The sequence below is a fragment of the Spiroplasma sp. SV19 genome, assembly GCF_030060925.1.
GTDB lineage: Bacteria > Bacillota_I > Bacilli_A > Mycoplasmatales > Mycoplasmataceae > Spiroplasma.
Genome location: NZ_CP045455.1, coordinates 230,686 through 288,356, shown reverse-complemented (window position 1 = coordinate 288,356; position 57,671 = coordinate 230,686). Strand labels below are relative to the sequence as shown.

The 57,671-nt window shown below is 27.1% G+C and carries 56 protein-coding genes, 2 pseudogenes and 1 riboswitch (2 of these 59 only partly in view); of the genes and pseudogenes, 20 read left to right on the top strand and 38 right to left on the bottom strand.

Going from position 1 to position 57,671, the window contains the following annotated elements; all coding sequences use genetic code 4:
• Positions 1-698, bottom strand: the 5' portion of a protein-coding gene (locus E7Y35_RS01335; protein ID WP_283272557.1) for an SGNH/GDSL hydrolase family protein. The gene continues 184 nt to the left of window position 1, outside the view; only the first 698 of its 882 coding nucleotides appear in the window; its start codon is at positions 696-698; its stop codon lies beyond the left edge, outside the window.
• A 744-nt stretch (positions 699-1,442) separates the two neighbouring features.
• Positions 1,443-1,943 carry a hypothetical protein gene (locus tag E7Y35_RS01330; RefSeq protein ID WP_283272555.1) on the bottom strand — a complete coding sequence of 167 codons (501 nt, stop codon included), beginning with the start codon at positions 1,941-1,943 and terminating at the stop codon, positions 1,443-1,445.
• A gap of 154 nt (positions 1,944-2,097) precedes the next feature.
• On the opposite strand from E7Y35_RS01330, the gene E7Y35_RS01325 reads away from it, so the two are divergent.
• A complete protein-coding gene (locus E7Y35_RS01325) occupies positions 2,098-3,165 on the top strand; it encodes an integrase core domain-containing protein (RefSeq protein WP_283272554.1) in 1,068 nt (355 codons plus the stop codon).
• A 78-nt stretch (positions 3,166-3,243) separates the two neighbouring features.
• Here the strand turns inward: E7Y35_RS01325 and E7Y35_RS01320 are convergent, their stop codons facing one another.
• The gene (locus E7Y35_RS01320) at positions 3,244-4,812 is read right to left on the bottom strand and encodes a hypothetical protein (protein WP_283272553.1); all 1,569 of its coding nucleotides are present in this window, start codon (positions 4,810-4,812) and stop codon (positions 3,244-3,246) included.
• Between the two features lie 271 nt (positions 4,813-5,083).
• Between E7Y35_RS01320 and E7Y35_RS01315 the strand changes: the two genes are divergently transcribed.
• Positions 5,084-6,676, top strand: a complete 1,593-nt coding sequence (locus tag E7Y35_RS01315) for a hypothetical protein (RefSeq protein WP_283272552.1) — start codon at positions 5,084-5,086, stop codon at positions 6,674-6,676.
• Positions 6,677-6,692: 16 nt separating this feature from the next.
• On the top strand, positions 6,693-7,142 hold the full coding sequence (locus E7Y35_RS01310; protein ID WP_283272551.1) for a spiralin: 450 nt from the start codon (positions 6,693-6,695) through the stop codon (positions 7,140-7,142).
• A 92-nt stretch (positions 7,143-7,234) separates the two neighbouring features.
• Here the strand turns inward: E7Y35_RS01310 and E7Y35_RS01305 are convergent, their stop codons facing one another.
• The 9 genes from E7Y35_RS01305 to E7Y35_RS01265 all read right to left on the bottom strand — a co-directional run bounded on the left by E7Y35_RS01305 (position 7,235) and on the right by E7Y35_RS01265 (position 18,817).
• The gene (locus E7Y35_RS01305; protein WP_283272550.1) at positions 7,235-8,887 is read right to left on the bottom strand and encodes a hypothetical protein; all 1,653 of its coding nucleotides are present in this window, start codon (positions 8,885-8,887) and stop codon (positions 7,235-7,237) included.
• A 174-nt stretch (positions 8,888-9,061) separates the two neighbouring features.
• On the bottom strand, positions 9,062-11,752 hold the full coding sequence (locus E7Y35_RS01300; protein WP_283272549.1) for a glycoside hydrolase family 38 N-terminal domain-containing protein: 2,691 nt from the start codon (positions 11,750-11,752) through the stop codon (positions 9,062-9,064).
• A gap of 4 nt (positions 11,753-11,756) precedes the next feature.
• On the bottom strand, positions 11,757-13,706 hold the full coding sequence (locus tag E7Y35_RS01295) for a PTS sugar transporter subunit IIA (RefSeq protein ID WP_283272548.1): 1,950 nt from the start codon (positions 13,704-13,706) through the stop codon (positions 11,757-11,759).
• A complete protein-coding gene (locus E7Y35_RS01290; protein ID WP_283272547.1) occupies positions 13,687-14,220 on the bottom strand; it encodes a hypothetical protein in 534 nt (177 codons plus the stop codon). Before E7Y35_RS01290 ends, E7Y35_RS01295 begins: the two co-directional genes overlap by 20 nt.
• Before the next feature lie 19 nt (positions 14,221-14,239).
• On the bottom strand, positions 14,240-15,823 hold the full coding sequence (locus E7Y35_RS01285; protein WP_283272546.1) for a PTS sugar transporter subunit IIC: 1,584 nt from the start codon (positions 15,821-15,823) through the stop codon (positions 14,240-14,242).
• Positions 15,824-16,040: 217 nt separating this feature from the next.
• Positions 16,041-16,637: a hypothetical protein gene (locus E7Y35_RS01280; RefSeq protein ID WP_283272545.1), complete on the bottom strand. Its 597-nt coding sequence runs from the start codon at positions 16,635-16,637 to the stop codon at positions 16,041-16,043.
• A gap of 25 nt (positions 16,638-16,662) precedes the next feature.
• The gene (locus E7Y35_RS01275; RefSeq protein WP_283272544.1) at positions 16,663-16,860 is read right to left on the bottom strand and encodes a hypothetical protein; all 198 of its coding nucleotides are present in this window, start codon (positions 16,858-16,860) and stop codon (positions 16,663-16,665) included.
• Entirely contained in the window at positions 16,850-17,182 is a 333-nt protein-coding gene (locus tag E7Y35_RS01270; RefSeq protein WP_283272543.1) for a PTS sugar transporter subunit IIB, read from the bottom strand. The genes E7Y35_RS01275 and E7Y35_RS01270 overlap by 11 nt, the downstream gene beginning before the upstream one ends.
• Positions 17,183-17,416: 234 nt before the next feature.
• Positions 17,417-18,817 (bottom strand): BMP family ABC transporter substrate-binding protein, encoded by a 1,401-nt coding sequence (locus E7Y35_RS01265; protein WP_283272542.1) that lies wholly within the window; start codon positions 18,815-18,817, stop codon positions 17,417-17,419.
• Positions 18,818-18,906: 89 nt separating this feature from the next.
• Positions 18,907-19,006, bottom strand: a riboswitch (purine riboswitch).
• A gap of 680 nt (positions 19,007-19,686) precedes the next feature.
• Here E7Y35_RS01265 and ispG point away from each other — a divergent pair.
• The gene (gene ispG, locus E7Y35_RS01260; protein WP_283272540.1) at positions 19,687-20,781 is read left to right on the top strand and encodes a flavodoxin-dependent (E)-4-hydroxy-3-methylbut-2-enyl-diphosphate synthase; all 1,095 of its coding nucleotides are present in this window, start codon (positions 19,687-19,689) and stop codon (positions 20,779-20,781) included.
• Between the two features lie 237 nt (positions 20,782-21,018).
• Here ispG and E7Y35_RS01255 read toward each other — a convergent pair whose 3' ends face one another.
• Positions 21,019-21,492: a protein-tyrosine phosphatase family protein gene (locus E7Y35_RS01255; protein ID WP_283272539.1), complete on the bottom strand. Its 474-nt coding sequence runs from the start codon at positions 21,490-21,492 to the stop codon at positions 21,019-21,021.
• Positions 21,493-21,494: 2 nt separating this feature from the next.
• Entirely contained in the window at positions 21,495-22,421 is a 927-nt protein-coding gene (locus tag E7Y35_RS01250) for a deoxyribonuclease IV (RefSeq protein WP_283272538.1), read from the bottom strand.
• Positions 22,422-22,493: 72 nt separating this feature from the next.
• On the opposite strand from E7Y35_RS01250, the gene E7Y35_RS01245 reads away from it, so the two are divergent.
• Entirely contained in the window at positions 22,494-23,489 is a 996-nt protein-coding gene (locus tag E7Y35_RS01245) for a hypothetical protein (protein WP_283272537.1), read from the top strand.
• Here the strand turns inward: E7Y35_RS01245 and E7Y35_RS01240 are convergent.
• From E7Y35_RS01240 to oppB, 15 genes are all read right to left on the bottom strand, one after another.
• A complete protein-coding gene (locus E7Y35_RS01240) occupies positions 23,486-24,757 on the bottom strand; it encodes a YitT family protein (protein WP_283272536.1) in 1,272 nt (423 codons plus the stop codon). The genes E7Y35_RS01245 and E7Y35_RS01240 overlap by 4 nt on opposite strands.
• Positions 24,758-24,862: 105 nt before the next feature.
• Positions 24,863-26,401, bottom strand: a complete 1,539-nt coding sequence (gene fib / locus E7Y35_RS01235) for a cytoskeletal motor fibril protein Fib (protein ID WP_283272535.1) — start codon at positions 26,399-26,401, stop codon at positions 24,863-24,865.
• A gap of 265 nt (positions 26,402-26,666) precedes the next feature.
• On the bottom strand, positions 26,667-26,891 hold the full coding sequence (locus tag E7Y35_RS01230) for a hypothetical protein (protein ID WP_283272534.1): 225 nt from the start codon (positions 26,889-26,891) through the stop codon (positions 26,667-26,669).
• Between the two features lie 6 nt (positions 26,892-26,897).
• Complete coding sequence (locus tag E7Y35_RS01225) at positions 26,898-27,164, bottom strand: bacteriocin leader domain-containing protein (protein WP_283272533.1); 267 nt, start codon at positions 27,162-27,164, stop codon at positions 26,898-26,900.
• 100 nt (positions 27,165-27,264) lie between these two features.
• On the bottom strand, positions 27,265-27,735 hold the full coding sequence (gene greA / locus E7Y35_RS01220) for a transcription elongation factor GreA (protein WP_283272532.1): 471 nt from the start codon (positions 27,733-27,735) through the stop codon (positions 27,265-27,267).
• 88 nt (positions 27,736-27,823) lie between these two features.
• Positions 27,824-28,474 carry a uridine kinase gene (gene udk / locus E7Y35_RS01215; protein WP_283272531.1) on the bottom strand — a complete coding sequence of 217 codons (651 nt, stop codon included), beginning with the start codon at positions 28,472-28,474 and terminating at the stop codon, positions 27,824-27,826.
• Positions 28,475-28,548: 74 nt separating this feature from the next.
• Positions 28,549-30,333 carry an APC family permease gene (locus E7Y35_RS01210; protein ID WP_283272530.1) on the bottom strand — a complete coding sequence of 595 codons (1,785 nt, stop codon included), beginning with the start codon at positions 30,331-30,333 and terminating at the stop codon, positions 28,549-28,551.
• Between the two features lie 283 nt (positions 30,334-30,616).
• Positions 30,617-30,922, bottom strand: coding sequence for an MMB_0454 family protein (locus tag E7Y35_RS01205; protein WP_283272529.1), 306 nt, complete (start codon positions 30,920-30,922; stop codon positions 30,617-30,619).
• A 31-nt stretch (positions 30,923-30,953) separates the two neighbouring features.
• A complete protein-coding gene (efp, locus tag E7Y35_RS01200; RefSeq protein WP_283272528.1) occupies positions 30,954-31,511 on the bottom strand; it encodes an elongation factor P in 558 nt (185 codons plus the stop codon).
• Between the two features lie 170 nt (positions 31,512-31,681).
• Positions 31,682-32,332 carry a hypothetical protein gene (locus tag E7Y35_RS01195; protein WP_283272527.1) on the bottom strand — a complete coding sequence of 217 codons (651 nt, stop codon included), beginning with the start codon at positions 32,330-32,332 and terminating at the stop codon, positions 31,682-31,684.
• A 1-nt stretch (position 32,333) separates the two neighbouring features.
• Positions 32,334-34,508 carry an ABC transporter substrate-binding protein gene (locus tag E7Y35_RS01190; RefSeq protein WP_283272526.1) on the bottom strand — a complete coding sequence of 725 codons (2,175 nt, stop codon included), beginning with the start codon at positions 34,506-34,508 and terminating at the stop codon, positions 32,334-32,336.
• 3 nt (positions 34,509-34,511) lie between these two features.
• A complete protein-coding gene (gene oppF, locus E7Y35_RS01185) occupies positions 34,512-36,731 on the bottom strand; it encodes an oligopeptide ABC transporter ATP-binding protein OppF (RefSeq protein ID WP_283272525.1) in 2,220 nt (739 codons plus the stop codon).
• 1 nt (position 36,732) lies between these two features.
• Positions 36,733-38,436, bottom strand: a complete 1,704-nt coding sequence (oppD, locus tag E7Y35_RS01180; RefSeq protein WP_283272524.1) for an oligopeptide ABC transporter ATP-binding protein OppD — start codon at positions 38,434-38,436, stop codon at positions 36,733-36,735.
• A 26-nt stretch (positions 38,437-38,462) separates the two neighbouring features.
• The gene (gene oppC / locus E7Y35_RS01175) at positions 38,463-39,452 is read right to left on the bottom strand and encodes an oligopeptide ABC transporter permease OppC (protein WP_283272523.1); all 990 of its coding nucleotides are present in this window, start codon (positions 39,450-39,452) and stop codon (positions 38,463-38,465) included.
• Between the two features lie 16 nt (positions 39,453-39,468).
• Positions 39,469-40,713, bottom strand: a complete 1,245-nt coding sequence (gene oppB, locus E7Y35_RS01170; RefSeq protein WP_283272522.1) for an oligopeptide ABC transporter permease OppB — start codon at positions 40,711-40,713, stop codon at positions 39,469-39,471.
• A gap of 204 nt (positions 40,714-40,917) precedes the next feature.
• Between oppB and E7Y35_RS01165 the strand changes: the two genes are divergently transcribed.
• Complete coding sequence (locus E7Y35_RS01165; RefSeq protein ID WP_283272521.1) at positions 40,918-41,388, top strand: hypothetical protein; 471 nt, start codon at positions 40,918-40,920, stop codon at positions 41,386-41,388.
• 109 nt (positions 41,389-41,497) lie between these two features.
• On the opposite strand, the gene E7Y35_RS01160 is transcribed toward E7Y35_RS01165, so the two are convergent.
• The 7 genes from E7Y35_RS01160 to E7Y35_RS01130 all read right to left on the bottom strand — a co-directional run bounded on the left by E7Y35_RS01160 (position 41,498) and on the right by E7Y35_RS01130 (position 47,212).
• Positions 41,498-43,039, bottom strand: coding sequence for a sulfite exporter TauE/SafE family protein (locus E7Y35_RS01160; protein ID WP_283272520.1), 1,542 nt, complete (start codon positions 43,037-43,039; stop codon positions 41,498-41,500).
• Between the two features lie 108 nt (positions 43,040-43,147).
• Positions 43,148-43,522 carry a Rid family detoxifying hydrolase gene (locus E7Y35_RS01155; RefSeq protein WP_283272519.1) on the bottom strand — a complete coding sequence of 125 codons (375 nt, stop codon included), beginning with the start codon at positions 43,520-43,522 and terminating at the stop codon, positions 43,148-43,150.
• A complete protein-coding gene (gene ilvA, locus E7Y35_RS01150; RefSeq protein WP_283272518.1) occupies positions 43,522-44,715 on the bottom strand; it encodes a threonine ammonia-lyase in 1,194 nt (397 codons plus the stop codon). The genes E7Y35_RS01155 and ilvA overlap by 1 nt, the downstream gene beginning before the upstream one ends.
• A gap of 39 nt (positions 44,716-44,754) precedes the next feature.
• Positions 44,755-45,258: a GNAT family N-acetyltransferase gene (locus tag E7Y35_RS01145; RefSeq protein WP_283272517.1), complete on the bottom strand. Its 504-nt coding sequence runs from the start codon at positions 45,256-45,258 to the stop codon at positions 44,755-44,757.
• Positions 45,259-45,419: 161 nt separating this feature from the next.
• Positions 45,420-45,569, bottom strand: coding sequence for a 50S ribosomal protein L33 (rpmG, locus tag E7Y35_RS01140; protein ID WP_070406773.1), 150 nt, complete (start codon positions 45,567-45,569; stop codon positions 45,420-45,422).
• 115 nt (positions 45,570-45,684) lie between these two features.
• Positions 45,685-46,464: a hypothetical protein gene (locus E7Y35_RS01135; RefSeq protein ID WP_283272516.1), complete on the bottom strand. Its 780-nt coding sequence runs from the start codon at positions 46,462-46,464 to the stop codon at positions 45,685-45,687.
• Entirely contained in the window at positions 46,412-47,212 is an 801-nt protein-coding gene (locus E7Y35_RS01130) for an ATP-binding cassette domain-containing protein (protein ID WP_283272515.1), read from the bottom strand. Before E7Y35_RS01130 ends, E7Y35_RS01135 begins: the two co-directional genes overlap by 53 nt.
• A 232-nt stretch (positions 47,213-47,444) precedes the next feature.
• On the opposite strand from E7Y35_RS01130, the gene E7Y35_RS01125 reads away from it, so the two are divergent.
• The 13 genes and pseudogenes from E7Y35_RS01125 (at position 47,445) to E7Y35_RS01065 (ending at position 55,111) form a co-directional block, all read left to right on the top strand.
• Entirely contained in the window at positions 47,445-47,585 is a 141-nt protein-coding gene (locus tag E7Y35_RS01125) for a hypothetical protein (protein WP_283272983.1), read from the top strand.
• A gap of 79 nt (positions 47,586-47,664) precedes the next feature.
• Positions 47,665-47,814, top strand: coding sequence for a hypothetical protein (locus E7Y35_RS01120; RefSeq protein ID WP_283272514.1), 150 nt, complete (start codon positions 47,665-47,667; stop codon positions 47,812-47,814).
• Positions 47,814-48,062 (top strand): hypothetical protein, encoded by a 249-nt coding sequence (locus E7Y35_RS01115; RefSeq protein ID WP_283272513.1) that lies wholly within the window; start codon positions 47,814-47,816, stop codon positions 48,060-48,062. Before E7Y35_RS01120 ends, E7Y35_RS01115 begins: the two co-directional genes overlap by 1 nt.
• A gap of 217 nt (positions 48,063-48,279) precedes the next feature.
• The gene (locus E7Y35_RS01110) at positions 48,280-48,687 is read left to right on the top strand and encodes a hypothetical protein (protein WP_283272512.1); all 408 of its coding nucleotides are present in this window, start codon (positions 48,280-48,282) and stop codon (positions 48,685-48,687) included.
• 2 nt (positions 48,688-48,689) lie between these two features.
• The gene (locus E7Y35_RS01105; protein ID WP_283272511.1) at positions 48,690-48,854 is read left to right on the top strand and encodes a hypothetical protein; all 165 of its coding nucleotides are present in this window, start codon (positions 48,690-48,692) and stop codon (positions 48,852-48,854) included.
• 3 nt (positions 48,855-48,857) lie between these two features.
• Complete coding sequence (locus tag E7Y35_RS01100; protein ID WP_283272510.1) at positions 48,858-49,652, top strand: DNA adenine methylase; 795 nt, start codon at positions 48,858-48,860, stop codon at positions 49,650-49,652.
• Between the two features lie 278 nt (positions 49,653-49,930).
• Positions 49,931-50,104 (top strand): hypothetical protein, encoded by a 174-nt coding sequence (locus E7Y35_RS01095; protein WP_283272509.1) that lies wholly within the window; start codon positions 49,931-49,933, stop codon positions 50,102-50,104.
• A gap of 9 nt (positions 50,105-50,113) precedes the next feature.
• The gene (locus E7Y35_RS01090; protein WP_283272508.1) at positions 50,114-50,548 is read left to right on the top strand and encodes a DUF3627 domain-containing protein; all 435 of its coding nucleotides are present in this window, start codon (positions 50,114-50,116) and stop codon (positions 50,546-50,548) included.
• 151 nt (positions 50,549-50,699) lie between these two features.
• Positions 50,700-50,902, top strand: a pseudogene (locus E7Y35_RS01085) (DUF2649 family protein).
• A gap of 357 nt (positions 50,903-51,259) precedes the next feature.
• On the top strand, positions 51,260-52,273 hold the full coding sequence (locus tag E7Y35_RS01080; protein WP_283272506.1) for a hypothetical protein: 1,014 nt from the start codon (positions 51,260-51,262) through the stop codon (positions 52,271-52,273).
• Positions 52,266-52,663, top strand: a pseudogene (locus tag E7Y35_RS01075) (hypothetical protein). The gene E7Y35_RS01080 and the pseudogene E7Y35_RS01075 overlap by 8 nt, the downstream one beginning before the upstream one ends.
• The gene (locus tag E7Y35_RS01070; protein WP_283272505.1) at positions 52,663-52,899 is read left to right on the top strand and encodes a hypothetical protein; all 237 of its coding nucleotides are present in this window, start codon (positions 52,663-52,665) and stop codon (positions 52,897-52,899) included. Before E7Y35_RS01075 ends, E7Y35_RS01070 begins: the two are co-directional and overlap by 1 nt.
• A 145-nt stretch (positions 52,900-53,044) precedes the next feature.
• The gene (locus E7Y35_RS01065; protein ID WP_502957507.1) at positions 53,045-55,111 is read left to right on the top strand and encodes a spiroplasma phage ORF1-like family protein; all 2,067 of its coding nucleotides are present in this window, start codon (positions 53,045-53,047) and stop codon (positions 55,109-55,111) included.
• 22 nt (positions 55,112-55,133) lie between these two features.
• Here E7Y35_RS01065 and E7Y35_RS01060 read toward each other — a convergent pair whose 3' ends face one another.
• Entirely contained in the window at positions 55,134-55,568 is a 435-nt protein-coding gene (locus E7Y35_RS01060; RefSeq protein ID WP_283272504.1) for a lipoprotein, read from the bottom strand.
• Positions 55,569-55,634: 66 nt separating this feature from the next.
• Here E7Y35_RS01060 and E7Y35_RS01055 point away from each other — a divergent pair, with 66 nt between their 5' ends.
• Positions 55,635-56,606, top strand: coding sequence for an IS30 family transposase (locus tag E7Y35_RS01055; protein ID WP_283272503.1), 972 nt, complete (start codon positions 55,635-55,637; stop codon positions 56,604-56,606).
• Between the two features lie 319 nt (positions 56,607-56,925).
• On the opposite strand, the gene parC is transcribed toward E7Y35_RS01055, so the two are convergent.
• On the bottom strand, positions 56,926-57,671 hold the end of the coding sequence (parC, locus tag E7Y35_RS01050; RefSeq protein WP_283272502.1) for a DNA topoisomerase IV subunit A. Its footprint extends 2,392 nt past the window's final position; the window shows 746 of its 3,138 coding nt (coding positions 2,393-3,138); its start codon lies beyond the right edge, outside the window — the gene reads right to left on this strand; its stop codon occupies positions 56,926-56,928.

Here is a 57,671-nt window from a genome sequence, read left to right as displayed (position 1 = left end):
TTAAAATTAACCTTAAGTTCAGCGTTTGCATGTTTAGCCTTAAATTCTTCCATTAAAACTGGCAAATTATCATAATATCCTCATTTTCGAACAGCATGCTTATAATAGCGATTAGCTACTTCAATCACATTTTTAACCTGACCATGAAATTGGGTCGAAAAATCATTTGCCCGTTGTTTTAACGTAGCATCACCATTAACATAACGTGGTACTAAACTAACATTTGGTGCATCAGAAAAAATAATTTTTCTAATCCCATTATTTAACAATGTAAATAGTGCTTCTTGGATTCGTTCAACACCTTGTTTCATTAATTCTGCATCTTTTTGAGAATCAGGAGTTTTAATTAATTGAAATAAATCATTTCCACCAATTTCCATAAAAACTAAATCAGTTTCTCGTAATTTATGTTGGCTAACTAAAGCACGAGCTTGCTTCTCAATCGTAACTTGGTTTAATAAAAAACCTTCTATTCCAATAACATCAGCAGCAGTAGCCCCAGCAATCGCATAATTACGACCAAACTTAGTAGGATCTGTATCGTGTGGAATCCCTGGATTAATGTCCTTAAAACCTAATTTATCATTTAATAAAACCCCAGCCGTCTTACCATTACTAAAACTTCCATATTGATAATCGTCTAACTTGGTTTTATCATCAGTTCCCAATTTAAAATTAGCATCTAAGCCTTTTTTCATTAATTTTTCAAGTCCGTGAGAATCACTTAAACTATCCCCTAAAATATAATAATTTGTAAATTCTAAATTACTTTCAGCATCATCAATTGCTTTTGATGTATCAATATCTTTTCCAATTAATAATAGTGCATCATTTAAATCAAACTGAACATCTTGAACTGTACAGCTAATTACCGTAACACTGCTTAACTGTTGTTAAAACAAAAGCAGTTAATAATCTAAAAATTTTTTTCATATAGATTTCCTCCTTAATTAATTTTTAATAATTATAATTGCATACTTAAAAACTAAACCTTATTAATTATTAACAAGATAAAATATATTTTAATTGATTTATTTACAACTAAACTATTAATATTAGGCCCCTGTATTTTCACCATTTGATCAGGATAATTATTTTTATTATTAGTTGTTTATTGAACAAGCACATAATGATGTAAAGCAGCATTAAACATTTGGATAATGCCCCACTTAAACACTTGCTGAACTTGCGTGCTAACAACCATAAGAATAAAACTAAACTGTAGCACTCTTATAAAATACAATTAAATCAAGTCTATCATCATATTAATCAATGTTTATGCAATTAAGAATTATTGCTTTTTAACGACTATTAAATCAAGTATCAGTAAAAACTAAATACTTTTTTAATTATTTTATTTTAGTTAAAATTTTCATAATTATTATTATTATTATTATTATTATAAACTAAATAATTATGAAAAAAATAGTTTTTAAATTAAATTATGACAATTTAATTCCTTTGCAAAAATATCCTATCGCTACTCCCACAAAAGCACATGACACACTATCAAAACAAACAGAAGTTATTGTTGTTCATCATGATGTATATTCATTTAAAAAACCTGGAAATAATGTTATAAAACTAGTAATCCCAAAAATTAAACCAACAATCCCAAAAATAAAGCTTCAAAAATCACAACAAAATGAATAACGTTCACATTTTAATACTTCTGGTTTATCACAACGGTCTTCATTTTTAGTTATTTTATACAATTTTACTCCATAATAATAAGCAATCATTGCACTTAAAACACTTAAAAAATCACAACAAATTGTTGTGGCTGTTAAAGCAAATGATTGATGATCACGGACAGTACTATCCATACTTCAAAATGGTTCTAACGCTAAAACACTTAATATTCCAAACGTAACACCTAAAAAGCCAAAGGTAAAACTTAAAATATCGGCTAATATAATTGATTTCTTTAATTGCTGTAGCATCATAGTCCTCATATATTTTCTATCTAATTTAATAAATACAAAACATATTATACTCTTTTTTTAATAAAAGTAAATATTATTTACTAGAAGAATTGTAAAAACCATACACATTTAAGACCACCTAAATCTTTAAAATTAAATTAGGAGGTTTAAAATGATAGTAAGTATTATTAGTGAAAATGAATTATATAAATTACATCGTGGTTTTAAAAAATGATATGGGCAAGTTGCAGCAACTAAGGAAACAAATTATATTTATAATAATTTATCGAATTATTTTAATTTATGTCATAAATATTATCTTAAAACCCATTCATTAAATCAGTTAATTAAATTATTTTATAGAGAAAAACAAACATTTTACAATTGATCAAACAAAATTAAAGAGTTTTTAAAAAATTCTTATAGTTTTGAGTGATTTAAAAAACATTCAACACAACCAAAAACTATTTATTATGTTTATGATAAATCTTATAAAATGAAAGTGGCACAAATGATTAAAAATTATCGGGAAAATTATGGCACAGGAATTTATGAGTTTTATAATTTAACATTGGCAAATTATTTTACATATCAAAATAAGCCGATTAGACATAATATTAAAACATTAATGAAATGAGATAAAACATTTAATCAATATTTTAAAAATAAACGGAAAAAGAGATTTTATAAACATTATGAAATGCATGAATTAGGGCATATCCCACATGATGTTAAAGTATTAACTAAAAATATGACAGGTTATAAAAGAGATTTGTATATTTTTGATTATATTGATGACAAATCTCGGTATGCAGTAGCTTATATAACGGAAAATAAAACACAAGATATTGCGGCAGGACTTTTTCAAAAAGCTTATTTTGAATTTGATAAGATAGGTATTAAAATGAAAAGAATTCGGACAGATAACGGGATTGAATATGTTTATAATCATCGAACAAATTATGCACATCATAAAAGTGAGTTTACTAAAGCAGTAAATAAAAAAGGAGTTGTCCATCAAACAACTCCTGTCCGTTCCCCACAGTCAAATGGGAAAATTGAAAGATTTCATCGTAATTGAAATAAGTTTTTTGAATATTTACCAAGATATCTTAAAGATATTGATGATATTCGAAAACAAATTGTAATCTTTCTAGATTATTATAACAAAGTTCGACGCCATAAAAGTATAAATCTTTTAACACCGGCAGAAGCTGTGTTAAAAGATTTAAAAGACTAACTGGTCTTAAATGTGTGTGGTACCTTACATATATAAAAATAATTTAATATTAAAAAATTAATTATTCCATAAATAAAATTAAACAACTTTAAATTCAATTGTCTGTAAAAATTCATCACCCTTATCGGTATTTGTTTCATTCGCATTTGGTTTAAAGAAAAAACTATAAGCAAAACTATTATAACTAAAGTTAATATCCATTGGTAGATAATAGCCACTTTTAGCCTGTTTTCTAAACAATTGAAAAGCAAATGATTTTTGATCTTTTACTAAATTAACTTTTTGTTTTTCAACAATATAAGTAGGAAAATAAATGTTTGTATTTCAATTTGTCGTTGAACTTAATGTACCTTTAAATATATTAAACACTTTTCTAAAAACTGGTGATAAATTAGCACTAATACTTTTATCTTCTGAAAAAGAAGCAGTTACTTTAATTAAATTATCAAAATCATCTTGGTTTACTTTAAAAACAAGCTTATCATTATATGTTTCAATTTGATAATATTGTCATAACTTCATTGTTATTTCAGCAAATTGAGTTAAATCCTGATTAACATATTCTTTTGCAATTAATACTTTAATTGGTGTTTTTAAACTTTTATATGGTTTCTTATTGTTAAATGGTAAATTTTCAATTGTTAAACTACTTGGATCAAAAGAAGCAATATTTCCTTTCACATAATAATCTGGTAAAGTTCTTGCATTAAAATACTTATTTTTATAAAATTGCAGAAATTTTTCTGATGTTAATTTTTTAGGATCGTAACCTTCACCAGCTCATTTTAAGACCGAATCGGCTTTGAAGAACTCATCTGTAAGAATCATAGTACTATAAAAAGAACTTCAAACGCATCATCCCTTAAATAAAATCCCTCTTTCTGTTAATTCTTTTATAATAACTGGTCAAATAGTATTTGATGAATCAATATTATTATAACTACGATTTACTTTATCAATCACTTGATAGTTTTCCTTCTTAAAAAGCTCATCAATAAAAGCAATAAAATAGTTTTCAAGGTTTTTTTGAATGCCACTTAAAGCTTCAACATCATTACAAATGACAACGAAACCTTCAGTACTATCACGCTGTTCAAGATCTTTAAATTTAATTTGATATGAAATCTTAAACTTAATTGTAATTCCCATAATACTCTTGTCATTAACAGTCATTAATTTTGCCAAATTATCAAAATTAATATGACTTAACGTAAACGCAATATCATCTGGCTCTACAGATAATGGTACAGTTTCCATATAAAAATTAGAATATTCATTGGCAATTTCACGATTCAAATTGTCAAACTCTGCTTTAAATCCCGTCACTAATTGGTCAAGAAAACGATATTGATTAATTGCATTGCCAGTTAAAACTTCACCATCATTTGTTTTCAAAAGAGTAACTAATTCTTGAAATTTTGTAATTTGATCAGGATAAATGTTAATATCAATTGTTGCTTTTTTATCTCATCATGCTTTAAAACGTTCTCATACCTTGGTCATAATTTTATTGATAATTTCAACATCGTTTACTCCTTGTCCAGCATCATCCTCATCATCAGGAACATACTTTGGTCTGCTATTGCAACTAATAATTATATTAACCGTTGGTACCAATAAACTAACACTTGTTAAAACTGTTAACAATTTTTCATTTTTGATCCCCCTTTTACAAAAAAAAAAAAAAAAGATTTATACTTTAATTGTATTTAAAAAAAAAAAAAAAAAAAAAAGAGGATATCCTAAGGTTGGGTTTTCGGATGGTAAGAAATAATTGGAACTTTTAACAATAAATTTTATTTGAGATAACAACAATTATCCCTTTTTTAATTAAATATATAAATTTAAAACATATGAATTTATTAAAAATATGATAAAATTAAAATAGGAGGCTCTAAATAGAAAAAGGTCTTTCAGTATGAAGCACTTACTAGCTGTTTTATTAACAGCGACTTTAACAATTGCTTCAACACAAATTGTTAATTTAAAAACTAATAATACAAATCAGACATTAGTTCCTCAAATTAAAAATGGAACTAGTAAAATTATAGACTTATCAACATTACAAAAATATTATCATAATGATATAACAGAACCAGATTTTAAAGTTCCTATTAATTTTAATAATTATCAAGACAGTGATGAAATTTATACACAAATCATTAGTGCTTTAAACAAAGATTTAATGAGCAAAGATGTACAAGGAGATAGTAAAAATAATATTCTCCCCATTTACTTTTTTAATAAATTTATCTTAAGTATGCCAAGTATTCAAATTACAATTAATGGAATTAATATTAATAAAGTTGATTTCACAGAATTTGTTCCAAAAATAACAACATTTACAAGAATTATTCAAATAAAAATAAGTACTAATGATAATTGAGAAAATAATAGTATTTTTTTACCTGGATCAAGTTTTACCTTCACTGTTGGAATTATAAGTAAAGTAGTAACAACTAATAGTATCGTTTACTTTTTAGGAAAAAACTTAGCTATTGATAATTTAGAATATCAAAATAACAGTGCGAAAAATATTATGGATTTAATTATTCAGGCAAAACAAAATATTCTTAATAAATTAAACAAATTATTATTAGACTATCATTTTACTTTAAATGATATTAACATTGCATTATTAGATAATAATTATGAAAATATTATGCCTCAATACTTACAAGGTAATCTCAATGCTAAACATTGAAATGATTATGTTTATAAAAATATTAACATTGTTTTACGAATTAAAAATAATGTTAATATTGTTATTAATTCTGAATCACGAATAATTGAATTAACAGGAAAAATTAAAATCTTCCCAGATGCTTATTCATTTGATATGGAAGGAAAATTTGATTTTGATAAATCAAAAAGACATTTAAATAAAACAGAAATCGTTAATCTTCTAAATAAAATTATTTTAGCAAACCCGCAAAAATTTCCAGGAAAGCGATTATTTAGTGAGCATCAAATTAAAGATAATGCTAAAATTCAATATTTATGACAAAAATCATCGATAAATGGAGAATATAGAAAAATTACTGAAAAGTATAAAGTTGAAATTAATTTTAACACCAATAATAACGGTTTTTCTTATGTAGTAAATAATCAAACATTTATTAAAAATATAGAACAGTTTAATTCATATCTTGTTGGAAACATAACATATGAAATTAGAGAAGACTTCTTTAACAAGATTATGAATACAAAAAGATGAAATACTATTGAAAATATTAATATAGCACATCGTATCATTAGTAACATAAACAGAACACTATATGATAATACAAATCCAAAAGATTTTGACTACTGGTCAAATGACATGGAAAAAAAATTAATTAATACTTCTGGTAGTTGTCCCAAACAAAGACCACTATATCCTACAAAAATAACAATTACAAAAACTTGAGAATATGCAATAACTATTACGAGTTTAGAACTAAAAACTTGAGAAGGATATTTAACATTTAAGACTATTGTAAAAACTAAAGATTTTATAATTTGTTATTAGAAAGGAAATAAAAATAATGAAAAAGATATTAAGTTTAGTAAGTATTTTAACAGTAATTTGTGGTAGTACTACAAATATTGTTAGTTGTAATAATTTACCAGAAATAAAAGATATTTCTAATATTAATGAAATTAACCCATTAATAATTAATAGTGATAATATTGAAGATAAAAACCTTAATGATGTTTTTGATGTTACAAAAGTAAATAGAAAAGAAATAAAAATATTATTAGATCAACCTGATAAAGCAGTCATTGATAAAGCAGTCAAAAAAGTTCAACCATATGCTACACCAACTAATGATTATACATATAATATTTTTAAAACTAAAGATATCAAAGATACATTTATAGATATTAATTTAGAAAAAGAACACTTGATTTATATTATCATAACAGCAAAAGAAAAAAGTCAATTGCTTAAAGGCAAAACTGATTTTATCAAATTACAATTAATAAAAAAATAGGTTTGTTACCTATTTTTTTAAACTAAATTAATATTACTACCATAATTAACCATCCAACTAATAATCCCAATTACTTTGAGTTTCATAAACAACTAATGTCTCTTCTTAATTTTTTTTGATAAAAAAATAATACTTACAATTAAAATTGGAAAAGCAATAACAGTAAAAATTATTATTAAAATTAATTTTAAATTCTTGGTTGTTTCACTTTCAATTTGATGATATCCAAAAATCTTACCATTATAAAAATTATCTAATTTTTGCTGTTTCATATAATTATTAAAATTGTTCTTTAAATCTGCTCGATATTCAGCTTCTGTTCCATGATAACCATCAATTACGTGCCCCATTTCATGATTTAACGTAGCAAAAATGCTTGGTGAACTTCATCAACCACTTTTATAATCAAGATTAATATCACCAATATTATTTTGATTAAATGCCAGACCTGTAAAGATGACAGTTGAAAATTCTACTGAAAGAAAATATTGAAAATAATCATTGCCTATAACTTGTCCATATGTTGCAGTAACTCCCAGTGTATTTTCGAGTTGGCCTCTGATTGGATAATCTGGTGTAAAAATAAAAGCCCTTAAATAATATTTAAAATTGTTATCTGTTATATAACTTGTTAAATTAAATAAATTTAGAATTTGTTCAGCAAAAGCGATTGTTTTATTGTCTGCTCAATTATAATGATTTCCCATTGCATCAATAGCATCTTTTAACATAATGCTACTAACATCTGTCGTATTTTTCTGGGACAAATTAGTAAGTTGTTTTAAGGTTTGATCTAAATTTTCAAAAGATGAATAATATTTTGTTCGAAGTTTACTTACCAAAGTGTTATATTTATTAATTGATTCATCTGATGCTTTAGTATATGAATCATTCATCATCATTGCTAGATTATTACTTAAATTATTGTTATTATAATTAATAATATATTGATTAATTATATGATGACTAAATAAACTATTACCATCATTATTATTTTGTCATTCTATTAAAGCTGTTTTAAAAGCATTAAAAGTATAATTATTCCTTTCTATTGCATTATTAGAAATAATTTGTTGAAAACCAAATAAGCCATCATATTTCAAATTAACAGCATTTGTTGGTTTAACTGCTAATTCTGTATCATAAATTATAGGATTCGTTTTAACATAATTATTAATAAAATTTAAAATATTTTGTCATGTCATATCTCGTGATCCAAAATATTGTTGATTTAGTTTTGGATAAACGATAATAAAAAAGTTATTTAAAATTTCTCAACTCTTATTTTTCATTTCAGTTGGCGTTGTTGTTCACTTTGAATAAGCTTCAGCAAAAAACTCTGATCAACTAGTCATCCCATAAATACTAATATTCACAATTGATGCCATTAATGATGTCTCAAAAGCAACCGTATTCTGCATTGTAACATTATCTGTATTACCTGCCATAGAATAAATTATGGTTTTGTTTTTAATAATATTTTCTTCTAATTTTTCAACCGTTTCATTTTCACTAATATTTGACGATTTGTAAATAAAATACCCTAATATTTCACCAGAATACATAAATTGGTTTATATTACTAGTAATATTTTGATTAAAATTTTGATTAATTTCAAAATTATTTACATAATAAGGCGAAACATTGTTGATAATAACTATGTTAGGAAAGATTATTATTGTACTAAAAATTAAACTTAAAAGCATTGACTTTAGTTTTATTGATATTTTGATTAATTTTTTCATACAATATTCTGCTACCTTCATTTTTATTGCCATCATTTTTATAATTTAATTGTGACAAAAAAAAAAAAAAAAAAAAACAACTTTCGTGATTTTTATCAAATAATTTGCAATAAAAATAAAATTATAAAAATTATTTTTATAATAAAGTAAAAAGAATAAAGTTTACTAAAAACTTTATTCCTTAATCAAATATGTTTTAACTTCGTTTGGTTTAATTATATCAGAATGATAATCTGTTAATAATTCTTCTAATAAATTAACTTCATAAAAATTATTTGGTAATGGAAAAATAATTTCTTTTTCAGTTGAATTATATAACCGAATTACAAATGCATCATTTTTTTCTGCTTTTTTAACAGCACTAACAACTAACCCTGGTTCTAACACTAAATTAGCAATTGGAGCAACATATTCTTTTGGGAAATGACTTAATTTATTTTTTGTCATCACAAAGGTATCACCTTTCCAATGAAATTGGTTAATTGTTTGTTTTTGATAATATGATAAATGTTCTGTTCATTCTTTAGCATTCCGAACAACATTAATATCATCAGTCATATTTAATCGTAACCTAAATGATAATTCTTTTTGTAAATTAGCTAATGGTGTTGAACAAGGATAGTCATCAACACCACTTGCACGACCAGGACGATATTTTAAATATCTTCTTCCAATATAAGATGAACCATAAAACAAAGTAACACTTAAATACTGATGCTTATCCCCTTTTAATTGATATTCGTTATTTCCCATTGTATAAACACTAAAAAAATTATTCTGGTTTTTAACATAACAAACATTCTCCATTGCTTCAATATCAATTGGATAATCATGTCATTTTTCTTGTTCTCAACGTTTTAAAACATTCTGATAATCAGATGGCTTTCTTTTAATTGTCCCAAATGCTGTATCTGCATAACTAACAACATTTTCACAATTAGTATTAAAGATTATTTCTCATTTAATATCTGCTGCTTGATTAAACATTGTTAAATTTAAATCAATTAACGTTTGATTTAACAAAACTTCAAATGTTAGATTCTGAACAACATATTCATCACTATCCAAAGCAATTGGAACATCATATTCATAATTAATAACTAATTTTGCGCAATCTTTCCCTAATAAAAAAGTATTAACAATCGCCTTTTTAAAAATATTTGTTTGACCTTCATTTTTTAATGACGGGGAATAATCATAAGTATCACCCGCATTAAAAGTAGCAACCAACGCTATTGCTTGATAATAATTTTTCTGGTGTTTTTTATCAAAGATATCTAAAATACCTGTTTTTAAATTAATTGTGATCTTATAGTAATTGTTTTCAATACTATTTTCCTGCGTACTACGAAGTTGATAACAATATTCTTGTTCAGAAATTGTTATAATTTGATATGAAAGACCATTTATTTTTGGAATTGTTATTAAAATTTCAGTTCAATAAGTAATCTCTTCACCAACAACCGGTTCCGTCATTTCTGCTTGATTAAGACAACTTATTTTTGTAAAAGTTTGTTTATTAATTTTTTCTTGATTTAAAACAACAAAATCAAGTTTTTTGTCTCTAACTTTAATAATAAAACTTGGCTTTTTTGTAAAAATCTTCATACGTTTAGTTTGTTTACGAGCATAAGGAGCTAAATTAAAAATTAACACATCATTTGGTTTTAACCCTACTTCAGTTTGAATTCGTTTTTTCATTAATGTAATCAAACTTTCCATTGTATCAATCCCCATTTGTAATCTAGTTAAAATAGTATTATTAGTAAGATCAGTATTACATCCCCCTAACGAGTCATGCGCTTGTGAAGATAATAATTTTTTTAAACTATTTTGAATAATATTAAAGGGATATTCACCACCTAGATGTTGATAAATAACTGCCAATGGTTCTACTTCGCGATAAATTAATGTTTCCAATTGCTTTGATAATTGTTTAATATCATATCGTGATGAAGTAATTGTTTTATGTGCTCGAGAGAATTGCCCGTATCGAAGCTCCCCTGTTATTGTTGGAAGCAATAAATTTTTTTGTGCTAAAACAGCATCAAAATATTCGTCATATGTTGCTAAAATTCATTCATGTTCTTGATCAATTTTATTCAACTCGTCCATCCATTGTTGCAAATAATCATAAATTGGTAATTGGTCAGAACCAAACGGAAATAATAATAAATTATTTGTATTTGATAAACGCTGCTTTCATGCTGTTAATTTATCTTGTACATTTTCAAGATAAATTTTTGCTTGCTGTGGCATTTCAGCTAATGTTCAATTCACCATAAATGTTGAAAGTGAAGCACTAACTCCCACGCCATATCCTCACTTAAATAAATTAAATGATGGCAGTACTGTCTGATCAAGCCCAATTCAATTATTAAATAAACTATCTTTAATTTGTGATTGTTCAATTCCCCGTCAATAAACCATTGCTTTTAAATTAAACTTTGCAAAAATTTGAGGTAAATTAGCATTAAAACCAAAGGAATCAGGAATATAAGCTGTTTGTAAATAATGTCCTCGCTTTTGGCTTAAAGTAATTCCAAGTAGTAAATTACGCACAATTGATTCTCCAATTGCATTAAAAGTATCAGTTTGTGTATATCATGGCCCAACAATCAACTTTTGTTTTTTAATTAATTTATCAATAATTTTTGCACGTTCTGGGTAATATTCTAAATAATCATCAATAATAGAATATTGTCCATCATATACATAACTTTTAAATTCATTTTCATCGCGTTCTGCTATTTCAATAATTTTATTAATGTTATCAATTAAAAAAACATCAGAAACATTTTTGGTAAAATACCATTCTTTATCTCAATGTGTTTGTGGTACAAAAAAGATTTTTCATTTTTTCATTTTTTTAATTCCGTCCTTCTCCTTGTTGTAAATTTGCTTGTGGCCAATAACATATTAAATGAATAAAACCACCAACAATTAATGTTGCTAAAATAACTATTAAAAAAGTAATATTTCCAAAACCAAAATAATCTGACATTGAAAAACCAAAAACAGCACCTAAAATATTTCCAAAGCCACCAAAAAATTGAAGATTAAAAAATGCAATTAAAAATGCTAAAAAAAGACATGTTAATCAATTTGCAACTTGGCTTCTAACTTTATAATGTATTTTATAAAAATAAAACTTTTCTGAAATACAACGCAGCATTCCCACATAAGCTTCTTTTCACGCTTTTTTTTCATTATCATCTAATAACTTAAAACCATAAATACCTCGCATCCATGCACAAGCTGGTGGTAACGAAATTGCTAAAGTTGTTGCCGTTAAAGGTGTGATAATAAAGTAAATCTGCGTTAAATTTTGGGCAAGACCATTTAAGCGGGCAATTGAATTGTAAAAAATTATTCCCGAAAACATTAATGTTCATTTGTTAATTGGTCCACCCAAATCTCAAACCATTCCCACTAAAAACAGAAAAGCAATTATTCAACGAAACCATCAATAACGATTATTATAATAGTAAAAATTATCAAAAATTCATTTATCACTAATAATAAAATAATCCATTCCAAAATACATAATAATTAATAAACTAAAACCTAATAATAGTTTTAAAAAGAATTTGAAACCGTTAAATAAAAGATCATGTTTTTTAAAAAGAAAATGATCAAAATATAATAAAAATTTATATAAATAACTGAAAGCAATTGTAATCACAACTGCTCCAAATATTCCAATTCCCCCTTGCTGTTGAAAAATAACATAATAAATACTATAGCCAATAATAATTGCGCCAATTAAACCAGCAACTAATTCATTTCGATTTAAAATTAAATATGATAATAACATTCCAAAAAGACATGGCGCAATAATACTAGCGCACTGAAATATTAATAAATTAGTATTAATAAAAATATTATTTTGTAAAGATGGGATCGTTATTTTTAAATAAATTAAAATTCCAAATAAAATACTAAAAATATGTAAATAATTAAATGCTTTGCTACTTGCATAACTGCTATACCGATAACTATTAATTTTAAATTTAATTCAATTATTTTGACCTTGATTATTAATTAGTTCATTTAATCCTTTTTCTGGTTTTTTAACAACATCAATTGTTCGTTGATAAACAATATTATTGTGTTTAACATATGATAAATCTAGCTCCTTATCAACGGCAATCAAAACACCTTTTGCCTGTGCTAAATCTTCTTCTGTAATTTTATTTAAATTACCTTTAACACCATATGTTTCAATTTTGAGGTTAATATTCATTTTTTTTGCTATTGTTATCAACCGTTGTTCTGCTAAATAAGTATGCGCTAAACCATACGTACAAGCAATAATAGCAACATAAAATGGCTTATCATTTTCCATCATAGTTGACTGTTGCTGTTTGCTATCTTGTAATCTTTGTTGAAATATTTGAAACAAATCAACTGGCGAAGTTGATTTGTTTAATGTTAAAATAAAGTTTTGATCCAATAAGAGCGATGAAATCATCCCTAAAATATCAATATAATCACCTTGTTCTTTTTCAGCTACTAAAAGGACAAAAAAGAGATTTGTTTTTTGCCGATCAAGAACATTTCAATCAATTGCTTGCTTTAATTTTATTAAAAGAACACTTGTCTGTTCAATATAAGGTGAACGACAATGTGGAATTGCAATCCCATGTTCAAATCCTGTTGAAGATTGATCCTCTCTTGCTTGTAAAATTGAAGCAATTTCACGATTTGCAATCTTATTTTCTAAACAAAAGTCACTAATAAATCTTAATAAACTATTTTGATCAAAAGTTTTTGCTAAAATCATACAATTATTAAGTTTAATAATGTTGTTCTTCATTTAGTAACCTACTTTCATAATCAGTTGTAATCTCTTTTAATTGCTGATTAAAATAATCGGCATAATTATTGTTAACATTTAATAAAGTATCAACTTTATATTGTAATAAAATAAACTGTTCAGCACATTTATTTGCTCAAATCATTGGCGAATTATCTTGTAACAAATGACAATAATTTACAATTAATTTATTGTATTCTTTTAAATGCAGATTTGCGAAATAATCAATTGATTCAATATATTGGTTAATAATTTTAACAAAATATTTTTTAAAAAATTTAGTACTATTAATCATTGTTTTTTGCATAAGTAATTCTTTATTAACTTTTACTACTGCAAAAAAATAAAGATATTGTCGATTAGTATTTTCAATAATTCGATTAGGTTCTTGATTATTAGTGTCTTCCTTGGGCGATGCCTTTTTATTTTTGAAAAAATAATATATAGCAGAAATAGTTCCAAATAATACAATTCCAGCAAAAATAAGAAGCAAAACTAACATTGACTTATCCATTTTAAATTTAAAATCTCCCCTAGTTATCTTTTTCTTCTGTTAATTGTTTTGAACTTTCTAATGTTGTTGATAAATTATCTTTCTTTTGTGCTTTTTCTTCCATTGCTTTAGCCATTTTTTCTTCAAATTTTGGCCCAATTCAAACAAATGGTAACCAAACAAAAAACGATAAAGCCAACTGAATGACGGCAACAAGAAGACTCCATCAATCATAGGCGGTGGCAAAAAAGATATTTAGACCATATGGCATGGTTGGAGTTCATATTACAGCTGGTCTAATCCAATGAATCAGAATTCAAACATGGCCAAGAGTGTAAACCAAACAAAAACCAAAAACATATGGGATAAAATAAATTGGATTTAAAACAATTGGAACCCCAAAATTAACAGGCTCATTAATACCAAAAATTCCCGGGACAATTGCTAATTTAGCAATTTCACGATGAACTTTAACTTTTGAAAAAATGAAAATTCCAATTAAGAATCCTAATGTTGCTCCTGTTCCCCCAACATAACCCAAACCAGCCATTGGAATGGCCATTAAGCCATACTGTAATTGCCCTTGGATTTCAATTGGGTATTTTCAATAACTTGCATCATTAGGAATTGTCCCATCTGCAACTCCTTGGGTAAATTTTGACCAATATGCCGTATTTTTTAAAACATTAGCATCCCAAATAATTGATGTAATTGGCGTTAAGACATTAGTCCCATGAATCCCAAAAAACCAAAAAAATGCTACTAACAACGAAATTAGAATTGTTGTTCCAATTCCTTGTGATAAATTTTGTAATGGTCCAGACAAAATAAATTCTAAGGCTACAAAAAGTGTTGATAATGAACGAGTTTGATGAATAATTGTTCCGTCAGCTTGAATAATATCAGTTGCACCAGTAACACCTGCTTTTGTGGCAATAATAAACCAAATTTGATTAATCATTGAAAACATTAAAATAACAATTCCACAAACAAAAATAGCAGCAAAAGCTTTAGCAACCATTGGCGGCACTGAATCAGGAAGTTTGGGAATTAATCATTTAACATTCATTAATTTAACATAAACATAAGTTGCTAACATACTAGAAAGTAATGCAATTAAAATTCCATTGTTTCCCAAATAGTTAGTACTAATTGTTTGATCAGTAGTACCAACAATGGCAATATTTTCTAACGGTTTTAAAGCAAAATAACAAGCAATGGCTAATGCCGCAGCAATAATCCCATCTTTCCCATATGACTTTGCTAAAAAATATCCCATTCCAGCACACAAATAAATTGAAAAACCACTCATAACTGCTCAAAAGACATCAGATAATGGCTGGCCAATAATTAAGTTTACTCACATCATTCCTTCTGAATCTTTTACTCCCGGAATGGCAGTAATCACAGATGTACTTGAAAAAAATAAGTTTGCCAAAATTAATGGAATTGCTGCTCCTGTTGTTAAGGAAAATGGCAGCATAAAAGAATCCCGAATTGCAACTAAAAAACGATTATTTCCAAAAGCAGAACCAGCTTTAATAATTCCATCCAATGATTTTTGCTTTCAAGAACGAGTATCTTTTTCTTTTGATAAATTTTTGTTTTTATTACTTCATTTCATATACAATCATTTCCTTTCTTTTTTATTATTTAACGAATATAATTCCCTCATATAAAAATAGCAATTCCAAGAATTAATAAAACTAAATAAGATGTTCCTAATGCTATAAAAAACATTTTTCATAAATTAGTTACTACTTTTTTATAAAGATATTTTTTTGCTAATAAAAATAGCAAAAATATTCATGGGAACATTACAAGTAAACCAATACAAATCTTTATTCACATACTTCTTCCTCATTATTAAAAACATTTTCTATTTTTTTAAAAACCAATTGATAATTTTTAATAAAATTAGCTTTTATTTGAAAAAGTTGCTTACTTGAAGCGTATCCTAAATATGAAAATAATTCTTTAGCAACAAAACCATTTAAATACTTTAAGATAACATTTTTTTTATTTCAAAAACTTATCTTTAATTTAAAAGCAACTTGCATAATGGCATTTTGCCCTAGGGTGCTGTATTGAATATCGTTTAATGTGATTAACTTAAGTTTAAACAATTGGTTAGTTTTATTATTGTAAAAATATCTAATTTTTCATTCGTTATTTTGATTAACTTTACTAGAATCAACATCTGTTTCACTAAATATTAAATTCACTAAGCGATCATGAACTTTAGAAATTTTTCAATTTTTAATTTTAATTTTTTTACTAATTCAATAATATCGTTTTGCTTCATCAACAATTGATTGATACTTTGGTTTAATAATATCATTATACTCAATTTCAAATTTACGATATCTTGGCATTAAATAATCGGCAAATGTTGGATCAGAATTATATTTTTCTAAATATTTAAGATTTTTTAACATAAAAAATACATCCTAATTATTAACTCTAAGTTAAAATTACTTTTGTCATACCATTCTTATCAACAAAATTAACTTCTACATTAGACCCCAAGACTACTTTCAAATATCCAACTGCTTTTTCTAAAGTTGGAAACTGAGCGGCTGTATTACCATTTAGTTTTACTTTAATTCCACCATGAGGCAATGAACTTTCTAATAAACTATATTCTTGATTAGGCTTCATTTAAAAATCCATCTTCCTTCATATCTGCCAACATTTTTTCAATAATTAAATCCACTTTTTGTAAACCATATGATCTTGTTTCCATAATATAAACAGGAATTTGCTCGTTTGCTGCTGCTTTAAATTTTTTTAACAAATAACTAACTTGTGGTCCAATTAAAATAACATCATAATTTTCAATTACTGATATTGCACTTGTTTCATTTAAAGCTTCAACAGTAAATGGATATGATTTTGTTTTAAAGTAGTTCTCCATTTTTTTAACCAAAATTGAAGTTGAAAAACCGAAACTACATGATAATAAAATTCGTATGTTTTTCAAAATTATGCACCCTCTCTATAAATTTAAAGTAAAGCAAAATTAACTGTTGATTTTACAAAAATTATATTAATACTTTTCCGTTAACCTTTCTCTGGTTTTATTTTTTCCATAGTTTCATATCTTCATAGTTTCACTTTTATTATATATAGCACCGAAAATATCATTAAACCACAGTAAAAAAGTGGAATAGTATTCCACTTTTTTATTAATTAATAACTTATTTTTTTGATAAACTTACAAGGCATTTTCAACTGCTGTTAACAAATATTGTTTTAATGTTGTTTGATTTTCATAAGTATTTTGAAGTGTACTAGAAAAAGCATTCATAGCAATCGGAGGATGATTATCAATGCCATCTTTATAAGCATATTGTAATACTTTTACCATCTTATCAAACGGCGTATCTTTTGTGTGTTCATCTGTTGTATTGTGTAAAAAATTAACTAAATCTGCTTTAATTCACTTTGTTGTTTCAATTCCTGTTCATGATGGATGATCAACTGAAGTTTGATCAGTGTTGATCCAACAAGTTGTTGTCTTATTATTTTCATTTCAATTATTATTTTTTACATCATAACCACATTGTGAAGAATAAATATTTTTTAGTGCATCAAAAGTTGAAGTTGAAATTTGTTTTAAAGCACTTGTTACAACTATGTCTTCACCATAAATTTTTGATTGTTCAGTATCAACACCAACAATTTTTGTATTAACATTATTAGTTCTAATTTGATTAACCGTATCTTGAACTTGTGCTCCAGCAACAGGAAAAATAATTTTAGCACCACGTGATAACAATTCATCACTAATAATTTTTCCATCACCAGCTTGAAATGATTGTGAAAATCATGATTCATTTTTATTCAAAACATTTTGCACTTTAATAATTGGTTGCAACGTAGTTATCTTACTATTAATAGTTTGAACTTGTTTTAAAATTTCATTTTTTAAATAATTCATTTTTTGTCCGGGCAAAGAATTAATAATAACATTAAAAAGATCAGCTCCCACCAAAAACCCTCACATATAATTTGAAACTGCAATTGGATTATCCATTCCACCATAACTACCAATTTTTAATTCGTTATCATACTCTTTTTGATGTGCATTTAAATAAATACTTGCTGCTAAACTAGCATAAAATCCAGAGGCTTCTGCTTGATAAGTAATTCCAATAATATTTTTTGCTAATGGTGCACTTGGATTCATATTAAGATGGATACCTTGCCCACTTCCATCAATATAAATAATATTATCAACTAACCCTGCTGCTCAACCAATTGTATTACCATGATTAAAACCAGGTAATACTAATGTCTTTGCCCCAGCAATTGATGAAGTTATATAAGCACTTTTAAAATCTCCTGGTGTTTGACTGACTGGTTCAAAATAACTTGATCGCCATTTTGATTTTTTTCATTGTGGTAACGGTACCGATGGATTTACTGTTGAAACAACATATTTACTAGCACCTTCTCACGCTGATTGATTAAAAGCAAGATCACTTGTTGTTCCACCATCAGTAATAACTCAAATACTACTATCAAAAGTATATTTTTTCGCACAAGCAACAACACTACCAACTGAAGTTCCAACAACACTAATTGTGGTAAAAATCTGTAAAAGCTTTTTCATTTCTCTGCTCCTTTTTAAATTTAATATTTATAAAAATAAAAAACATTAACCCGATACTTCCAATTAAAATTTGAAGGGTTAATGTTTAAAAAGCAAAAGCATTAACCTATAGAGTCTTTTTCCCATGGTAAGACGTAGAAACGCTAGACCATATTACTAGCATATACAGGTATATTATTTATTTTATGTTTACATCATAACTCTTTTTTTTCGAAAAAGCAATTTAAAAAATAAAAATTATAAGCCCAAAAATTTTAAAATTAAAACAGAAATGAAAAAAACAATCCGGGTGAGATTGTTTTTTTAGGGTATCCATGAAGTATAAGATAAATATAATACAAAGTATGGTCATATTGATAGGGCTAAACTTGTGCTATTTATTATAATTAATAAATGTACAATTCTTATACTTCCCTAGACATTTATAATTATATAGTTCAAAAAATAAAATTCAACAATATTTAATTAACTTTTTATATTTTTTTCATATTTGGAACAAAATTGGAATATATTTGGAATGAAAATGGAACAAAAATAAAACCCTTGATTCTATTGGGTACTTTAGCAATATTAAAAATAACTAATAACAGTTTTATTATGACTAATTATGAATAATATATTAATAATAAGATCAAAAATAATACAGCACATACAACAAAAATTAACTTTAATATTGAATTTATCTTATTTTAGTCGTATGATTAGTGTGAAATTATCTGAAAGATAATCCAATAATTATAATCTATGTAAATCCGAAAAACCCTTGATTCTATTGGGTTTTTTCAACTCCCCTACCGATACGTTGAACTCCCCTACCGCTCTACTTTTACATAGATATATCTATTGCAAAGATAAGGAATGTTTAAACAATGAATAAACGAAATAACACAAGAAAAGTAATGGTTGGTAACATCCAAATTGGTGGCCAAAATAAAGTTGTTATTCAGTCAATGACCAATACAAAAACACATGATATTAAAGCCACTTTGGCTCAAATTAACCAATTATATCAAGAAGGATGTGAAATTGTCCGAGTAGCAGTATTAGGAAAAGATGACGCAGCAGCCTTAAAAACAATTGTCGAACAGGCACCGTGCCCTTTAGTTGCTGATATTCACTTTAACCATGAATTTGCTTTAATTGCCGCTGATGCTGGTATTAGTAAAATTCGAATTAATCCCGGCAATATTGGTAGTATTGAAAATACCAAAAAAGTTGTTGCAAAATGTCAAGAAAAAAAAATTCCAATTCGAATTGGTGTTAACTCAGGAAGTCTGCCCTTAGATCTAGTTAACAAATATGGATGAACCCCAAAGGCAATGATTGAAAGTGCTCGTCGTCATATTGAAATTTTAGAGAACTTAGGATTTTATGATATTATCTTATCACTAAAAGCAACCGAGGCACTAATGGCAATTGAAGCTTACACTTTAGCTAGTCAAGAATGAAATTACCCTCTTCATCTGGGAATCACTGAAGCTGGTAGTTATCATACAGGAACAATTAAATCATGTAGTGGCCTATCTCCCCTGCTCTTTAATGGGATTGGCGACACAATTCGAATTAGTTTATCAACAGATCCAATTGCTGAAGTAGAGGTTGCAAAACGAATGTTAAATGCACTTGGGCTTTATGATAATGTTGTTGATGTTATTGCTTGTCCAACTTGTGGACGTCTTGAATATGATCTTTTCCCCGTTGTGAAAGAAATTGAAGAATACACTAAGGATATGAAATTCCCATTAAAAATTGCCATCCTTGGTTGTGTTGTTAACGGTCCTGGTGAGGCAAAACAAGCTGATCTTGGTATTGCCGGTGGAAAAAATGGTGGCATTATTTTTAAAAAAGGCAAAATTTATAAATCATGTAAACAAGAAGAACTTGTTCCTGAATTAAAATTACTTATTGATGAATATCATCGTGACTGACAAGAAAAAAAGGTCGCTAATAAAACTAACTTATAATTTATGATACAATTAACAAGTAATAAAGAAAATAGAGGTGAAGAGTAATGGATGTATGTTGTCCCACAAAAAACCATGACTGTATGGCATGTCGTACCTGCAGTAAACCAAAAGTAGGATGTCGTTCTTGTCTAATTTGTATTTCTTGCACAGATTGTGTTAACAAGAAATGTGCGTGTTGTAAAGACAAACGTTAATAAAATAAAAATCTAAGTGAGCACTTAGATTTTTATTTTATTAATTTGAAATTAAATGCGTATAAGGAAATTCGTTAATTAAAAAATCAAATCATCCGGGATTAGGATTTATATACGGATAAATTCGTTCAAACTGTTCTAATGCACTATCAAAATCATCATCGTTAATATACCCCTTTGCAACTAAATACATAAAAACAATTGAAGCACTACGATTAACACCCCAAATACAATGAACATAAATTTTTTTAGTTTTAATATTATTGTCAATAATTTTTAATGCTTGAATCACAACATTAATATCTAATTCCTGTAACGTTGGATAATCTTTAAAATTAAAATAAACATGTTGCTCATCAATTCAAACATATTCTTGATTATCATTTTTAATTTTATGCTTTTGAATTTGTTCACGATAAATTTCAGCTGCACAACTAATTACTAAGTTAGCATCACTTGGAATACTATGACGGTCACCAAGATATAAATTGGTGATAATTTTTTTAGCTGACATTTTTATTCTCCTACATCTATTTTTTCCTTACCATTTGCTTGAAACGGATTAGTAAAAGTTTTGGCCTTTATCATTGCAATTTCCGCTTTATATGGTGCAAAAGCTTTTCCTTTTTCACCAACATATGGTGTTTCTAAAATTTTTATCATCCCATTTAACTTTGGATGATAAATAATTTTTAAAATTGTTTCAAATCCTAAATAACCATAACCAATGTTTTCATGGCGATCCTTATGCGCATTCAAAGGATTTTTACTATCATTAATATGTAAACATAACAAACGATCTAAACCAATTAATTGGCTAAATTCCGCAATAATATCTTCTAAATTTTCTTTAAACTGATAACCAGCATCATGCATATGACAAGTATCTCAACAAACCCCTATTTTATCCTTTAATGTTACATTATCAATAATATATTTTAATTGTTCAAAGTTTGTTCCTAATTCACTACCCTTTCCAGCCATTGTCTCTAGTGCAATTTTTGCCTTTTGGTTTGGAGTTAAAACTAAATTTAAACCCTCAATGATTCGATCCAAACCAACTTGTTCTGGTGCACCGACAGCACTTCCTGGATGTAAAACGATTGTTTTAATACCAATTTCATCAGCACGAATAATTTCTTTTCTTAAAAATTCAACCGCAATTTCAAACGTACTAGGATTTGTTGTATTAGCTAAATTAATAATATAAGGCGCATGAATAATAACATTATCAATTGAAAAATGCTGTGCTGCTAATTTTTGATAAAATTCCGAAATAAAAAAATGATCAGTATTAACTCGAATCGTGTTTTGTGGTGGCCCCGTATAAATCATCATTGCATTAGCATCATTATTTAAACTTTCTGCTAATGCTCCCAACAGATAGTCTTGCTGCTTGTTCATACTAACATGACTTCCAATAATTAAATTATAATCTTTCATTTTTTAATTTCCCCTTTCTTTCTCATTAGTTTTATAATATCATATATAAAGACAAGAAAAAATAATTTATTAATGAAAGGATTAATAATGATTAACGAAGAACATCTTAAACAAATTGAAACTACAATTAATCATCTTTATCAAAAAGTAATTATAACGAAAAAAGATAAAATTGTTACTTGACAATGAATTAACTTATTTTGTTATCTTTTCATTATGGTTAGTTTATTTCTTACTATTTTTAGTTTTGTTGTGACATATGATTTTCATTTTCAACTAAACAAAACAATTTTTTTACCCCTAGCAATTGTTGCCTTGCTTTCTTCAATAACAACTATTATTCTTATTATTTTTATTAAAAAGCATCAAAAGTACTTAATACAACAAATTAAAAATAATATTAACATTAAATTATTAATTAACTTATATAATGATATTCTTGGGAAAATAATGCCCAACTTAACAATTACCGATATTACAACAAAATGAACAATTGCCCCTACTAATCATTATCCCATTAACGAATTTAAAGTTAATGATAGTATTATGGTTGGGCAATATCAAAATATAAACTTTAATATTGGTTCTATTAGTCAAGCAACAACAACAGTTATTGATAACTTACAACCAAATTTAATACCAAAACCATACAACACCCAATACTACCGCTATTTATTTTTAACAATTACATCTTCGCAACTTCATAATAATGATTTTGAAATTAATCGAAAAAACAAATACCATAAAAATAACTTAACATTTGATAATTTTTTCTGCTATGACCACACTAACCCAAATATTACCACAGCTCTCAAAAAACTTATCCTTGATAACATGGTTGCTACTAACTTAATTCCAAATATTAAAGTTACTGAACAAACATTATCGCTGCAATTAGTAACAATATCAACAAATAGTTGAATTGATAACTATGACAGTTTTTTGAACTTTAATATTAGTTTAAATAAAAATGTCATGCTTGACAATATAACAGAAATGATCAAACATGACTATCGAACTTTACAAAAAAGCTTTGTCTGATTAAATTTAATTCTAAAAAATAATTAATATTTTTCAACCTTATAATTTGTAATAATCTTATCTAATTTATAAGATAAAATTTTAGCATCAGGGTCTGAAACAACAATCGCGGCTTTAATCCACTTATATTCTAGCAAGGACGTGGAAACAATAATTAATTCATTGTTAATATCAGTGCCTTCATAATAATCACGAACAGGAATACGAATAATATCATTTGGATAATGGACATATTGCAATCCTGATACAACAGTATCCCCTTTTGAAGTAATAACCATCAAACTACGATATTTAAATTTTGGGAAAATAATATCAATTGTAATTGATTGCACTACCACAAATAAATATGAAGCAAATAAGACTGGTCCAAAGAAATATTTTGCCTTATGAGTTGCTAAATCAATTCCATATAAACCATTTGAATCAATTTTAAAACCAAGTTTTTGAATTGCATCAATATGTTTTTCTCAATCAGTCCCAAAATATACTCCCGTAATTTCACTACGTGTTAAAAGGGCAGTATGAATTGCTAACATAACAATTACAATAATATAATTAACAATACGATTATAATTAGCAATTGATGTTTTCTTTTTCACAGAATAATAAGCTAAGACAAAATCAGTTCCTGCTGTTGAAGCACCACCCTTATAAACTAAACCACAAGCAATCCCGTTTAAAATACCGGCCACAGCAGCAAAAACAAATAATCAAATTTGATACATTCCACCATAATTACTAAAAACGTTTAAACTGCTATAATTAGTGATAAAAAATAGTTCTTGGGGATTAATAAGTGGAATATAAGCAAACGCAAAGTGAAAACCATTTTGTAACGCAATATAAACAATTGTTCGAATTGAAAAACGAATTCCAACTTTAATTACTCCAAAAATAAATAATGGTAAATTAAAAATAAAGAAAAAAACCCAATACATACTTGTTTGAAAAGCCAGTTGATCTTGGTTTGGCCAAATCGCAACCGCGACTCCCCTAGCAATCGCTCCAATTCCACTTGGCATAATTCCATAACTGGTTGTTGCGACAATAAAATAATCATAACTAACCATTGCTAAAAATGCCGCAAAAGTAATATATCCATAATCACGAAATAGTCGTGATTTAAAATAACTTTTAAATCGTAAATTAAATTCTTTTCGAGAAATCCGTTCTCGACTTCTTGTTTTCCGATGCCCTTCTTTATAAGCGTCAATTGTTTTACTTTCTACATCTTCAGGACCAACTCCTGAAGTATTATTATCTTGTTTTTCATATGTTTCTTCATCATGCGCCATACTTGTTGTTTCCTTGCCCTTTCTTAACCTTAATTACAAATAAGTATAACACTATCTTACAAAATAAAAACAACCCAAAGGTTGTTTTTTTAATAAAATTAATAATTATTCACTTCTTAAACGAACTGTAACTTTGAATGAACCAACTTTAATTGGATCATAATCGTTTCTTGTAATATCCACAACTGTATAATCTTTTTGTAATTTTTGGTTTAAGTTTCCAAATTTAACACCTCTATTTGCTCCTTTATTTGAAGGAATAAACACTGGAATTTTACGATAGTCTAAAGCTGGGATTGTCATGTAAACTACAATTTGTTGATATGGTGAATCAACATCTTTTAATGCTTCATTTAAATACTTAATAAATTCATTGCTTACTAAGTGTGCACCAAATTTTGTATCTTCAACAAATTCATGTGATTGGTTATGTGTAATGTAAAATGAAATTCTAGCATCACAATTTACCAATAAGTATTTTTCTGGTACTGTTGCACCATTGTATGTATATGATGATTTATCTTGACATTTTTCTGCAATAGCTGCTGCAATTTCATTAGCAACTGTTTCAATTTTATATAATTTTTCATTATTTAAATCATATTTTGCTGATTTATTTCATAATAATTCATCATCGTTAACACGAACTTGTTCTAAGAATAATAATTTACGTAATCATTTTTTAGGAGCATTTTTTCATTCATCTTCTCCTAAAATTACTTTACTTGGTCCTTCGTTTTCCTTCGTTTTTGATCTCATTACTTGAATGATATCTAATGCGACAGGAGTTCTTTCTTGTTTATCAACTAACATTAATGAAGGTCCAAATCCTGATAATACTTTATGAGTATTTGGCTTAAATAATTTAACTCATTGGTCATGTTTGATTTCAAATAATTCATTAATTGAATCTAAATCATCTTGTGATGATTGTGATAAATCAATAATGTAATTTGAACTTAATAAGTTAAATAATCTTCTTAATAAGTATTTTAAAGTATTTACTGTTTCATACATTTTGAATTTATGAATTGGATCATTATCTCATGGTGATAATGCATTATTGTAAATAATTTTTAAAGCAATATAATTAATGCTTGATTTTTTAGCAACTTGAGCAATTGCCCCAGCTTCAGTATCAATAACATCAATTGTGTGACCATATTTGTCAACCATTTCCTTAAATTGTTTTGAGTTATAAATCAACATATCTGCTGTTCCAGTAACTCCTTCAGTTAATCCCAATTTAAAGTCTTTAACAACTTTAGCAAATTCGCCATCGAATTGGAATGATTCTGGTTCATTAACAATTTGTCCATATTTAATATCTTTGAAAACTGTTAAGTCTGCATCACGATAAATAAATTTTGTTGAAATTGTTGTATCTCCTGTATCATGTTTGTCATTTGTCGACAAGGCTAAATCTATGTTTAAAATTGTTTGTAAACCTGGATATTTTTCTAATAAGTAAGTAATAGCCATTGCAGCATTTGCTTTACCATAACCTACTGTTGCGATAATGAAAGTTTTTCCATGGTACTTAACATGTTGGATAACACAGTTTTTTCATCAATATTTTTTTACTGTTTTGATACTGTGCTTATCTTTCATTGTAAAATATGCCGTTGAAATAACACCGATCATTTAATTTCCACCTCTATTTTCTTAATAATTAATTTCCAAAATTGATTATTTTTAGTGCATCTTACTATAATTAATATTTGATTATATGCAAAATACAACTAAAAATATTGTATCGTATTTTCAGCAAATTAGCAATGGATAATCTTAAAATGTTAAAAATTGTCAAAATAATAAAAATTATTTTGTTTTTTATTTTTAAAATAAATAAAAATTATTTTCTGGAAATATTATTAAAATCATAATTATTTTTATTAAACATTTGGCACTAAACATATAAAATATCACATTGCTGCAGTAAGCTTGCATTCTCTGCTTGCTCACCTGTCGTAATGATTTCGTTTTGTTTGGATTGAGTTGAATGCTGATTAATCTGATAACTATCTAAACTAATTTTAACAATATCAAAAAAACTAATTACTACCAACGCCCCAATAATTCAAGCAGCTCCACCTATTACTTCTTTTTGTTGTTTTATTGTTAATAATTTCATCAAAAATTATACAAACAAGACTTGAGCATAATTAGGATGATTCAAATTATTATGTTTATCTGATCAAGTTAGATGAGCTCCATTTGTGGTCTTATAACCCCCTTCGGTACGATTCATTTGTTGCGTTGCAAAATAAGTTGAAAAACCAGTTGAAATTAAATTTGTTAATGAATTGCTACAAGCATTAATAATTGCAGCAATACCTGTTAAAAAGGCACCAGAAACTTTACCACCAGATAGTTGCTTAGTTTGTTTTATCGTTAATTTTGTCATTTGGTTTCCTCCTTATTAATACTTAACCGCTTGTTGCAATAATTCCTTGAAAAAAAAAAAAAAAAAAAAAGTAATTAAATAATTACTCTATAATTATATTTTACTCCACAGTTATAATTTTAACCTTATAAGGAACTTGGATACCCTTAATTTCAACCAAATCACCTACTTTTTGGCCAATAATAGCTTTAGCAATGGGTGATTCATTTGAAATTGTATTTTCAAATGGATTTGCTTCAACAGCACCCACAATTTTAATTTCAAAATTTTTATTAATTAATAAATTAGTGAACATAACTTTACTTCCTAATTTAATAATTCCTGTTTTTGATTTTACTTCTTTAATTTCTTTTGCTTTTGTTAATAATGATTCAATTTCTTTAATTCGCCCTTCAACTTCAGCTTGGCGATTACGTGCTGCATCATAATCAGCATTTTCTGATAAGTCCCCTTGTGCACGGGCTTCTTTTAATTCTTCAATAACTTCTGGTCGAACCACGTTAATTAAATTATCTAATTCTTCTTGTAAATCCTTAATTCCCTCTTTGGTCAATAAAATTTCTTCATTCATTTGATCTTCGCATTCCTCTCTACTTTTAATTACAACAATGATTATTATACCTTAAAAAATAAAATAGTTAAGGTTTTTTCAACTTTTTTTACTTTTTATCTGGTTGTTCTGTTAATAAAGTTTTAATCTTAGTTGCAATCATATCAATTGCAATTTCGTTGCCCTCATAATATGGCACAATAATATCGGCATATTTAATACTTGGTTCAACAAAATATTCATACATTGGTTTAACCGTTGTTAAGTATTGGGTAATAATACTATCAATTGTTCGTCCCCGTTCATTTAAATCTCGCGTTAACCGACGAATAAAACGAATGTCATCTTCAGTTTTAATAAAAATTTTAATGTCTGATAATTGACGAATTTCTTCTAAGGCTAATCCTAAGATCCCATCCAAAATAATAACATCTCCCGCCATAACATGATTTGTTGTTTCCAACCGATTATAAACAGTAAAATCATAAATTGGGGTCTGAATTGATTGGTGTTGTTTTAATAATGTTAAATGATCTACTAATAAGGTTAAATCAAGCGCATTCGGATGATCAAAATTAATTTGTTTGCGTTCTGCTAAAGTTAAATAATCTAACTTTTTATAATAATGATCCATTTTTAAGTAAGTAATTTTTTTACCCTGTAAAATTTCAGCAATTTTAGTGGCAACTGTTGTCTTACCACTGGCTGTACCTCCAGCAATTGTTACTAACTGAACGTTATTTACTTTGTTTAGTGCCATGATTTAAACCCTCCAATGGTGCTCTAATGTTAGTATAACACAAAGAAAAACAACTTAACTATTGTTAAATTGTTTTATTGATCATGTTCTTCGGCATCTTCAGCAGCTTCAAGTTGCCTATATTTATCAAAAACATTGTCTAATTCACTTAGCATATGTTTAGCATCTTGGTAATTAGGATTGTTGTGATTTTGATATAAGGCCTGATTCCGCTTTAAATAATACTTAATTTCATTACGAATTTCTAATGAAACATATTTTCAATCATCTGTTACTTCAAATTCAGCATCCAATTTTGCTTGTAATTCAGGGCGTTCTTTCATCCGGCGTAAATATTTTTGACGATAATAGGTAAAATATCAAACCGTAGCAAAACTAATCGAGAAGCCAACAAAGGCTAATTCAATTGCTGTACCAATAATTGCACTTTCATGTTTAGTTCCTGTTGTTGAAACAATATTATTAATTAAACTATAATAATGTCACACAAAGACAAAGCATAAAATAATAAATACAATTGGAAAAGCAATATGTTCTCATATCCGCATTTTAATTTTTTGTTGATATGCTAATTTTAACGCAACCGCAATTACCATTGCATAAATAAAAATCGTAATCGCTGAAGAAGCTTCTGTTAATGATGAAATATCAAACGGCTGTTTATATGTCATTGCTTGAGCTGGCGTTGCCATAAACCCAAAATCTTTTGTTAAACTAACTCCTTTAATAATATCAGGAATTGCTAATCAAATAAAAATCATTAAACTAGTAATTACCAGATTTAAAATTGAAGCACGTACTGGTAAACCATCTTTATTTAGTTTCCGTAATCGATCTGGTAAATATCCTTCCGTTGATAATGGCTGTAACGAAGTTCCACCATACAGGGCATTCTGCATTGCAACATTAACTTTTAACGCCAGCGCACTAATAATCATAATAATGGGACCTCCGTATAAAATGATTTTATTACTAAAGCCTAAACTTCACGTCCCCATATTCATATTTTGGACAAATTTTGTAAAACCAGCAAAGAAAATAATTGAGATAACAATATAGAAAATGGTACTAATTAACATAATTAAAATAATACCTCGTCCAATATTTTTTTCTGGATTACTAATATTTCGTCCTGCGGTTGAGAAAACTTCAAAACCAGCAAAGAAGAAAAAGCAAAAATTAAACGCTTTCACAAATCCTGGTAACGAAAACTTAGTATTGTGTCCTCAATAACTTAAGTTTTCCCCACCATGTTGAACAGCTAAAACTAAACCCGCAAGAATTAAAAAACCAGCGGTAATTCATTTAATAATTCCTGTTCCATTCGCTAATTTTTTATATAATTTAATTCCCCCAAAGATAATTGCTGCTGCTGACATATAAATGGCAATTCCAATAAAATCTAATCATAAGTCCCCAAATGACCCTCAATCAGCAGCATATCACGGAACGCTAACACTTCCATCAGGATTAACTTGTGAAATTCAATCTGCTCCAAATGAACCACGAATCAACATCATTACTTGAATTGTAATTAAAAATGGTAATGAAACATATTGCATAAAAGCAACAAAAATTCCTCAAAATTTTCCGAAAGTTGTTCGAACATAAATGTACGAGGCTCCATTATTGTTTGAATGATGAACTCGTGCCATTTTAGCAAATGCCCAGGCACATATTCCAGCAATTAGTCCTTCCACTGCAAATAACCATACAGTATGAATACCAATTGAATCAGGTTCTGAAATATTTGCTAAAATAGCAAAATTACCGATAAAACTAATTCCAACAGTATAATTAAAGCCTAATCAAACAAAATCCGCCAAACTAAATTTTTTGTTTTGTTCTTTTTTAAGCATAAAATAGTTTTTTCCTTTCTAGTTAAAAAACAGTGTTAATATTTAATTGATGATATTTACATAAAAATTAAATTATAACATTCAAATTATTTAAGTTTTTTCTAAATTAAATAATTTAAGTGTAATTATAACCATCTGAAATGAAAATGCAAGCAAGGACCAGAAAAAAAATTAAACCGTTAGATCGCTTAAAAAATATTATCTTAATAATAAAAAAAGAAAATTCAAAGATTTTCATAAATAATAAGTCTACTTTTCCCCCATTAACAAAAATTATTAAATATTAATGATGATAAGCAATACTAATGTTTTTTGGTTTAATTTGTAAGGAATAACTTAATTCTTTCATAATTGCTTCATTAATTTCTTCTGTTAACTGATTTAATCCCTCTTCATGTAATATTTTTCCACTAATATAAATATGTAAAATTGAATTATCAATCATTCGACATTCAACTTTATCAATAAAATATTGGTGTGTAATCTCTCGAATTGAATATAAAATAATTTTTTTAATTGTTAATAAACTCACAATAATACTACCACGGTGATTACTATCAATTGTTAATTCATTAAAATTATTAGTCATTTTTAATCGCTCCTTATATTTGTTTTAGTTTTTATGCACGACCAGAATATTTACCATCACTTGTTGAAACAGTAATTAATTCTCCCTCTTTAATAAATAATGGTACTTGTAACTCTAAACCAGTTTCTAAAACCGCTTTTTTCATAGCACCAGAACTAGTATCTCCCTTCACTGCTGCTTCAGCTTCAGTGATTGTTAAATCAACTTTATCTGGTAAAATAATTCCTAAAACTTCGCCATCATATTTTGTTACAGAAGCCATTACGCCTTCTTTTAAAAAGTTTTTTTCTCATATCAAACTGTTTGATGGAACTTCTAATTGTTCATAACTCTGGGTATCCATAAAAATAATATTTGCTCCATCATCATATAAATATTGCATCTCAACCTTATCAATCATTGCTTTTTCAACCTTATCGCCTCCCGTAAAGGTAATTGTAGTTGTCGCATTACTCCGCAGATTTTTTACTTTTGCTTTGACATGCGCTTGCCCACGCCCTGACTTTGAATGTTGTGCTTCAATTACCGCATAAATATTACCTTCATATTGAAACGTTAATCCTGGTCGAAAATCATTTACACTAATCATTTTATTCTTCCTTCTCTATTTTATTGTTTCCATAATTATAACCTAATTTTAGCAAGAAATAAAGACAGCAAGAAAATTTGCTAAAATTTTCTTTTGTCTATTTGTTACACTTTATATTTTAAAAAAGAAAAAGGTGCTAATTCATGGTTTGAAGTGCACCGTTTACTTTGTTAACTGAAAGTAATAACATTTTTACCAACATAACGTTCTGAACTTGGAACTGCCGCAATTTCAACTTCCGTTGCTGTTTTTTTAATGTCAAAATGACGCGTTGTAAAATAAAATGTTGGATTTAAAATAGCAAAATATTGCATCATTGCTGTTGCTGGTAAAGGCTTTAAAGTCTTTTCTTCATAATTAAACTTAATTGTTGCTAAATAAACTGGTTGTGTCCGATACAATGCCGTTGTAATAATTTCTGTTGCATCAGCAAAATGGATACTGGTAGCACTCGCAGCAATCTTGACCTTAATTAAGGATGTTTTTTCACCACCACCCGTTGTTGGTTGTCACTTTAAATCAGTTCAACTACTTGGTGTTGTTCCTTGTTGATAATAAGTAAATTCTAATTCCTTACTAGCCACTTCCCCACGATACTCATTTGTTTCTAACGCCCCATAAATTGCATTTTGAAAAATTGTTTCAGTTACGGTTGTGATAGTATTTTGAGGATCAAAGACAGGAACTAATGCTAGTTGTGTCTTAAAGAGCGCTAATGAAATTTTACTACGATCACGCGTTTCAAAATTACCACAACTAACAGCTGTTATTGGAGCACTAATCATTGTTAAAGCACTAAACATTGTTAATAACTTTTTCATTCTAATAATCCTCCCTAAAAGCAGCATAATCAGTTTGAATAATTGCTAATTGTTGTTGATATCGTGTTTCAATAATTTGTCGTTCACGTTTTGTTAATAAGTACGGATTTAATTCCATCCCTCAGTGCTTATATTTTGAGCTTCCATAGCCAACAGTAATTTGTGTTCGTGGTGTAACATATGAAATCCGAATTTGATATGAACCATTAGGAACATAAGTAGGAATAAACATAAAATCAGTATAAATTGAATTAAACTCTGCTTTGGCAAAACTTTCATATCGCTTAGTTAATAATTTTGGGTCAGTAATATGATCAGCATCTGCAATTTGGTTTGTATAATTTTTAAAAATATTATAAAAACTTTCAATTGCGTTTGTTGATTTTAAATGATTTCAGTATGGATTATTTAATTTATTGACAATGTCAGCAAACTCAGGAGCACGATTATTTTCTAATTTTAAATCACTAAAGATTCGTGATGTTCCTGAATAATATTGTAAATCACCGCCAAGGGAAAATGTATGTAAATAGCTATATGGATCAACATAGTCTGGTGATCATCCACCAACAAAGATATCTCAATCGGCTTTTTTTGTTCGACTAATATATTCAGTTGCATCAACAGTAATGTCAGGAATAATTTTAATTACATTATTTTCCGCATTAAACGAATCAATCATATTTAATAAAAAACGATTATTTGTTAAAGTTCCGGCCCCATTCATCAAAAAGCGTAGTTCAACACTTGATGAACCAATGTTTTGTTGTAACCAAGCTCGAATCTCATCTAAAATATTTTTATCATTTTTTAATAAATCTTGGTTAAGATACAAGGCATCACTACCATCTTTTAATAATTGGCTACTTGCTTGCACATCACCATTTAAATATTTATTAGCATATTCTGCTTCTACATAGTTCGCATAATCAACATTCCCATTTTTAATAAAATAACGAGCCGTATAAACATTTCGCAAAAATTTTGATGTTGGCGAATCATCTAAGGCTTCTGAATAGTATTTAACAAACTTACTGCGGTCTAAATGTGTGACTAAATATTTTCGAAGTTTATCATATTGTAATGCTTTACTAGCATTCAGCGCTTGTTTCGCCAAACTATTATTATTTTTTAAGATATCAGTATTAGCATAATTAAACGTTATTGTGAAAGTTATTGGATCAGGATTAATAATACTTGAAGCACCACTAAAAGTTGGATTAGCTGGATTAGGACCAACATATTTTCCTCACCCATTGGTATCAGTTGGTTGAACAATAAAATCATTAACATCTCCTGATTCAAATAATACCCGTTCACGAGAAACATCATTATTTGCTAAATATGTATAATTTAATTTATCAATATACGTTAATTTAGCATAACGATATTCGGGATTTTTACGTAATAAAATTTGTGAAGTTGAGCCATATTTTTCAACTAAATATGCTCCTGAATATCAAATATTTTTAAAGTTTGTCCCATAATTATAGCCTTGCAAGACTGCTTTTTCTGGCATTGGGGCAAAAGCCAAATAAGTCATTAAAGTATCAAAATACTCGGCTGATTTTGTTAATTTAATTGTAATTTCATCATCAGCTGAATTAACACTCATTCCTAATTTGCTTCAAATTGGATCATTATAATAATCTGGTTTATAACTACCAGTTTGAAAATGCTCTCAAATTTCTTGCGCTCCCGCAATGAAAGTTCGTCAGATTCCTGCTGTTGATGATAAGTTCTTTGGAAATAAAACAAACTTAGCTGTATTAATCATATCACTTGCCTTAATTTGGCGTTGAAAATTACCACGATAATCAAATCATTTTGCTTGTGGTGAAATTTTATATTTTCATTCACTCTGATCAGCATTTGGCTGACCAACATATTTTGATGTTTTATCGGCTTGAACAGCAATATCACCAAAACTCCGATTATATTTATCAGTTGCCACTAATGTTCCCACTAAATCTGCTAAAATTTTGTTGTCTTCTCCTTGAATTGTTGTTCCGTTTGATCATGATGTTAAAGGAAATTTAAAAATAGAACGAAAAACATTATCATAATTTAAACGATTCGCTAAGCGATCTAAACTAATTCCACATGATACGACCAAAGGGGTCACAGTTGTAATTGTCGTTAAACTTGCAAAAAGCGCTAATTTCTTCTTTAACATAGTTTATGCCTCCTTACTTTTTGCTCCAGCAATTTTAACTTTTGCTGCCGCAACTTCACGGGAATTACCAAATAAATAATGCCCTGTTTTAATTTCAGTAAACTCTGGTAAATCAAATAAATAATCTCAATGTTCTTTTTCTGGTTCATAAATAAAATGAACTTTTTCTTTTTCATAATTTGGATTAGGTAGCGGAATTGCTGATAATAACGCACGCGTATAAGGATGCAATGGATTAGCAAATAATTCTTCTGCTGGAGCTAATTCTACTAATTGACCATGATAAATCACAGCAATTCGATCAGCAATAAAACGCACAACAGATAAATCATGGGCAACAAAAATATAAGTTAAATTATATTTTTGCTGAAATTTTTTTAATAAATTTAAAACTTGTGCACGAATAGAAACATCTAACGCTGAAATTGGTTCATCAGCAATAATAAATTGTGGTTTCATAATTAAAGCCCGTGCAATCCCAATCCGTTGACGTTGTCCTCCTGAAAACTCATGAGAATAACGTGATAAGTGTTCTGGTAATAAACCAACTTCTTTTAAAATATTTAAAATTAAAAAATTCTTTACATTTTTATCATTAACTTTTTCTAGTGTTAATGGTGTTTCATTTTTGCCTAAATTACTATTATAATAACTTAAGTATAAATTTCGCGCTTCATCATTTTTATATAATTCAGGAAAATTAGTTAACCCTTCTCCAACAATTTCGGCAACAGAAATGCGGTCATTTAATGATGAAGATGGATCTTGAAAAATCATTTGAATCTTTTTCTTCTGTTGACGATTTTCGCGATGAGTTGGTAATTTAAAAAGTTCAGCCTCTTTAACAATTTCATCAATTAATGGTAAATCCAATAAATCTAATAACCGATTTGAATCATTAATCTCAGCTCTTGAATATTTGTATTCTTTTTGAATTCATGAATAATACAACTTAATTGTTTCTTGGTCACGAAAAACCCCATGTCTTGCCAAATAAGATAAATCACGTAATGTTGTTTGTAATTGCGTCTTATCTGTTATTGCTGTTAAACTATCTTTTAATACCGGACTACACTCAGCATCGGATAAAGCAATTAATGTTGCTTTAAAATCAGTTGCTGCTAATAAGTTAGCACAAGCAGTTGCTGAAATTGATGTTTTTAATAAACTATTAGCATATTTTTCTTGCAAAGTAATAATTGCTTGACCATTTGCTATTGGATCTAATTGCAACTTTTTTAACTGCTTCAAGTATTCCTTTTCAAAATCTTTTTTAAAAACATTATAACGTTTGTTATAAGCAAAAATATATTTCACTCGTTTTGATATTGGCACAAAAAGAATAAAAGCTTTTCGCTGGTTTTTAGCAATATTTTTAACATTAGTTAATAATTCATCATGGACTGGTAATAATTTTGCTAATTCTTGAAACGATTGATCATAATACTTTTTTGTTTGTGTAAGAACAAAGTTAGTTTTTAATTCATTTCGAATTTGATCTAATTTTAAAAGAATTTTATAAATTTGATGTCCTAATAAAATACATCCTTCAATAATTTCAATATTTTCTTGTACCCGCATTTTAATTTCGATTTCTAATTCCAACGACAGGGATGGAATTCATTCGTGTAAATTGTTCACAAATCGTAAAATTCGTTGGTAATTTTTTAAAATTTCTTTTAATAAAATTAGATTATTTTCATACATTTCTTTTACTAATGCAAATTGATGTTTACTATGATTAAAATTTAATAAATCAATGTTACTTAAAGTAGCATCACTTGTAATTAAATGCTTATTTGTTTCATAAGGAATTAATTCCTTTGTACTAATCATATAGTGTTTATTCTCAAAATAGCGATAATAACTAATTTTTAAATTATTAATATAATTACTCAGATTTTTATTTAATAACATATTATTATTTTTTAAAAGACGAAATTGTTCATTAATATGTAAATTAATTTTATACAATTGTGGTGGTTTTCCCTGTATTACTCGTCGTTCCATATAGACAGTTCCATCTTTAATAGCTTGAACTCCCGCAATCGCACGACCAATTGTTGTTTTACCACTTCCTGATTCTCCAACAATACTAAAAATTTCTCCCCGATAAATATCAAAATTTGCTCTTTTAACGGCATTTACTTTCTTATTTTTTTGGCGAAATTGAATTAACAAATCGCGAACCATAATAAATTGCTCTTGTTCGTTCTGATTCATTTTAATCACCTACCTTTGCATCATTTTTAAGTTCTTCCAACTGGCGCAATTGTTTTGGTTTTTCCACTTTCGTTGCTCGTGGATCTAATAATCATGTTTTTGCATAATGAGTTTCAGTTACTTTAAACATTGGTGGTTCTAACAAATAATCAATTTTCATCGCATATTGATTTCGTGGTGCAAAAGGGTCACCATAAACTTTCGCGTATAACGATGGTGGTGAACCAGGAATTGAATAAAGTTCTTCGCCCTTTTCTCCAAATTGTGGTAACGAAGATAATAACGCTCATGTATAAGGATGCTTTGGATTGAAAAAGATTTCATTAACAGTTCCATATTCAATAATTTGCCCCGCATACATTACAGCGACACGATCTGCGATATTAGCGACAACACCTAAGTCATGAGTAATAAAAATTATCGTAAATTTATACTCTTTTTGTAATTCTTTAATTAAATCTAAAATTTGCGCTTGAATTGTAACATCCAGGGCTGTTGTTGGTTCATCACAAATTAGCACCTTTGGTTGACAAGCTAACGCAATCGCAATAACAACTCGCTGACGCATTCCACCAGAATACATCCCAGGAATATCATGGTAACGTTTTTTCGCATTTGGAATTCCAACTTTTTCTAATAATTCAATCGCAAGTTTCTTTGCTGCTGAGCGAGAAAACTTACGATGTTTTCGTAATACTTCTGATATTTGAAACCCAACAGATAATAATGGATTTAAAGATGTCATTGGGTCTTGAAAAATCGTTGCAATTGTTTGACCTCGTAATTTACTAATTTGTTTTGCAGCTTTTAATTTATTAATAAAACAAAAGTTTTTAATTAAATTTCATTCCTCTCACAAATTGTTAAAATCACGATCATTTAATGGCTGTTGTTGTAGCATTAAAAGATTCATTTTATTAATCCGATAACGAACCCCATCAGTAAAAGTTGTCTTCTTAAAATAAGTTGCAATTTTTTTAAATTCTTCATCAGTTGGAATGATTTGTGTTTCAAAATATTTTTTTAAAAACAACATATTTTTATTTAATAAATACTTTTCTGCTCATGTTAAATTTTTCATTTTATTAATTTCATTAGTATAATCAGTAATTCGACTTTGTAATAATTCAATATTTTTTGCTTTAAGATCTGAATCTAGTAACATTGCTTGTTGTTTCATAAGTTTTTTAATTTGGTCACTAATTTTTACTAATTTATTATTTAAACGATTTGAATGCGTAAAATTAATTTGCTGTTTTAATTCTTGTTCTTTTGCTTTTAATTGTGCTATTGTTGTTTTAACTGTCTCTAATTGTAAATTATTGATTATTTTAATTTTTTGCTCTGTTTTAATAATTAATTTTTTATTATATTTGACAATACTTTTTCGTAAACTACTATCTAATAAAATTTTATGAAAATCAACTAAGTGAACAGGTTTTTTAAAGTAAGTTAACTCATCAGTTAGAATATTAGTTGATGGTGAATAAACAATTGAACCATTGCTAATTCAACCATTATTTTCTAACATATTTGTAAAAGTTTTTGTCATTACTGACTTTCCGCTTCCTGATTCTCCAACAATTGCTAATGTTTCACCATCATAAATATCAAATGAAATGTTACGAATTGCTGTTAAAACATTTGCTCGAGTTTTAAATTTTATAACTAATTTTTTAATTGAAATTACAATTTCTTTTTTCATAACGCGATATCTCCTTTAATACTTTTTTATTTATAATGGTTTTTTGGATCTAGTGAATCAGCAAATACTTTCCCAAATAAGAAGAATAAAACAGATGTTCCAGCAATGAAACAAACAGGAATAATTAATAAATGAGGGAAATCTTGTCACTTACTTGACGCTAATACCTCGTTTAGAATAAACCCTAATGTTGTATTTTCACGTCCTTGAATAAAGCCAAAGTTAAAATAATTTAAAGTTGAATCAATAGCAATTGCCATTGGAACAGCAAATGATGCAGTTTGAATAATTAATGGTAAAATACGCGGCATAATATTTTTTGTAACAATTTTTGGGCCTGATGTTCCTAGCATCTTTGAAGCAATATTATACTCAGTATTACGAACTAAGATAATTTGAACACGAATAACTTCAGCTAAAGTGATCCAACTCGTCAAGGATACAGCAAAGATAATTACAATCATTGATTTCCCTAAGGCAAAAATGATAATTAACCATAAAATTAATGTTGGTACTAAATTTAAAAATCTAGTAATTTCAATAAATAAAATATCAAATTTTTTATAAAATCCTCAAATTGAACCAATGATAATTCCTAATAAAATTTGAATTAAAGCAATAATTAACGTAAATAATAAGGTAGTACGCATTCCAATTCAAATTTTATCTCAATAATTTTCCCCATTCATTCCTAACCCAAATAAATAAGTTGCACTTGGTGCTAATGGTTGTTGATAATTTGGAATTGGTAAATCAGTTGGTAATGGATTAGCAACTTTCCCAATTGGGACAATTGCTGTTAATAAGATAATGGCAATTAATAATAATAAACAAACAATAAATGTTTTTTTAGCAATTAAAATTCTTCCAACTACTTTTCAATAACTATATGATTTAATTGAAATTCGTTCATTTTCTTCGATTTGAGGACCGACAATTTCAAATAAACTTGAATCTAAGTTATCAACATCATAGTTTTGAAAATCAAATAATTCTTCATCTGTAATTCTTTTCATCATCATGTTCCTCTCTTTATTTTGTTAATTTTATACGGGGGTCTAAAACCGCCATAATAATATCTGCTAATAAACTCGTAATAATTCCGGAAGTTGCTGTTAAAAGAATATATCCCATTACAACAAAAGAGTCTTTATTTCCTACCCCAGAAACAATAAACTTACTCATTCCGGGAATTGCTCAGTTTTGTTCGGCAAAAATACTTGCCCCAAAAATAGTTGTTACAAAAGCAGTTGGTAATAATCGAAAGATTCGAATTCCAGCATTACGGAAAATATGAATATAAAAAATATAACGGTTAGTCATCCCTTTTGATAAAGCAAATTTGGTATAATCAGCTGTCATTTCATCAATAACATACCGTCTTGTATTAATCACAATTGGTGGGGTAATCATTAGAAAAATCGCAAAAACTGGCCAAAACTTAGTATCAAAAGTTCCTGAACTAAATAATCCATGGGCATAGAAAACATTAATTGAAATTAAATAAACACCCACCACTAAGACGACCGGTGGAATTGCTAAAAAGATAATTGAGCCAGCGTTGATGGTATTATCAACCCCACGTTCCTTATTTTTAGCAGAAATAATTCCTAATGGAACACCAATAAAATATGCTAATAAAACAGCAATTGAACCAAAAGCAAACGAATATGGAATTGCTCTGGCAAAAATTTCTGATACTAATTCTCCTGGCTGTGCAACAGCAGTTGAGAAAACTACTCCTAAATAAAAGAATGTTGTAATTTTATCTCCCACTAATTGTCCAGTTACTGGATCAAAGGCACTATTAACAATAATTGTCTTTTTAATAAAAGGCATAATATTATATAAATATGTCCCTAATTGGCTTCAAATTGAACCATATACACCAAAGATTTTCATTCTTTGTTCTAATAAATTGTTATATTCTGGCGTTCCTGGTAGAATATTTAATTTATTAATATCAATATCGGAAATATAAATATCATCAGGTGTTACTAATCGTAATAAAATAAAAATAACACAAATTGCTAATAATAATGTAATTATGGCAAAAAAGATTCTTTTTAACGAATAACCTAATAATGGAAAACGATCAAAAAGTTCACGTCGATGATGATTAAAAATCTTAGCTTTATATTTCATCTCGGCAAGTCATGATGTCCGTTTATCTGCTGTTTGATAATCTAATTCAACATTAGTAAATTTTTGATCATATTCTTTTGTAGCTAAAATATTGTTTTCGGAAATATTTTTCCTCTTGTTAATTCCTTTCATATATTTTTTCCCCTCCTTGTATTAAGGAAAAATAAAATATCCCTTTTTTAAATTTTTAATAAAATAATGTACTTAAAATAATTCGTTCAAATAATGTGCTTGATACAAAATATAATTTTATATTATGTTATTATATTTTACTTTTGTAAAAAATACAATATAATTTAATAATAAAATTAAAAAATATTAAAAAAGAGGGACAAAATGGCTAAAAAAAAGAATGTTTTTAAACAATTACACCAATTAAAGCAAGAAGAAAAGAAAACTCACCAAAAAGAAGTGGCAGAAATTGTTGATGATACTTATCAAAATCACACCTTAAAATTAGAAACTTATCAAAAAATAAAAAAAATTACTTGATTTCATTGCGTAATTGCTATTTTAATAAGTGCTATTTTAATAGGTTTCAGTTTTTTATTAGGTATTTTTGCCTTTAAAGATATTAAAAAAACCGAATGAATTGTTGTTAGTTTTTTAGTTATTATCCTCTTGATTTGATTTATCTTAGGATGATACAAAAATAAAACTGCCGCTGCTTATTTTAATGATCATCGTCGCCGTTATCAACCTACTTTAACTGATCAAGAAGCAAACATTAAAAAAATCCGTAATATTTTATTAATTATTGCCGGAATTTTATTAATTTCTTCGCTAATTATTTTCTTTACAGTATAATCCAATCTTTTTTCTAAAAAAAGAAAAGACCTTGCTTATAAATAGCAAGGTCTTTTAAAACGACAGTTATTAGCAAAAACATTAAGTAATTATTCTTAAAAGTTATTTTTTAAGTTCACACTAATGTTTTAATGTTATACATTTTCATTTTTGACTCCTCTTTTAACATCTCATCAGTAGGCATTAAACTAATTTTTGCCAGTTTTTCAGTAAACATTTCATTAAATTTCTCTTTATATTTCTGATAATAATTTTCTGTCTCTGCCTTACTCAAGTTGACATTTTCTTTTCGTAAATCCAAATATTTTTTAAATAACATAAATGCTGCATAATACATTACTCCAACGGCAAATCATTTTAAGTAATAAGTAAACTCATTCATTTTAACTCCTAATCCACCTTGAATTCCAACAAAAACAACAAAGAAGGCAGTAACAGTTCCAAGAACACCCCCAATTAAAAGACCATAAGCAACTTTTGGACTATAATTATTATCACGATGAAATGTTCAGGCTGTTGTTGGTAATGCAAAACCAGCTGCACAAGTCATAATGGGAAAAGCAATAATTGTTTCCATTCCCAATAACGATACAATCGCTAATGCTGGAGCATACAATCCAACCCCAAAACTTTGTAATCCACCAATAATAAAGAAAGCAATAATTCCAACTGCTAGTTTTCACCCACTAAGGCCTTTGGTCCCAACAGTATTAAATAAACCAACTTGTCCTAAAATCATTAAAATACCAGCTAGAGCTAAGCAAACAGCAACAAATAAAGCAACAAATTTTTTATTAACCTTATTAACAATCTTTGCTGCGCAAAAGGCTCCAACCATCGCTGCTATAACTAATGTTACTAACGTTACTAATTCAACTTGAATCGCACTAACAAACAATGTTCCTGCTAATAAATTGGGAATTGTTAAACCAATATTTAGCGTTCCTGGTAACTTTTTAACATCCGAGACACTATTTGTCGCATTTAAAGCAGCAACTGTTACAACAAAACTCCCAACCCCAATTGTATCTGTAAAACTACCAAAGAAACCAATTGTTGAGATTTTAAAAAGGTTTTCCTTTTTATCTAAAAAAATTCGTTTTGTTGTATTAAAAACAATAAATCCTAAAAATCCTAAAATTAAAACAATCCCAATACACATGAAAATAAAAGCTGTTAAGTGGTTTTTATTCGTAAAAGTAAACTTTTCCCCATCATTAGCAATTTTAAAATAAAATAAATAATTTACCAATAAACTAGCTAATAATAACAATAATGTTAAAATAACCGCCATTAAAACAATTGTTCTACCACTTAAATTTCGTTTCATCATATTATATTCTGTTTTAATATTTCTTAATTCTTGTTTTTTGGTTTGGTTTGGTTCGGTATTATCTTGCAAAATACGAGCAACTTTTGCTTTAAATTCTTGTTGTAATGCTTGATAATCTAAATCACTTTTTAACTTATTTGATTCTTGATATTCATACATTGCCAAGGAATAATTTAAATTCAAATATTCTTGAATCTTTTGACAATATTCATAATAAGTGTCTTTGATATATTTTTCTTTTAAGTCAAAATCAGTTTTGGTAAGACTATTTTTTTTAAGTGCTTGTTTTAAAAACGTAATTTGCTGTTTATAAAACATTTTTAATTCTCTTTGTCGATCAGTTCATTGATAAATATTGGTTGTGTGATGAAGTAAATCATTCTCATTTTTAATAATTTTTTCTAATTGAGCTTGATTTTCCATATTTTATTTAAAAGCAATAACTTCAATTTCCACAAGACCAGCTTTTGGTAAGTCTTTTACGGCAAAAGTACTTCTTGCCGGTTTATGCGACCCAAAGAATGTTTCATAAACTTCATTAACAACAGAAAAATCATTAATATCTTTTAATAAAATCGTTGTTTTAACAACATTATCTTTATTATAATTTGCTGCGGTTAAAATCGCATTAATATTCGCTAAAACTTGGCTCGTCTGAACTTGAATATCAGCTCCTAGCACCATTGTCTTTGGATCAAATCCTAATTGTCCCGAAATATATAAAAAACCATTCGAAAGTTGTACTGCTTGAGAATAAGGACCCACTGTTTGGGGTGCTTGATCGGTATAAATTAATTTCATTATTTAGTAATTGAATTAATAAATTCTTTTTCCATAACAGTATATCCTAACTTCTCTAAGTCAATAACAATATTTGCTAATTCGGTTTTTCTATTAATATCAACTACTAATCGAATAATTTCACGGTTAACTTCTAAACTATTTTCTAATTGGGAATCAGAGATTTTATGAATTTGAACACCATGCGAATCAACAACATTTGTAATTTTCGTTAAATGTCCGTGTCCTAACGGTGCATCAATTTTTAAAACAACTCGACGACGTTGATTAATTAAAGCACGGTTTGTAATATTTAAAAAGGTTGTCACATCAATATTTCCCCCTGATAAAACACAAACAATTTTTTTATTTTTAACATTTAATTTATTAAATAGCATTGCCGCAGTTGTTACTGCGCCTGCCCCTTCTGCCACAATTTTACAATTTTCAAATAAAAATAAAATTGTTTCTGCAATTTCTGCTTCCGATACAAGAATAACATCATCAACATACTTATTTAAGATACTAAAAGTAATATCTCCCGTCTGTTTAACAGCAATTCCATCAGCAATTGATAATTTACCTTGGACTTGAAATGCTTGGTTTGTTTTCCTTGCCTCATAATAACTCGGAACATTCTGACTTTGCACGCCGATTAATTTACAATTGGGATTGACAGCTTTAACATAGCTTGCAATTCCGGAAAGGATTCCTCCTCCACCAATGGGGACCAGAATATAGTCAACTTCTTTCAAGTCTTCTAATATTTCTATTCCAATTGTTCCCTGACCAATAATAACATCAAGATCATTAAAAGCATGGACAAATACTTTGTCCTCTGTTTTAGCAATCTCTAAAGCTTTTTTATTGGCATCATCAAAAAAATCACCATGCAAAATCACTTCCACACCATAATTTTTAGTTGCATTAATTTTACTAATTGGTGCTGTTTTTGGCATCACAATTGTTGCTGGTACATTTAATAAATTAGCTGCAAAACTAACTCCTTGTGAATGATTACCAGCACTTGCGGCAACAACACCTTTTTTAATTATTGCTGGTTCAAGCGCCATCATTTTAGATAAGGCCCCCCGCAGTTTAAATGAAGTAATATTACTTAATTTCGTTGCGTAAATTACTGGAGTTTTAATAATATGATTTTTAATTTTGATATATGTATTTTCAACTTGTTCTCTTGAAATATCATATTCCATAAGTATACTCCATTCTATTTAATTTTGGGCCTAATTTAATTATAATTGTAAAATTGTAAATTGTAAATCCAAGTGCAACAAATCAACTCCTTTCCGAGTTGATTTGTTGCACTTCATATTACAGTTTACATAATTGTGTAAATTCTTTTTAATTGCACTATAATGATGTTTTTGAAAAAAAGCAACAGTTGGTAAATAAGCATCAACAGTAATATCTAAAAAATCATTTGCTTGGGCAACTGCTTCTAATTGTTGTAACATTTTTTTACCAAAATATCACCCTTGATATGCCGGATCAACATACAGTTGTGTAATTTGATTTTGTTCAAAGTGATATGATCCAAAAGCTAAAATTTTATTTTCAAAAATAATGACATACCCTTCTTCTTGAATTAAAACCTTACAAAAATCTTCGTTTTGCCATTGTTGTAAAATTGCTGCTTGTTGGAGTAAACTATAATCCCCAATGCTAATTTTACTAAATGCTTTTTGTCGTAATTCTTCAATTTGATGTTGATCTAAGATTGTTGCCCGACGAATCATTGTCCTTTACTCCTTACTTATTATTCCTTCATAACATTTTTTTGGCTATTAAAATCATCTGTTGAAGGTTATTTTCCAACATCAGATTTTCCTCTTAATAATCATAACACAAAATTAATTAATAACTAAAAGCATAAAAAATAGTTCCTGTATATAAGGAACTATTTTTTTTCTTTATGTAAAGTATGTTGGTTACATTTTGAACAATATTTTTTTACTTCTAATTTTTCTTGTTGTTTCTTTTTATCACGTTTTGCAATATAGTTTTCTTCTTTGCACTGTTCGCAACGTAAAATTATTCCTTCACGCATTTACTGATTCCTCTTTTCTGTTCAAACATAATTCTTCGCATAATTTTGCAACAAGTATATCATAGCAAAATAATTGCTTTTTGCCAATTAATTTTAACTTCTTTTTTGTAATATTTTAATTATCTCAACGGAAAATTCGAATGATTAATCATGTTAAAAGACCAGTTAAAAGAATTAAACCCAAAATAACCCCTAAACTAATACTTAAACCATTCAATGACAATAAAGTTTCTTGATAATTGTTCCCAAATAGGGCTGGAATAAATGCGGCGACAATAAATGAACCCCCAACAAATAAAAGACTAAAGATTCCTGTTACTAATGATTGCACAGTTCGTGAATTTATCAAAATAACAGCAATCATCATTAAGCTAATCGCAAAAGCAGTAATAAAAATAGAAAGAAAGAAAAAGAGAAAAACAACGAAATTATAAGCCACAGCAAAATCAATTTTTAAGGCAGCAGTGATAATAAAACTAGCAATTAACACTAATAAATCCGCAATTAATACTAAAGTAAAACAATAAGCATAAACAATAACAATAAACCCAAAAGGTTTAATTCCTAATAAACCAATTCGTTTATAAACAACCGACATTTTTAAATCAATTATGAATCCCATCATCATATACATTGCAACACTAGCACCACTTGCAATAAAAGTAATGCCAATTGACAATGACATTACTTCTGGTCCGTGGCGGTTATCAAAAACCGCTTGTGCAAGAATTCCAATTGGAATGATAATAACAGCAAAAATCAAAACTAATTTTTGACGACGTAAGTAATTTATAAAAAAACTATATAAAGAAAATAAATTAATTTTTTCACTAACTAAACAATTATTTTTTGTTTTTATCGATGTATTTTGCTCAGTTTTTTGCTCATTTATCATTTTCCATTGCTCCTGTTCTATAATCTTGGTTATAACCACCAATTTGGTATTCTTTAAACTGATCTTTAACAAATTTTTCAACACTACCATATTTGGTGACTATTTCGTTAATTTTTGATACTTTTGTGATTTCACCATAAACCATAAAAATTAAAGTGTCACAAAATTTTTCAATCTCTCCCATATTATGTGAAATTAATAATAATGCCTTATCTTGGTTGGCCAAAAAGTTACTTAATATTTCATATATTTTATCTTTAATTTCTAAATCCAATCCTGTTGCTAATTCATCAAGAATAATTAAATCTGGTTCAACAATTAATGCTAATAAAATATTAATCTTTTGTTGTTGTCCCCCCGATAGTTTTGTAATATCTTTATTCATTATTTTTTCAATTTGTAAATCTAATAGCAATTGATAAATTTCATTTGGGGAAATAAACAAATTATAAGCTTTTAAATATAAATTTAAAATATCATAGCCAGTAACTCCCTTTGGATATTTTGATTCTTGTAATTGCATTCCAATGCGAACTCCAAATTTCTTTTCACTAGTTCCATCAGAAACACGACGAAGTTGTGCTAAAATTTCACATAAAGTTGTTTTTCCAGTTCCATTTGGACCAACAATTCCAATTCGATCGCCTTTTTTCACCGTTAAATTAACATTTTTTAAAACATGTTGTTTGCGATAAAATTTATTGATATTAACGCCTTTAACTAAAAAGTCTTCTGTTAAATTAGTCATTCCTAATCGCTCCCATTTCTATTTATCAGATTATTAAAATTATATAATAAAAATCAGCCAAATTTTGACTGATTTTTATTAATTTTTATTTTTTATTTTTGTCCAAAATATCATTCATTGTTAATTTTAATTCTTTTGTCTCTTCAATTTCTAAATCTTTTTTATATTTATTTTTATTGTAAACTGTAATATGAAGTGCAACAAATCAACTCGGAAAGGAGTTGATTTTTTAATGGAAAAGAAACATTATTTTATTTTGCGGTCCTTAGTAACTAAGTATGGAAAAGATAGTGTTATTAATACTGTAAATAAGATAGTAATTAATAATGTAAAGAAAATGAATAAATTATCCGCTAATAAATTACGCGGATAATTTATTCAATATAGTTTATTTTGAGCGTAGCGAACACGCGAAGCGTGTCGCGGGGTTAATTTTTAGGAGGAGTTAAGTTATGCCAGTATGGTTAACATGAATATTTAGTATTCTTATTTTACTAGGTATTTTTGCTTGAATTGGTTTGTCAATTTATCAGAAAGTTCGCCAAATTCGAGGAAAAAATAAAGAAAAGAAAGAAATTGAAAGTAAGGAGGATAAAAAATAATGTTGGGAATTTATTTAACAACAGCAATTAATTTTTTAGCAGTAGATACACCTACTATTTCTGATGGAATGGGTTCTATGTGAAGTGGTATTGGACAAGCTATGATGAAAGTTAAAGAAGCTGTTTATGCGGTTTTACCACAGTTAATGGCATTTCTTGGTGATGCTTGAATTATTTTAATTCCATTTGCCATTTTTGTTATTGTTAAGATTTTGAATTTCTTTAGAGTTATGGTTAAAGGATTCTAGTATTTTTTCTTGATCATGTACATTAGCTAAGGCACACTAGCTTTGTTATGTGATTATTTAATTTTATATTAACTATTAACTTGTTTAATAGTATTTTTCAGTGTGCCAATTTTGTATTTTTGTTTTTTATTACATTGTTTATTAACATTGTTTATTTAACAATACTAAGTTACATTAATACAACATTGGTTATTACAGTAATTTAAGGAGTATTTTTATGAAAAAAATTATAGATAGTATCGAGCAAATAATTTCAGTTTGTGGTCAAGATTTTACAAAGTGACCTAATAATATGGCACCAGATGTTTTGAAGGCAACTTATGAAATGTTGAAAGAATATCAGGAACAATTAAGTGGATACAAAGCAGATGAAGTATTTTCTAAAAATGATCGTGAACAAATTTTAGAAAAAGTAAAGAGTTTTTATGAAAATAAACTTGATGAAAAAGATAAAGAAATTGAAAAATTAAAGTATGATAACGCAATTTATACTGATGAATTATATAAGAAAGATGAAAAACAATTAAAGAAAAGTGATTTTGAACTTTTAGAATCTTGTGGTGCTTGTACTAAAATACATTGAATGTTAAAAGACAACACAAAATATGAAAGTTTGGAGGAATAGTTATGCAAGATTTGTTAGATGAAATTAAAATGAAAATTAAAACTATGCAAGCTACTTTAATTCAATTAGATCAATATAAAATTCATCATGAATCGATTAATATTATTCGAAAAGAAATGAGTTTTTATCAGTATATTGTGCAAGAAATGGAAAGTAAGATTAAATAACTTATGAAATTTATTAGCCCATTATCTTGACCTGGTGGAAAGGCAAAGCATTTTGATAAAATTAAATCATTTTTGCCGGGTAAATTTAATATATTTATTGATCTATTTTGTGGCGGTGCTTCAGTTGGTTTAAATGTGTTAGATCAACAGTTATGTACAAAAGTAATTTTCAATGATTTATACAGTGATTTAATTTATTTTTGACAACAAGGAATCCATTTTATTGAATTAGACTATTTGGAAAAACTAGCATATCCTAATTCAAAAAGTATTAATGAAATGAAAGAAAAAATGCTAGATGATTATTGTTTAAATGAAGGAGAAAAGTTTCTAATGAAAAATGCTTTAACTTTCAATGGTAAAGAATGAGGAACTTGGACAAATAAAAGATTACAACAAAATTTTAATATTAATAAATTAAAAAGGGTTGAAAATGTTAGAAAGCTATTGGTTAATCCTAAATATGATATTAAATTTTTCAATTCAGACTATAAAGATATTATTAATAAATATGGTAATGACGAAAATATTATTTGGTATTTAGACCCACCATATTATTACAATAAGGGAAAACCATATAAGCATTCAAAAATTGATTTTCAAGAGTTTAAAGAAAATATATTAAAGATTAAAGGAAAGTGAATTTTAAGTATTGATAATTCTGAATTCATTAAAGAGTTGTTTAAAGAATTTAATATTTCTGAATTTGAGTGAGTATATAGCTCTAGTAATTGCCATAATAGAAAACCAAAACTTGGCCAAGAACTAATTGTTACAAATTTTAAGGAGTTAGATTAATTATGTGTGAGTGTCAAGAATATAGTTGTGATATTTGCAAATTGGAAGTTGAAAAAGGCAAAAGAAATAAAAATTTTGTTTGTCGTATGATTTTGTGTCCTAGTTTAGATTGTATTAATAAGGGTGGTGTTAAATTATGTTAGGAATTTGAATATTTTTTATTAAAAGGAAATGTCAAATTTGTTACTCTATTTTAAATAGGAAATTTGTTGGTCGTTTATATTTTAAGTTAAACGTTTGTTCTATGCAGTGCAATCGAAAGCGAGTTGATTTGAATAATGTATCAGAAACCAAATTATAATAAGTCGCCTACTCCTTTTAATATTATTAAGACTATTGATATTGAATGATTTATAAATTTTAATGGTTTTCAATCTTTTCGTAAAATAATTGAAAGTAAATGATTTGCAGGTATTAATACTAGTAAAAATGAATTATATGTGTGAAAGTAAGGTGATTGTGTGAATTTTTATAAAAATATTAATGTAGCAAATTATTTTATTCTAAAAGAGTTTATTGTTTTTACAACAGAAAAAGCTTCCTTTATAAATTTGCCTAATCATAATCGACATATTGGTTTTTGGTTGAGTAATAGGTTTATTTATCCTAGTAAAGCACATTCTAATCAAGTAGCTATTGGTTTGATTTATGATAATTCTTATCCTATTTTTAAATATGATGAAAATTTGAAACGATATATTTGAAAATATTTAACTGGAACAGAATTGATAAATTTGTACGATCAATATAAACAAAATTATTTTGCCCGTATGAAAAAAGCTCTTTATCCTGATGAACCTAAAAAAATAAAAATAAAGAATAATAATGATAATTTAACAAACTGAAGTGTTGAACAAGAACAAGAATTATTTAATGATTGAGAAGACTTAAATTAAGATGAGTTTATATGATTATTGAGTACAGTTTGTAAGTTATATTATTGGTTCAAATGCTCCAGGATTTTTATATGTTTTGTCGTTTGTATTATTTATAATTTTATTTTTGGTACTTTTTTAAAGTTATTCAAAAAATTTTAAGTTTTTAAATATGGCAAAAGATTGAGAAAAATTAAAAGAGTTTTTGTTCATGTCTTTTTGTTTATAGATAAATCTAAAGTTGAAGAAATTACAACTTGAAATTTAACTCAAAATGAATATTTAACTCTTATGGTTGGTGTTTGAATTGTTATTTTATTTTTAACTTGGTTTTTGTTGTGAATGGTTTTCAAAATAGTTAGTTGTCTTAAGTAATTAAATTTTGTTGTTATTATGGTTTTCTCTCCCCACAAACTTTTATATAAATATTGATATTATTCTTTTGATTATTATTCCTGCTCCTATTAAAACTGAAATAATAATAAATCAAATAAATGTTAGGTCATTAATTTCTATTGTATTGAATAATCATATTATTTTATCTAATATGAATAATTCTTTTCCAAAAGGATTAGAACCTAAAAATAATAATATATAGGGCATTATTGGTGTAAATGCCCGTAGTATTCATAAAAAAATACTAAAAATATTTTATTCACTCTCCTTTTTGATTTGTGGGGAGAGAAAACCATAATAATACTAGTTTAATTATAAATAACTATTGGAGGTAAAATGAAAAAGTTTATATTTTTCTTAAAAAATTATTGTTATATTAGTGGTTCAATGGTTTTATTTAGTTTAATTGATCTGCTAATTTGAATTGTTTCATTAAATTATACTGGTTTAATATTTTGATTATTATTTGTTTTGCAATGTCTTTATTTTATTTGGTGATTATGAAAAAATATTTTTTATCAGTTAAATGCTTTTCGTTTAGTAAATTTTGTTTGAGATAACCCGTTGTCAGTTATTATTGGTAAATTAGGAACTGGAAAAACATTACTTTTAACTTATTTATCAGAAACAATGAAATTATTAACAGATAAGATTTATAGTAATTATCCATTAGAAGATGATAAAGTTAAAGTTTTAACATTTAAAAATTTAGACTTTACTGATCGAACAAAAGCAGTTCCCCCTGATGACAGTTTAATTTTGTTTGATGAGAGTTTTTTGTATATTGATGGGACAAGCCCGCATGATGAAAAAGTAACTCACCGTGGCAAAATTCCTTGAATTGTGTTGGCAAGACATTTTGGACATCGTGCTTTATTTACTGCACAACGCGAAGGTATGCTTTGAAATAATATCCGTCAATTAGCTAGTGGAATTATTATTCCTATTTCCCTTAAAAAACCTATTACTAAAAAAGGAATTAATTTTTTTAATAGATTCTTTATTATGCGAATTGGTATTTTTCAAGATATTACTGATTATGAAATTTGAAAAACAGAATCTGTCAAACGTACAGCGGAAGGTAAACGTGCAAAACATAGATCTGATGTTGGATTAGGAATTCGGTTTTTTAAAATAATTATCCCATTAGAAATCGCCCAAAAATATGAAAGTAAATGATTATCATTTGTTCGTGATTTAAAAAATGATGATGTTCCTGTTACTAAAGAGTATTATTGAACCCAACTTAAAGATTTAACAATAAAAGAACGTTTAGAGTTATTAGATATTGATATTCTTAAAAAGAATTTAAAACCTAAAAAAGAAAAAGGAAGTGATAAAAATGGTTAATATGTTAGCTGAAAATAGTAATTGGGATAAGATTTTTGCATTTATTTTTGATATATTTTTGTTTATTTTTGATGTAATTTGGAATACTAAATTACCAATGACAAATACTACTATTGCTTATTTTATTATATTTTTATGGTTGTGAAATTATCAATTTATGCTATACATGGTACTTCGACACAATATAATGATTTAGGTTCAACTGTTCAAACTAGTGTTTCAAATGTTTATTCTGCAACTGCTCGTGGTGTTTCTGATACTAAACAAGGTTTACAAAAACATTTTAAAGAACGTAAACAGTTTAAAAGTAATCGTAATAAACAACAGCTATCAAATTTAGCTAAGCAAGCTAAAACTCGTGAAGCTGCATTTAAAAGAATTAATAAATAATGATTAAATTAGTTTTATTAGTTGCAGCAATCGCTATTTTTGGGACAGGTTTTATTACGGTTATTATAAACCAATTGACGTCAGCAAAAAATATAATTATGGATTTGTATAATTCAGATACCTGGTTACTTTCATTGTTTGGTAAAATGGCAATTTTATTTAGTCATCCCTTAATGTTGACAATATCAAGTTTATATATTGTTGGGTTTATTGTGTCAAAAACGTTATATAGTTAGGAGTAGTTTAGTATGAAAAAAGTGTTATCTTTATCTCTAATAGTTATTTTAGGTTTTTTTAAGTCTAGTAATTCCTTTTATTACTTTAACAGCGTTTAAACCATTAAATCAGCAAAATTATACTGTTAAGCAACAAGCAACAGGAATGAATGAAACAGATTTTATTAATACAATGTTTTTACGAAGTACCTTTTTTGAGAATTGATCAGAAACAAATTATTTTATTAATCCGACTTTAAAAACATCACGAACATTAACTTATAATGATAAGTGATATTTAGACTTTTTAAAGGATAGTTATTCAACCGGGGTTTCGTTTGACAAGCCAAGTGATGAATTTATGGATTTATATAAGAATTGAGATACTTATGCTAAACAATATAATATTGATAAATTTTATGACATTGATAAAAAACAATTTTTAAAAGAGTTAACTAATTTTTCTTATTCTTTTGCTAAGTATTTTAATACTGTTGAGATTATAAATAAGTTAGAAAAAAGTGTTGGTAATTTACAACAAATTCAATTAAATTTTATGTATTTAACATTAATTAAGTCATCTGAATTTGTTAATGAATTTCAAAAGCCAAATAATAAATGATATATTGGAATTTTTCCAAAAATGTGATCACTGGGGCAACCAGTAAAACCATATAAAGTTTTTAAAGCTAATAATAATGGTAAAGATATTAATGTTTATGGTCGTTTTGGTGATGGTATTTATACTTCAAATGATATTATTTATCGTTGAGATAATAATAATGAGCCTATTAAACCTGATATTAATTCTGATACAGGACAGTTTAAATGGTATACTGAATATTGGGAAAGTGTACGTTCTTTTTTGCTAAAATATATTAATGTAATTGTGCAAGAAAATATTAGAGTACAACAAGGTGGTAATCCAGATTATGATGATCCAAGATTGGGTAGTCAAAGAATTATTTTTGATTTTGAAATTATTAATAATTTAGATAAAATTAATAATAATACTATAACTAGAAAATCAATTTATCGAATGATTTTAACGATTGATGAACGTAAAAATATTATAGCTGGGAGTTTAGAATTAACTCATTTAAAACAATATTGAAATGGATATGATTATAATAGTTATCGATATACTGATGATTTAGGTTTTTTATTTTCTTTTATGAAAGAAAAAGAAGATACATTTAATTTTAATGCTGAAACTTATAATTATTATCCGGGTAGTACTCCAAATACTAATAAAGTAATTTTTGAACAGATGAAAGGTCAAATTGAGATTAATAAATTTTTAAAAGCTTTTTTTGCACATGCTTTAGTACCAGTATTCCAAAATCGTAGTAATTTTATTGAAAGTGGTTATATTGATAATTTAGAATATGATACTGTTTTAATTAACTTTTTTGGTTTAAAATTAGTTAATTTCAGAAATGTTTTAATTAATGAAAATAATACTAATAAAAATCAATTTGAAAAAATATTGAATAGTATGTTTACTGTTTCACAAAACTTTTATAAGGATTATTTGCGGACAATTTTTGATCTAGAAAATAATACTTATGTTCAAGGTTATAATAAAAAATATGGTTTATTAGCTAATAATGGTTTTAAAATTTATCCACGTTATTTTTATTTTTCTGATAAATATAAACAATTAGATATTAAATTATATTCAGCATTTAAAAATCGTTTTTATACTACGAAGCACGGTAACATTTTTAATTATGATTTTTCAGTTTCAAGTGATTATAATATTAATCAGAATGAAGGCTATATTTTTGATGGTACTTTAAAAGATAAATATGGTTTAAAATATAAAAAAATTGAAGAACAAAAAATTGGTTATAATGTCTTTGAGTTATTAGCTCAAAAAGAAAATGATATGTATCGATATTATGATTTTAATTTTGGAATTTATAATTGACAAGAGATAAATAATGGTGGCTTGTTCCCTGATGGACAATGATGACAAGCACAGTATGAAAGTTGTAGTTGATATAATTTAGCTTGTCACATGCGAAATGCTGCAATATGAATTGTAAATAATATTCCTGGTGTAAAACAAGTAAATGAATTAGCAAGTGGTGTTGGTCGCATTTTTCAAACAATATATAGTTTTTTTAATCAAACATTTGAAGTGTGAAAATTTAGTCCAGCATTGTATAGTACAATAACAAATATATTCTTATTAATTATTTTTATGAAATTTGTACGTTTAATATAAAAAGGAACTATAAAGTTCCTTTTTATCCTTTTCAATTGGTAATTTGTCCTGTATCAGAATTAATATCAGGTTTAATAGGCTCATTATTATTATCTCAACGATAAATAATATCATTTGAAGTATAAATACCATCACCAAAACGACCATAAACATTAATATCTTTACCATTATTATTAGCTTTAAAAACTTTATATGGTTTTACTGGTTGCCCTAGTGATCACATTTTTGGAAAAATTCCAATATATCATTTATTATTTGGCTTTTGAAATTCATTAATAAATTCAGATGGTAGAATTAATTTTCAACTGCTATTTTCTGGTGGTAATTCTGGATTATAAGGTGGTTTTGGTATATTATTATCATTATTATTTGTGTTATTTTGTGAACATGATATTAAATTTGAAGTAGTAATGGTTGTTAAACTTATTGCTCCTAAAATACTTAATATTTTTTTCATATATTTGTTCCTTTCTTTGTTAAATATATAATCATTATAACAAAAATTTTAGAAAGGTATTAAATAATGAGTTATAAACATTTCAGTGTTGATGAGCGTGTTATATTAAGTCAATTATTAGTATCAAGATTGTTTCAAAAGAAAAATGGTAAACCAAATTTGGCTAAAATAGCAAAGGCAATGGATAAACATCGAAGTACTATTTTACGTGAAATTAATCGGTTTTATAATGAAGAATATAATCCTATTAAAGCTCACAAAAAGTATCTTAAAAACCGTAAAAAGTCAGTTAAACATATTAAATTTTCGTATGAACAATTAATTTGGTTAGATGAAAAGTATAATAAATTTCGTTGATCACCAGAAATTATTTGTTATGAATATAAACATAAATTTGGAATTAAGTTTCCGATTTGTTTTAAAACTTTATATAAATATATTTATTTAGGATTGTTTAATTTGAACAAGAAACATTTATATTTTCACGGTAAACGAAGAAAAATAAAAAAAGCATTAGATAATCGTGGAAAATTATCTAATTATAAAACTATTGTAGAAGCTAAGCATAGTAAAAATGAATTTGGTTGATTTCAAATGGATTGTATAGTTGGAGCAGATCATAAATCAGCTTGTTTAACGTTAACAGAAGAAGTTACTAAATTTACGATTTGTAAAAAATTAAAAGAACAAACAGCTAGTGAAGTTGTTAAAACCTTAAAAGATATTTTCAAAAATCGATTATTGAAAAAATGTATTAAAGGAATAATAACTGATCAAGGTAAAGAATTTAGTGAGTGAAAAGAAATAGAAAAAATAACTAATTCTAATCTTTACTTTTGTAATTCAGGAACACCAACACAAAAAGCTATTGTTGAACGTATTAATCGTGATTTAAGACATTGATTTCCTAAGGGAATTGACTTAGATACTTATTCACAGCAATATTATGATGAAATAGTTAACATAATAAACGAGAAACCACGGCCATGTCTTAATTGAAATTCTGCAAAAACTGTATTTCTTCAATTTTTTAACTAAAGATTAGAAAGTTTAATGATGAAACGAGCAGTGCGTAGGTTTTGGTAAAATTTTGAAAGGGACTAGGTAAAATTTGACAAAAAAATAGAGAGAACGTAGTTCTCTCGTTAAACAATTGACATTTATAAGAAAAGTAATATAATATTGATAATAATCATTGCAATGCGAAGTGTTTTGATTATTTTTTTTGTCATAATTTTGCCCCCTTTCGAAATTTGGTTTACCAAAACCGAAGGCTGCGAGGGAGTAAAATTTTTTGTTTTTTAAATTGTTTATGATATTATTAAGTTAATAGATTTGTTGCACTTGGATTTACAATTTACATCTTAATTAAAGTTTCAACAGTTGTAATTACCTTACCAAGATTTGGTTTTATTTGTTGAGTCTCATTTTGAACTAACTTGTCTTCTTTTGCTTGACTGTTTTGTTCTTCTTTCTGCTGTTTTTGCAATGTCATTTGTGCTTTAGCTAACTCTTTTTTCTCAAGTAAAATATCAACTGTTGTTTTAACTTTGCCAAAAGTTTTTAACAGAAAAGATGATGATTGTTCTTCAGCAAGAATTGGTTCTATTTGGTTAATAACCTTAGACGGTTCTTTTGCTGTTTGTTTTACTTCTGGCTTTTTTTGCATTGGTTTTTTCTTTGTTGGGTTTTGCTTAGTAGCTTTCTTCTTTTGCATTGGTTTGTTATTTTCTAATTTAGAAACTGGGTCTGTTTGTTTCTCTTGAATATCATTTATTATTGAATCATTTTTAGCTTCAGAAGATCCTATTTCTTCAAGAACTAGTTCTTTTGCTACAGTGACTGGTGCTAAAACGAGATTTGTTTCAACTACGAGGTGACTTTCATCATCGCTATTACTATCATTAAGAGTTTTACTTTTTTCTTTACTTTTTTGAGCAGGCGCTGATTTATTAACTGCTGAATTAACTGCTTTATTCCCTATGTTATCAACTGTTTTAACATTATGTTGTTGCTTTTTATGTTCATGGTGAAAATGATGACTTTTGGTTGGTTTTTCACTATGATGATCCCCCATTTTTTTAGAATGGATTATTTTTAAAT